The sequence below is a fragment of the Kordia algicida OT-1 genome, from assembly GCF_000154725.1.
In the GTDB taxonomy this organism is placed as follows: domain Bacteria; phylum Bacteroidota; class Bacteroidia; order Flavobacteriales; family Flavobacteriaceae; genus Kordia; species Kordia algicida.
In genome coordinates this window covers 4406785-4464455 of sequence record NZ_DS544873.1, presented here as the reverse complement: position 1 = coordinate 4464455, position 57671 = coordinate 4406785, and the positions used below count along the sequence as shown (strand labels likewise).

General features: G+C 34.7%; 53 protein-coding genes (2 of these 53 only partly in view). 18 read left to right on the top strand and 35 right to left on the bottom strand.

Annotated features, from left to right (window positions below):
* The 14 genes from KAOT1_RS19050 to KAOT1_RS18985 form a co-directional block, all read right to left on the bottom strand.
* Positions 1-956, bottom strand: the 5' portion of a protein-coding gene (locus tag KAOT1_RS19050; protein ID WP_007096533.1) for an NAD(P)/FAD-dependent oxidoreductase. 97 nt of this gene lie to the left of the window's left edge; 956 of the gene's 1053 nt are visible here — the first part of the coding sequence; the start codon lies at positions 954-956; its stop codon lies off the left edge, out of view.
* Between the two features lie 86 nt (positions 957-1042).
* Entirely contained in the window at positions 1043-1942 is a 900-nt protein-coding gene (locus KAOT1_RS19045; protein ID WP_007092993.1) for an IS3 family transposase, read from the bottom strand.
* 5 nt (positions 1943-1947) lie between these two features.
* Positions 1948-2334, bottom strand: a complete 387-nt coding sequence (locus tag KAOT1_RS23460; RefSeq protein ID WP_007092873.1) for a helix-turn-helix domain-containing protein — start codon at positions 2332-2334, stop codon at positions 1948-1950.
* A gap of 109 nt (positions 2335-2443) precedes the next feature.
* The gene (gene porN, locus KAOT1_RS19035; RefSeq protein ID WP_007096532.1) at positions 2444-3337 is read right to left on the bottom strand and encodes a type IX secretion system ring subunit PorN/GldN; all 894 of its coding nucleotides are present in this window, start codon (positions 3335-3337) and stop codon (positions 2444-2446) included.
* A gap of 26 nt (positions 3338-3363) precedes the next feature.
* Entirely contained in the window at positions 3364-4929 is a 1566-nt protein-coding gene (gene porM / locus KAOT1_RS19030; RefSeq protein ID WP_007096531.1) for a type IX secretion system motor protein PorM/GldM, read from the bottom strand.
* A gap of 52 nt (positions 4930-4981) precedes the next feature.
* Positions 4982-5614: a type IX secretion system motor protein PorL/GldL gene (gene porL, locus KAOT1_RS19025; RefSeq protein ID WP_007096530.1), complete on the bottom strand. Its 633-nt coding sequence runs from the start codon at positions 5612-5614 to the stop codon at positions 4982-4984.
* A gap of 83 nt (positions 5615-5697) precedes the next feature.
* A complete protein-coding gene (porK, locus tag KAOT1_RS19020) occupies positions 5698-7062 on the bottom strand; it encodes a T9SS ring complex lipoprotein PorK/GldK (protein ID WP_007096529.1) in 1365 nt (454 codons plus the stop codon).
* A gap of 150 nt (positions 7063-7212) precedes the next feature.
* On the bottom strand, positions 7213-8382 hold the full coding sequence (locus tag KAOT1_RS19015; RefSeq protein ID WP_007096528.1) for a formimidoylglutamase: 1170 nt from the start codon (positions 8380-8382) through the stop codon (positions 7213-7215).
* Positions 8382-10895: a type I DNA topoisomerase gene (gene topA, locus KAOT1_RS19010; protein WP_007096527.1), complete on the bottom strand. Its 2514-nt coding sequence runs from the start codon at positions 10893-10895 to the stop codon at positions 8382-8384. The genes KAOT1_RS19015 and topA overlap by 1 nt, the downstream gene beginning before the upstream one ends.
* 104 nt (positions 10896-10999) lie before the next feature.
* Positions 11000-12163, bottom strand: coding sequence for a hypothetical protein (locus KAOT1_RS19005; RefSeq protein WP_007096526.1), 1164 nt, complete (start codon positions 12161-12163; stop codon positions 11000-11002).
* Positions 12150-12698: an RNA polymerase sigma factor gene (locus tag KAOT1_RS19000; protein ID WP_040560169.1), complete on the bottom strand. Its 549-nt coding sequence runs from the start codon at positions 12696-12698 to the stop codon at positions 12150-12152. The genes KAOT1_RS19005 and KAOT1_RS19000 overlap by 14 nt, the downstream gene beginning before the upstream one ends.
* Before the next feature lie 41 nt (positions 12699-12739).
* Complete coding sequence (locus tag KAOT1_RS18995) at positions 12740-13801, bottom strand: hypothetical protein (RefSeq protein ID WP_007096524.1); 1062 nt, start codon at positions 13799-13801, stop codon at positions 12740-12742.
* An 84-nt stretch (positions 13802-13885) separates the two neighbouring features.
* Positions 13886-15274, bottom strand: a complete 1389-nt coding sequence (locus KAOT1_RS18990; RefSeq protein ID WP_007096523.1) for a Kelch repeat-containing protein — start codon at positions 15272-15274, stop codon at positions 13886-13888.
* Between the two features lie 128 nt (positions 15275-15402).
* Positions 15403-16644, bottom strand: coding sequence for an LVIVD repeat-containing protein (locus KAOT1_RS18985; protein ID WP_007096522.1), 1242 nt, complete (start codon positions 16642-16644; stop codon positions 15403-15405).
* Positions 16645-16808: 164 nt separating this feature from the next.
* Between KAOT1_RS18985 and miaB the strand changes: the two genes are divergently transcribed.
* From miaB to murI, 11 genes are all read left to right on the top strand, one after another.
* Positions 16809-18254, top strand: coding sequence for a tRNA (N6-isopentenyl adenosine(37)-C2)-methylthiotransferase MiaB (miaB, locus tag KAOT1_RS18980; protein ID WP_007096521.1), 1446 nt, complete (start codon positions 16809-16811; stop codon positions 18252-18254).
* A gap of 12 nt (positions 18255-18266) precedes the next feature.
* Positions 18267-19244, top strand: a complete 978-nt coding sequence (locus KAOT1_RS23380; RefSeq protein ID WP_007096520.1) for a hypothetical protein — start codon at positions 18267-18269, stop codon at positions 19242-19244.
* Positions 19245-19285: 41 nt separating this feature from the next.
* Positions 19286-20272, top strand: a complete 987-nt coding sequence (locus KAOT1_RS18970) for a hypothetical protein (protein WP_007096519.1) — start codon at positions 19286-19288, stop codon at positions 20270-20272.
* Positions 20273-20290: 18 nt separating this feature from the next.
* On the top strand, positions 20291-21547 hold the full coding sequence (locus KAOT1_RS18965) for a sigma-54 interaction domain-containing protein (RefSeq protein ID WP_007096518.1): 1257 nt from the start codon (positions 20291-20293) through the stop codon (positions 21545-21547).
* A gap of 16 nt (positions 21548-21563) precedes the next feature.
* Complete coding sequence (gene lptE / locus KAOT1_RS18960; RefSeq protein ID WP_007096517.1) at positions 21564-22067, top strand: LptE family protein; 504 nt, start codon at positions 21564-21566, stop codon at positions 22065-22067.
* A 1-nt stretch (position 22068) separates the two neighbouring features.
* A complete protein-coding gene (locus KAOT1_RS18955) occupies positions 22069-23202 on the top strand; it encodes a tetratricopeptide repeat protein (protein WP_007096516.1) in 1134 nt (377 codons plus the stop codon).
* Between the two features lie 6 nt (positions 23203-23208).
* Positions 23209-23565, top strand: coding sequence for a preprotein translocase subunit SecG (gene secG / locus KAOT1_RS18950; protein WP_007096515.1), 357 nt, complete (start codon positions 23209-23211; stop codon positions 23563-23565).
* Positions 23566-23712: 147 nt separating this feature from the next.
* Complete coding sequence (locus KAOT1_RS18945; RefSeq protein ID WP_007096514.1) at positions 23713-23991, top strand: co-chaperone GroES; 279 nt, start codon at positions 23713-23715, stop codon at positions 23989-23991.
* Between the two features lie 60 nt (positions 23992-24051).
* Complete coding sequence (groL, locus tag KAOT1_RS18940) at positions 24052-25689, top strand: chaperonin GroEL (RefSeq protein WP_007096513.1); 1638 nt, start codon at positions 24052-24054, stop codon at positions 25687-25689.
* 121 nt (positions 25690-25810) lie between these two features.
* Positions 25811-28177: a porin family protein gene (locus KAOT1_RS18935; RefSeq protein ID WP_007096512.1), complete on the top strand. Its 2367-nt coding sequence runs from the start codon at positions 25811-25813 to the stop codon at positions 28175-28177.
* 156 nt (positions 28178-28333) lie between these two features.
* Entirely contained in the window at positions 28334-29113 is a 780-nt protein-coding gene (murI, locus tag KAOT1_RS18930) for a glutamate racemase (RefSeq protein WP_007096511.1), read from the top strand.
* Between the two features lie 837 nt (positions 29114-29950).
* Here murI and KAOT1_RS18925 read toward each other — a convergent pair.
* From KAOT1_RS18925 to KAOT1_RS18915, 3 genes are all read right to left on the bottom strand, one after another.
* Positions 29951-30463 carry a gamma carbonic anhydrase family protein gene (locus tag KAOT1_RS18925; protein ID WP_007096510.1) on the bottom strand — a complete coding sequence of 171 codons (513 nt, stop codon included), beginning with the start codon at positions 30461-30463 and terminating at the stop codon, positions 29951-29953.
* 174 nt (positions 30464-30637) lie between these two features.
* Positions 30638-31369, bottom strand: a complete 732-nt coding sequence (locus KAOT1_RS18920; protein WP_007096509.1) for a LytR/AlgR family response regulator transcription factor — start codon at positions 31367-31369, stop codon at positions 30638-30640.
* Positions 31370-33598 (bottom strand): tetratricopeptide repeat protein, encoded by a 2229-nt coding sequence (locus KAOT1_RS18915; protein WP_007096508.1) that lies wholly within the window; start codon positions 33596-33598, stop codon positions 31370-31372.
* Positions 33599-33811: 213 nt separating this feature from the next.
* Here KAOT1_RS18915 and KAOT1_RS18910 point away from each other — a divergent pair, with 213 nt between their 5' ends.
* Both KAOT1_RS18910 and KAOT1_RS18905 read left to right on the top strand, forming a co-directional pair.
* A complete protein-coding gene (locus KAOT1_RS18910) occupies positions 33812-34837 on the top strand; it encodes an SIMPL domain-containing protein (RefSeq protein WP_007096507.1) in 1026 nt (341 codons plus the stop codon).
* Between the two features lie 52 nt (positions 34838-34889).
* Positions 34890-36068 carry a vWA domain-containing protein gene (locus KAOT1_RS18905; protein ID WP_007096506.1) on the top strand — a complete coding sequence of 393 codons (1179 nt, stop codon included), beginning with the start codon at positions 34890-34892 and terminating at the stop codon, positions 36066-36068.
* Between the two features lie 366 nt (positions 36069-36434).
* Here KAOT1_RS18905 and KAOT1_RS18900 read toward each other — a convergent pair whose 3' ends face one another.
* On the bottom strand, positions 36435-37439 hold the full coding sequence (locus KAOT1_RS18900) for a PorP/SprF family type IX secretion system membrane protein (protein ID WP_007096504.1): 1005 nt from the start codon (positions 37437-37439) through the stop codon (positions 36435-36437).
* A 435-nt stretch (positions 37440-37874) separates the two neighbouring features.
* Between KAOT1_RS18900 and KAOT1_RS18895 the strand changes: the two genes are divergently transcribed.
* The 4 genes from KAOT1_RS18895 to KAOT1_RS18880 all read left to right on the top strand — a co-directional run bounded on the left by KAOT1_RS18895 (position 37875) and on the right by KAOT1_RS18880 (position 40491).
* Positions 37875-38780 (top strand): NifU family protein, encoded by a 906-nt coding sequence (locus KAOT1_RS18895; RefSeq protein WP_007096503.1) that lies wholly within the window; start codon positions 37875-37877, stop codon positions 38778-38780.
* Positions 38781-38857: 77 nt separating this feature from the next.
* Entirely contained in the window at positions 38858-39058 is a 201-nt protein-coding gene (locus tag KAOT1_RS18890; RefSeq protein ID WP_007096502.1) for a dodecin family protein, read from the top strand.
* Positions 39059-39180: 122 nt separating this feature from the next.
* Positions 39181-39549, top strand: a complete 369-nt coding sequence (locus KAOT1_RS18885) for a DUF1304 domain-containing protein (protein ID WP_007096501.1) — start codon at positions 39181-39183, stop codon at positions 39547-39549.
* A 90-nt stretch (positions 39550-39639) separates the two neighbouring features.
* The gene (locus KAOT1_RS18880; protein ID WP_007096500.1) at positions 39640-40491 is read left to right on the top strand and encodes a mechanosensitive ion channel family protein; all 852 of its coding nucleotides are present in this window, start codon (positions 39640-39642) and stop codon (positions 40489-40491) included.
* Between the two features lie 49 nt (positions 40492-40540).
* Here the strand turns inward: KAOT1_RS18880 and tsaB are convergent, their stop codons facing one another.
* The 14 genes from tsaB to cyoE form a co-directional block, all read right to left on the bottom strand.
* Positions 40541-41233, bottom strand: a complete 693-nt coding sequence (gene tsaB / locus KAOT1_RS18875; protein WP_007096499.1) for a tRNA (adenosine(37)-N6)-threonylcarbamoyltransferase complex dimerization subunit type 1 TsaB — start codon at positions 41231-41233, stop codon at positions 40541-40543.
* Positions 41234-41317: 84 nt separating this feature from the next.
* Positions 41318-42751 (bottom strand): TolC family protein, encoded by a 1434-nt coding sequence (locus KAOT1_RS18870; protein ID WP_007096498.1) that lies wholly within the window; start codon positions 42749-42751, stop codon positions 41318-41320.
* Between the two features lie 21 nt (positions 42752-42772).
* Positions 42773-43942 (bottom strand): efflux RND transporter periplasmic adaptor subunit, encoded by a 1170-nt coding sequence (locus KAOT1_RS18865; RefSeq protein ID WP_007096497.1) that lies wholly within the window; start codon positions 43940-43942, stop codon positions 42773-42775.
* Positions 43943-43983: 41 nt separating this feature from the next.
* Entirely contained in the window at positions 43984-45246 is a 1263-nt protein-coding gene (locus tag KAOT1_RS18860; RefSeq protein WP_007096496.1) for an ABC transporter permease, read from the bottom strand.
* A gap of 16 nt (positions 45247-45262) precedes the next feature.
* Entirely contained in the window at positions 45263-46495 is a 1233-nt protein-coding gene (locus KAOT1_RS18855; RefSeq protein WP_007096495.1) for an ABC transporter permease, read from the bottom strand.
* Positions 46488-47189: an ABC transporter ATP-binding protein gene (locus KAOT1_RS18850; RefSeq protein ID WP_040559708.1), complete on the bottom strand. Its 702-nt coding sequence runs from the start codon at positions 47187-47189 to the stop codon at positions 46488-46490. The genes KAOT1_RS18855 and KAOT1_RS18850 overlap by 8 nt, the downstream gene beginning before the upstream one ends.
* A gap of 119 nt (positions 47190-47308) precedes the next feature.
* On the bottom strand, positions 47309-47542 hold the full coding sequence (locus KAOT1_RS18845; protein WP_007096493.1) for a hypothetical protein: 234 nt from the start codon (positions 47540-47542) through the stop codon (positions 47309-47311).
* A complete protein-coding gene (locus KAOT1_RS18840; RefSeq protein ID WP_007096492.1) occupies positions 47542-48102 on the bottom strand; it encodes a DUF420 domain-containing protein in 561 nt (186 codons plus the stop codon). The genes KAOT1_RS18845 and KAOT1_RS18840 overlap by 1 nt, the downstream gene beginning before the upstream one ends.
* A gap of 4 nt (positions 48103-48106) precedes the next feature.
* Positions 48107-48808: an SCO family protein gene (locus tag KAOT1_RS18835; protein ID WP_007096491.1), complete on the bottom strand. Its 702-nt coding sequence runs from the start codon at positions 48806-48808 to the stop codon at positions 48107-48109.
* Position 48809: 1 nt separating this feature from the next.
* Positions 48810-49517, bottom strand: a complete 708-nt coding sequence (locus KAOT1_RS18830) for a hypothetical protein (protein WP_007096490.1) — start codon at positions 49515-49517, stop codon at positions 48810-48812.
* Positions 49518-49725: 208 nt separating this feature from the next.
* Positions 49726-50124 (bottom strand): cytochrome C oxidase subunit IV family protein, encoded by a 399-nt coding sequence (locus KAOT1_RS18825; RefSeq protein ID WP_007096489.1) that lies wholly within the window; start codon positions 50122-50124, stop codon positions 49726-49728.
* A 30-nt stretch (positions 50125-50154) separates the two neighbouring features.
* Positions 50155-51240, bottom strand: a complete 1086-nt coding sequence (locus KAOT1_RS18820) for a cytochrome c oxidase subunit 3 (RefSeq protein WP_007096488.1) — start codon at positions 51238-51240, stop codon at positions 50155-50157.
* 46 nt (positions 51241-51286) lie between these two features.
* The gene (locus tag KAOT1_RS18815) at positions 51287-51868 is read right to left on the bottom strand and encodes a cytochrome c oxidase subunit 3 (RefSeq protein ID WP_007096487.1); all 582 of its coding nucleotides are present in this window, start codon (positions 51866-51868) and stop codon (positions 51287-51289) included.
* A 3-nt stretch (positions 51869-51871) separates the two neighbouring features.
* Positions 51872-52783 (bottom strand): heme o synthase, encoded by a 912-nt coding sequence (gene cyoE / locus KAOT1_RS18810; protein WP_040559707.1) that lies wholly within the window; start codon positions 52781-52783, stop codon positions 51872-51874.
* Positions 52784-52941: 158 nt separating this feature from the next.
* Between cyoE and KAOT1_RS18805 the strand changes: the two genes are divergently transcribed.
* Positions 52942-53844, top strand: a complete 903-nt coding sequence (locus tag KAOT1_RS18805) for an MBL fold metallo-hydrolase (protein ID WP_007096485.1) — start codon at positions 52942-52944, stop codon at positions 53842-53844.
* A gap of 294 nt (positions 53845-54138) precedes the next feature.
* Here the strand turns inward: KAOT1_RS18805 and KAOT1_RS18800 are convergent, their stop codons facing one another.
* The 3 genes from KAOT1_RS18800 to KAOT1_RS18790 form a co-directional block, all read right to left on the bottom strand.
* Complete coding sequence (locus tag KAOT1_RS18800; protein ID WP_007096484.1) at positions 54139-56250, bottom strand: hypothetical protein; 2112 nt, start codon at positions 56248-56250, stop codon at positions 54139-54141.
* Between the two features lie 443 nt (positions 56251-56693).
* Positions 56694-57497 carry an energy transducer TonB gene (locus KAOT1_RS18795; protein ID WP_007096482.1) on the bottom strand — a complete coding sequence of 268 codons (804 nt, stop codon included), beginning with the start codon at positions 57495-57497 and terminating at the stop codon, positions 56694-56696.
* 116 nt (positions 57498-57613) lie between these two features.
* Positions 57614-57671, bottom strand: partial view of an energy transducer TonB gene (locus tag KAOT1_RS18790; RefSeq protein WP_007096481.1) — the 3' portion only. The gene runs 659 nt beyond the window's last position; only the last 58 of its 717 coding nucleotides appear in the window; its start codon lies beyond the right edge, outside the window; the stop codon is at positions 57614-57616.

The following is a 57671-nucleotide window of genomic DNA, read 5'->3' as shown; positions in this document are numbered from 1 at the left end:
GGTCCAATCATAACTCCGCGCGTCCCTAAACCGTTTAAAACTGCCATACACGTGTTTATAGGGTGTGTTCCAACTAATGGCCTTCGATCTTTTACGGTTGGTCGTATTCCTGCAACTTGATCTATGATTTCGTATTCACAATTGATTAGTTTGGAAAGTTTTTCTACAAGTTCTGCTTTGGCTTCTTCAGTAACGTTATGCGTTTTGTCCTTCCAATTATAGGTTGCGCCAACGGTGTAGATATCATTTCCTTGCGGAATGAGGAATACTGAAGATTTTAGTACGTAGTTGATTTTTAAGTTAGGCGCTTTTATGAATAGCAATTCGCCTTTTGTTCCGTTGAGTGGCAAGTATGAAAAGTACGGATTTTGTTTGATACCGAAACCTTCGCAGAAAACGATTTTTTTTGCTTGAATGTTTTGATATTGAACCGAATCATTTTCAATTAGTAAGTCTTGGTATTGGAAACGTTCTTTCCGTAATTGATTGTTTTTTTCTAAATAGTTTCTATAACTCTCAAGCAGTGTTGCTGTAAGTATTCGTCCAGTTTTGTTTACTTTTCCTAAGGCAAAAGGTGCAATTATAGCTTCGTTCGTATTTTCGATTAGGTTTGCATCTAGGTATTTTGTGAGTTTGGGTTTGTCAGATGCTTCAAACCACATGTTTTGTTCTTCTATAGCAGCAAATCTTCGTGCAACAGGCAGTTTTTCGTCAATTTTTTTACCAAGCTTTTTTTCTAATGCTTTATAAAAAGGCAATGCCACAGCGAGTTGTTCATCTGCATTCCAAACTGCTGTAAAACGTTTTAGAATAACAGGATTATACAATCCGCCAGCGACCGTTGAGGAATGTTGAGAATTGTCTTCAAAAACTACAAATTCTTTTCCAGCAGCTTCGAGTTCTTCACAAAAGGCAATTCCGGCTAAGCCTAATCCTACAACTATATAATCTATCATACATGCAAAAGTAACGGTAATTTTTCCGAAGACCAATCTATGACCCGTCCTAAAAAACCGTTACAGTTATTTAGGATTAAAAATAGTTAAAACACAGATAAGACAGCTGTCTTATCTGTGTTTTTTCTTTTATAGGTTTTTATGTTGACTTTATTTTGTTTGTGCATCTGTTCTGGAGTTAGCATTTGACATGATAAATGCGGTCTTTTGGTATTATAAACTTTAATACTCTGTTGTACTATTTTCTTCATTAGTTTGATGTCTATTTTAGAGGTGCCCATCAAAAACTCTTGTTTCAAGATTCCGTTGATTCGCTCTGCTACTGCATTTTGATATGGATCATAGGATTCTGTCATACTACATTTAATATGACTCTTAGTTAATATTCTTTGATATTGATTACTACAATATTGTAAACCTCTATCAGAATGATGTATTAGCCTTTCCTTGGGATATTTTCTGTTTTTAACAGCTTGCTTTAATGCTTTTATAGAACTATCTACTGCTAAGGTATTGGATAGATAATACCCAACGATCATCTTAGAATATGCATCTGTAATAAGCGATAAATACATGGGATTAGCTCGATTACCTACATAGGTAATATCTGCTACCCAAACTTGTTCTGGTCTGTTTACATCTAAATTCTCTATTACATTGTTATGTTTTCTAAACCGATGATGAGAGTTAGTAGTGATATGATAGCTCCGCTTGGGTTTAATCAACATATGATTTGCCTTTAAAATAGCAAATAAACGATCTCTGCCGACACCTAAACTACGTAAAGACTCTTGTAGAATATGATATAACTTCCTTGTGCCAATACGTGGTTGCTCTATTCTAACAGATTGAACCAGCTCTATCACATCACTAGCAATACACTGTCGTTTCTCTTTTGAACGTATCGCTCGGTAATATACTTGCCTGCTTACCCCAAGTAACTCACAAGTAGATGAGATACTTTCTCTGTAATGTATTCTAAACATATCGATTACTTGGGTTTGGAGTTTTTTCTGATAGGAATATTAAACTCTTTTTCTGCTAAATCAATCATCATATCAAACAAAATAGCTTTCTTGTCAGCACGCTCCGCCAGATGTTCTGCACGAGCCTTCTGCTTTTCTAACAGTTTGATTTTTTCTTCTAATTCTAAAATCTTTTGTTCTGGAGTCTTTGTCATAGAAAGTGGAGTTTGATTATGCCAATCAAAGTTACCATATTTTTTTAACCAAGTTCTGATGGTAGATCCAGATTGTATACCATACTTTGATAAGACTTGTGAGCGTGTCAGTTTACCCTGTTCAATCTCTTGAACTACTTGGAGTTTAAAAGATAATGAATAATCTTTTTGAGTACGTTTTACATAATTTGTTTTCATTACGCTTAAAATTTAGTGTAACGCTATTTCAGGACGAGACACTAAATACAAAAAAGCCGTTTCAAATGTTGTTGAAACGGCTTTTAAATATTGTTATGTTATGAATGTGTTAGTAATTCCACATGTCTTGTTCTCGTCCTCTGATCTTTTCTTTGATTCGTTCAGATTCTAATAACTGCATAAGTGAATTTTCTTTGACATATTCTTTGACACGTCGATCACCTTGCACATTTTCTTCTTTGTAAATTAATCCATTAAAGCGTCGTGCGTTTAATAAATGGTCAAACGACAGTGGTACAGCGGCATTTCGATCGTTAAAGGCTTTTGATTCGTGCAAAATTTCTCTAACATCTGGATAGAATACCCAAAATAACTCGATTAAGTCTTGCTGACCATCTTGATCTATAAATTGTACGTCTGGCGCTACTGGAGCAATTGCTAACAATCTATATTTGAGTTCTCCTTGACGCTTGTCAAAGTACCAAACACCTTTTACGTGATATTCTTCAATATCAGCAGATGTTAAATCTCTAACCTCAATGTATTCATCAGAAAGCTTTTCACCTCTGTTTAATTGATCGAAACCAGCATCTAAGGTATCTACTTTACGCAAACTTGTTTTAATATCTTCATACGTACGAACTTCTGTAAAGTTTCCGTCTGCATATACTTTTGCAATGTTTTTGTTTTTTACATTTTTCAAAAGCACATCATACAAAGAACGTCTGTCTGCACGCATTCCGATAGTATCTATTGGATAATACAGTGGAAAGTTCACTCTTTCATCAAGATCAATGATTTCCCATGTGGTAGCTGACCAAAGAATGTCTCTGTCATCTACATATCCATAAGGTAATGGACCATCGTTATCAGCATCTTTTTGCGCTTGCGTTTTTACACCTATTTCACCAGGATCTTTAGCATTCAATAAATTTGCTTGCCCAAATACTGTTCCTGAAATCAGGAGTGCAAATGCTGCTGTAAATAAACCTTTCCAATTCATAACAAATGTTTGTTTTTAATATTTTTTTAGTTTGTAATTTCAATAATTACAGGTGATACTTTTTTGATACGTGGTCCTGAGCTTTTCGCTTTCACGTTTAAAATTTGTACCGTTTGTCCTCTCCTAGCTCTGTTTAAAGCTCCTTTAGCTCTAGAGTCTAACTTATTTCCTCTTACCGTAATTGTTGGTTGTCCAGGAACTTTAAAGTCAAACTGAGTCACTGTTAATGGTAAATCAAAGTCAAAGTCATCTAGTTTAGCTTCAACAGTTCCTTTTCCTACACCAGATTTACTCATTTTTGTTGCTCCTGCAACACCTCTAAAGTAACCTGTTGGCGCAGGAATTTCTTTAATTCTAAATGTTTTCTTATCTCCTGCAGTTGAACCATCGTCAAGTTTAGCGGTTACGTTAATTGTTACGTTGGCTCCAGTAGTAGGACGCATTACGTATTTCCCATTTCCAACTTTCTTTAAGCCACTTGCACTTGCATTTACTTTATTGTCTGGCACACCTGCAAAAGAAATAGTCATTGGGTTGTCAACTCCACGGTATACAACGTTCATTTTATCAGCAGAAATTGTTGCTGAGTTTGGACGTGGTACTACTACATAGTTAGCTGAAAAAGGAATTGGTAATTCTTCTCCTTTTTCTACAAAAGTAAACACACCAGTTACTTCGTGCTCACCTACATTACCCGTTTTGAATCTAATTCGAGCATTTCCTACAGAATCTTTATTCTTTTCATCATCTAGAGACACCTCATTTCCGTTAACGTTTAATTTTATAGGAGGTACATTAGCATATTTTCCAAGCACCACTGTACCTTGATATTCTTCTCCTGCGAAGTATGCATTCTTGGTAGGAAGTACAATTGCCTCATAATTTTTAAGTGTAACTGCTTCATCCAAAGAGTTTCCTAGGAATAAATTATAAATATTAGCCTCAGTAGTTTTCACATCACTCTGCATAGCTGTTAACTTTGCATATGATGCGATTGCTGGAAAGCCTTTGTAGTTATAGTCTAAGTATCCTAACTCATCACCTTCATCATTAGTTACGTTAGATAAATCAAAACGCTTATCGAAATTTGCTACAGCTTTGGCATACGTTTGATCTTCACCTAAAATAGATTTTATATCTTTTTTATAGTCACGAATCTTTGCCATTACTTCTTCACCTTCTTTTGTTAAACGATCTCCAGTAAACCACTTTTCATCTAAGTAGTCACCTTTGTCCATTTTTTCAGAAGGTAAGCTTCCATCTTCTTCTCTTTCATATCCTCCACCTTTAAGAATGTCTTGCTTTAAAGTTTCTAAATATGCATCAAAGTTATCTGAAATAGCTTGTACTCGTTGTGCTTTTTGTGCTGGAACACTAAATTTAGCTGGTTGATCTTTTGCTTTTTGATTTAATCCTTTGATAAGAGTTTTATTGGACTCACTTGTCAATTCATTTGTGCTCACAAATTTAGCATTCATTGAGCCAAATGCTGAGAGTACTTCTTTGGTCATCGTCATCGCGATCATTGCGATGAATACCAAGTACATCAGGTTAATCATTTTCTGCCTTGCAGATTGTTTTCCTCCTGCCATTTCTAATTAGTTTTTTTGGTTAATTTTTTGTTGAATTAAATTATACTACTAATTAGTTTTTGTTCATTGCAGATAACATTCCTCCATATACACCATTTAATGATGAAAGGTTTGAAGCTAATGATTGCATTTGCTCTTTTAGTTTCGCTGCGTTTTCAACAGCTTCTTCATTGATTGCTGCCTGACGATTAGCGCTTTCCATTTGTACTTTGTAAAGACTATTTAAAGATTCCATTTGCGCTGCCGCTAATGACATTTCTTCACTGTATTTCTTTGTTGAAGCTATTGCATCAACTGTTGGTGAGATACTTTTTGCTGCTCCTTCAAAGTTACGGATGCTTGTTCCTAAGCTTGACATTAATTCGCTATCAATTTTAGCGTCTTTTAATAAGTTATCTAATTTTTTAGATAATAATCCTTCTGCATCAGTTGCTTCTTGTTTTTTAGCTTTAGCTTTAGCTGATCCTCCAGCTAATTCAGGGTATACTAATGACCAATCTAGATCGTCGCTTTGTCTTTCAAAAGCTGAGTATGTAAATACAAGTGCTTCAACAATCATTCCTACTGTTAAGATGAAACTTCCATAAGGCCAGTGCTGAATTTTAAATAATGCTCCTACAATTACAATTGCCGCTCCAAGTCCATATACCATGTTCGTTAGCGTAATCTTGCCATTCTTTGCCATAATAATCTAATTTTTAGTTTAGTGTTTAGTTAATAAAATTTAAGTGTTGGGTTAACCGTGGTTTATTTTTAGTATTTTGATAATTATCTTGGTCCTTTTCCTACTACATCTGTTCCCATGTAGCTTTGTACCGTTCTGAATCCGATATAACTTCTTGCAGAGTCTCTGTATTCAAAATCTCTTGTACTTACTTGTAAGAAGTATTCAACATCTTTCCATGATCCTCCACGAATTACTTTACGTTTGTTTAAGGTATCATTTACGTTTGGACTCATCGTTGACATGTATTCGTATGAGCTTGGATCATAAGATGATGCTGTCCATTCTGCTACGTTACCAGCCATATTGTATAAGTTAAAGTCATTTGGCTCGTATGATTCAGCTTCTACTGTGTATAGTGCTTGATCTGCTGCGTAGTTTCCTCTTAGTGGTTTAAAGTTAGCTAAGAAACAACCTCTATCATTCATAGTGTAAGGTCCTCCCCAAGGATATGTTGCTCCTTCGAGTCCGCCTCTTGCCGCATATTCCCATTCTGCTTCAGACGGTAATCTGAACTTGTTAATCATGTGACGTTTTCTTTCTTTTCTGTAGATATTCTTTTTAAGTGTTCTCCACTCACAGAATGCTTTTGCTTGTTTCCAAGTGACACCAACAACTGGGTAATCATTATAAGCATCATGCCAGAAATAATCGTTGTGCATTGGCTCATTGTATGAGTATTCGAAGTCACGAATCCAAACCGTTGTATCTGGATAGATTTCTAAGTTTTCTCTTTTGATGAATTCCGTACGCTTCATGCCTTTGTTTTTGGCAGCAGCTTGAATATCCATCCAAGTGTATTGAAATCTTACTTTAGTCCAATCAATTGTACGTTGTCCGTTGTATGATTCTGCTTCTGGTATTAACATTGAATCCATAACCTCAGCGTAGAATTCGTCTGGAATTTCAGAGTAATCCCAAATTAATTCCTCGTCTCGATTCAATCTTCTTCCTTCGTATCCTGTATCACCAAGACCGACATAGTTTTCTAGATTGTATTTTTCCCAAGCGGTAAGATCTGCAGTATCTGCATCTTTAAATGCATATTTTGCTATTCCATCTTCAGCAGGATCTGTTTTTCCTTCCTCATCAGCTAAGATTGCCAATTTAGTTCTGATTATAGAATCTCTTACCCAATACACGAATTCTCTGTATTCACTGTTCGTGATTTCAGTTTCGTCCATGTAAAACGAAGGAACTGTAACTGTTTTAGTAGGTGCATTTTTGGTTTGAGCAATATCGTCATCAGATTTACCCATAATAAAGGAACCACCTGGAACTAGCGTCATACCATAAGGCTTTTCAGGATGCCATTTTTTTCCTTTGACACCGACTAGCTCACCTCGATCTTTAGAACCACAGCTATAAAGAAATGCTAAAACGGCTGTTAATACAACAATCTTTTTCATACGGAATTATTGAGGTTAATACGTTTTTTATAGATTTTAAGGGCGTAAACCTATCTATTTATTTTTAAAAAAACAATTTTTTATTCTAAAAACTAATGGTTTTGAATTGCTTTTTCTAAATATATTTTAAGGTTTTCTTAACACGCTTATTTAATTTATACTTTTTTTATACGCCATCCACCATCTTTCAGGGACAATTTGATTGCAAGCATTCAAATAATCTTGGTGTGTGCAAGGTAATAACGTATGTCTTTTTAATTTATTATTCAAACTTGAAATAAATGGTATTTCTATCCACCATCTTTCTGTTTTGTTGCTCTTGTAAAAAATCATTTCTTCTACATCGTTTGGCACAATATACTTTAAGTAATCGTCTTTTGAAGTAAATGGATAATCATTTACACGATAATTGACACCTTCCACAAAATACCAAATCATTTGTGCCACCAACATTGCCGTGATTTCTTCATCTTTAGAGTTACGATATTCAAAAATACCAAATGATGATACTTTGTCACTGATTCCAGCATATCGACTTATGGCACAGATTTCTTTTCCGTCTAAACCATTGGGCGATGTGTTTTGATTTCCGCTTACTTCTGATGCTTTTACAGCAGATAAGTCAATTCCAACAATATCTGCATCACGCGTAATTGGTTCTACAATACTAATATCATTTGAGACTTGCCCTAAACGATAGGCATCAAAGAATAGTTTTTGCATTAAATCTATTTCTTCTTGCGCATTGAAATAGGTTTGATAGCCAATATTACTATAATTAAATAGATTGTGCGGTGCTTCTACAATAATTTTTCCCATGTAGGATGTATTGCTGAGCGTCTGACTTACGGCTCCAAAGTCAAATTTACTATCTACATTGACTATATTAACGGTTTGTTCAAGATTATCGTATGCGCGATACATAGCATACATTAAATCCTGACTTCCTCCTAGTATGATGGGAATGATGTTTTTTTTAAGCAACGGCTCCATGATGGTTTTTAAAGCCGCATAAGTGTCATTGACTGTTTCTCCTTTTTGCAAATTTCCTAAATCTACAATTTTATGACTCCAGTTTCCTGGAAAGAGACTGTACAATGCTTTTCGAATTTCTAAGAGATCAAGGTTTTCACCCAAGTAGTTAATGTCACTACGATTTTCTAATACAGCAATGATGGCAAATTTTGCGTCTGCAACCGTTTGAGGAATTCCATTTTTGGACGTATGAATGTCCATTTTATTCCCTAATGCCTGACTGGATAGCAGTTCATTATGAGCCATCAATAGGTCATTGACAGGCGATAAAAATTCAAATTCCATTATTTTTTAGCTTTTGCTTTGGGTTTCGCTTTTGCCTTTGTTTTTGTTTTAGCTTTTGTTTTTTTCTTCGGAGCTTTGTCCTCAATCATTTTTTGAACTTCTTCCAAGGTAAGTTTTGTAGCATCAACAGTTTTTGGAAGTTCTATTTTTGTTTTTCCTTTGATAATATTACTTCGTCCCCAACGTGCTTTTTCTACTCGAATTCCTTCTTCTTCCCAGTTGTGAATTACTTTTTCGCGCTCTTTTCTCTTTTTGTCTTCTATGAGTTCTTCAATGTCTGCTTTTGAAAGATTGTCAAAATCATATTTTTTATTCACGTTGATAAAGATGCCGTTCCACTTTAAGAAAGGTCCAAAACGACCAACACCTTTGGTAACATCGTGTCCTTCGTATTGTGCAATTGGCGTATCTGCTTTTTCACGTGCGTCAATTAATTCTTTGGCTCTATCCATTTCCACACTTAGCGGATCTTCTCCTTTATCAAGCGAAATGAATTTTTTTCCAAATTTTACATACGGACCGTAACGACCATTGTTTACCTCAACCGTTTCGCCTTTGTATTCTCCAAGCGTTTTTGGCAATTGAAATAAATCCATGGCTTCTTCATACGTAATGGTATTTAGTTGCTGATCTGGACTTAGGCTGGCAAATTTTGGTTTTTCTTCATCGTCAACCGTTCCTATTTGTACCATTGGTCCAAATTTTCCTAAACGCACACTTACTTGTTTTCCTGTTTCTGGATCAGTTCCTAAGATACGTTCACCAGATTCACGTTCGGCATTTTCTTTGACGTCTTCTACTTTTGGATGGAAATCTTTGTAGAAATCCTTCATCATGTCTTTCCATTCTTCGTTTCCAGAAGCAATGTCGTCAAAGTCTTGCTCTACTTTTGCTGTGAAATTATAATCTAATATGGATGAGAAATTTTTCACCAAGAAATCATTTACAATCATTCCAATATCAGTTGGTACTAATTTCCCTTTGTCTGAACCTACTTTTTCTGTGAGTTCTTTTTCTATGATTTTATCTCCTTTGAGCGTAAGTTGTTCGTATTTTCTTTCGACACCTTCTACCGTTCCTTTTTCGATATAACCTCTGTTTTGAATGGTAGAAATGGTTGGCGCATATGTAGATGGTCGTCCAATTCCTAGTTCTTCTAGTTGTTTTACCAAAGAAGCTTCCGTAAAACGATATGGTGCTTTTGTATAGCGTTGTGTTGCTGAAATGAATTCGTTGGCAAGTTGCTCACCTTCTTTTAACGCTGGCAACATGCCGTCTTGTTCTTCGTCTTCATCATCTTTTCCTTCAAGATATACTTTTAAGAATCCTTCAAATTTTAATACTTCTCCATTTGCGGTAAAAAGTTCGTTATGCGTATTGGCTTCTATTTTGGCGTTGGTACGTTCTAGTTTAGCATCGCTCATTTGTGAAGCTAACGTACGTTTCCAGATTAATTCGTATAAACGCACTTGATCGTATTCTGCATCTACCGAATGGTTTTCCATGTTGGTAGGACGAATTGCCTCGTGTGCTTCTTGTGCACCTTTTGCTTTGCTTTTGTAGTTTCTTGGGTGACTGTATTCTTCTCCGTAAGAACGAATTATTTCCGCCTGAGCGGCATTTTTTGCATCGTTAGAAAGGTTTACACTATCCGTTCTCATATACGTTATGTACCCTGCTTCGTATAAACGCTGTGCTAAGGTCATAGTTTTGCTTACGGAAAAATAGAGCTTTCGCGATGCTTCTTGTTGTAGTGTTGATGTGGTAAATGGTGCCGCTGGTGATTTTTTTGCTGGCTTCGTTTCTAAGCTGGCAATTTTAAAATTGGCTCCAACATTTTTTGCTAAGAATTTTTTTGCAGCATCATGTGTTGGAAATGTTTTATTGAGTTTTGCTTTGAATTTTTTTCCTTGCGAGTTTAAAAATTCTGCGGCAATTTTAAACGATGCTTTTGGTTTGAAATCTTGAATGCTTCGTTCTCTTTCTACAATTAAACGTACAGAAACTGACTGCACACGTCCGGCAGATAATCCGCCTTTTACTTTTCTCCAAAGTACTGGTGATAGTTCGTAACCCACCAATCTGTCTAAAATTCTTCGTGCTTGTTGCGCATTGACCAAATTGTAATCAATATCTCTTGGATTATCGATTGCCTTTAGGATTGCTGTTTTGGTGATTTCGTGAAAAACAATTCGTTTTGTACGCTCCGGATCTAGTTTTAATGTTTCTGCCAAATGCCACGCAATCGCTTCTCCTTCACGATCTTCATCACTTGCGAGCCAAACAGTTTCTGCTTTCTTCGCTAAGTCTTTTAGCTTTTTTACTACTGATTTCTTGTCGTCAGAGACAATATATTCAGGTTCAAAATCGCCATCAACATTTACACCTAATTCTTTGGATGGTAAGTCCGCAATGTGACCAAAACTTGATTCCACTTTGTAATCTTTTCCAAGAAATTTTTCAATCGTTTTTGCCTTTGCAGGTGACTCAACAATTACCAGATTCTTTGCCATATATCGTTTTTTCAGAGTACAAAAGTATGTAGATTTTTAAAAATGGGCACATTTTTTTCTGTTTATACTTTTTTTACACCAATAATGTTTTACTTTTTTTAGGCTTAAAAATCATACTTTACACCAATGGTGAATGCTCCAAATTTCTTATCTCCAAGGTAATTTATGTAGGGTGAAAATTCGTATTTAAAGACCAATCCAATTTTTTGATAGTTGAGTGCCGTAAACAATCCGTAGTTAATTTTTCGCTCTAAGAAATTGGCTTTAATGTTGTTGAAAAGCTCGTTGTTGGGCGAATAGAATTCATAACCAAGATACGTTCCTGCTTCTACTCCGTAGTTTCCAAAGCGTTTTTCTACACTCGAAAGTATGTTAAAACTCAGTTCGCCTCTGTTGAAACTTAAGGAATCATTTTTGAAGCGTAAGTTTCTGAATTGCAATGAAGCGCCATAGTTAAGATAAAAATCATTTTTTAACTTTTTTTCTTCGGTGTAAGATACTTCAAAAACGTACGATCCTGAGAATTTGTAATCGTTTGGCGATGTAAAACCATTGAAACCAACCATTAAATCTAGGTTTTCATATACTTTTTCTGCTTTGGATGCTTTTTTACGTTTTTGACGTTTCTTTTTTAGTTTGTCTGGCGCAATTAGTTGCCAATCGTATAGTTTGAGTCCTGCGCCGTTGAAGTTTACGTCTTCTTCATCTGCGGAAGCGATATTTTCTAAAGTATCAAATTGAGTTCCGTTACCTGTTTTTATTTTTGAAGCGACACGATTATGATTGTTGTTTTTGTTTTCGTTGTTCAATCGCGAATTGATTCTAGTCTGTGAATTAGCAATACCATTTTTCTCTCCATGCAAGTTGTTAGCAGTTTGCTGTTGATTTGTATTTGTTTTTTCAGTTTGCGTTACTATAGTGTTTGATTCAGCTTGACTGGAATCAGTTGCGATTGTGTCTGAGTTTGAAATTGAATCTGAAATTGAGTTTGAATCTGAAGTTGAAGTTGAATCTGAATTCGTGTTCAAGTTCGTATTCGATTTTGTATTTACTACAGAAGTATTTTCGCTAGTTGTGTTTGAGTGTACTCCAATATAAATTCCGAGTGAACCTATCAATGTCAAGAGAAAAAGATAGATAAAGAGTCGTTTGCGTTTTTGACGCTTCATTTTTTGCTGCACCATATTCCAACCATCAGTAGATGGATTCAGTGTACGATCTGAAAGTTCGCTTTTGGCAAGCGAATCTATGTAATCAAAGTCTTCCATTAGCTTTTTTATGGTTTTGCAATTGTTCTTTTAATAGTTTTCGCGCTCTGAATAAGCGTGTTTTTGAAGTTGCTTCTGGTATTTTAAGCAATTCCGCAATTTCTTTGTGTGCATATCCTTCTACAGCATAGAGATTGAATACTAATTTAAATTCTATTGGAAGTTGCTCTACGAGTCGCTGAATTTCTGAAACTTCTGCTACTGGTTTTTGAAAGGTTTTTTGTTTCTCCAGAATGATTTCACTTTGAGAAGCAATGACAAATTTCTTTTTTCGTAGAAACGACAAACTTTCCCGAATCATTATTTTTCGAATCCAACCTTCAAAACTTCCTTCGTTTTTATATTTTTTTATATTGAAAAATACTTTTACAAAACCATTATTCATGGCTTCTTCTGCAAGCGTTCTGTCGGAAATAAAGTTGTTACAAGCTGCTAACATTTTGGGTGCAAAGGTGTCATAAACCGCTTTTTGAGCAAGTTCATCACCTTTGATTAACCCTTGTATGTTATGCGCTTCTGCGTTTGTTTTTTCCAAAAACGTTTCCCCTATTTGGTTGTTTTGTATTTGAATTGTTCTTAGCAAGTTGTGGATCTGATTGTTATCGGAATGATAAAAAATTCATCACTTGAAGCATAATACACTCGCACATAAATAGTTTGTTCTTGTGTAATGTTTTGATATGATTCTTGCGATAATGGATTGACTTCTAAGTCTGCATCCATTTGTGTTTCATAGAATGCAATGCTATCGTTTTCCGTTAATACTTCTAAATCTTCAATTTGCAGAATGCAAGGTATGTAATCTTGGAATATAAATTCTGAAATTTCTGAACCATCAATGTCTTCACATTCTGAAAAGATGAGTTGCGTACAGTAATTTTCTTCTTCACATTCTTTAGTTAAGGTAAAACTTGTGTCATCTTTTGTAAACGTCATAGTTTCCTCAGAGAGTATTTGCGTTTTCCAGTCAAAATTCCAGTCATCACCTGTCATTCCTTCGTCGTTAAAGTTGACATTCGTGTGCAATTCGTCTTCAATAAAATATACGATCCACGTTCCTTCGTGCAATTCGCCGTTGTTGTAAAATTTGAAAGTTCCGTCATCAGCTACATCAAAAACAGCATGTTCGTAAGTATCTTCGTTTTCATCGTTATGGCTTACTACCCAAACACATTCTTGCAATAATAAACGACATTGTCCTGCAAGTTCTTCTTGTTGTGCTTCAATACAATCGTCAATAGACTGCTTGAGTTCTTCTTTGTTTTGAATTAAGAATTCTTCACCACTTTCTAAAATACTTTGTATTGGAAAATTGATTCCAATGCTGTTTCCATCAGATATATTATCTAAAATAAAACTAAAGTTTTCATCGCTTGAAACTACATATTCATTTACAGGTAATAAATCAGTACCAAATTCTACCAAAGTAAATGAATAGAGAAATTTGATACAGGTAATTTCATCTTCATCATCTGTTTCTGCTACACGTTCAATCAGATTAAAAAGTTCAGATTCTTTTTGGATTAAGTTTTCAATGTCAACCGTTCCTACTTCTTCATTATCATCTAAATCGGAACATGAAAATATAAGTGTTCCTATAATACATAGAGATATTATTTTTAAAAGTTGCTTTTTCATATGTGGTTTTGTTAATGTTTTTTGTTTCTATTTATATAGACGTCTCTTTTTTTGAGAAAGTTCCCGAGTTCTAAAAAATTTATTTTAATCTAGTGTTGCTGAATAGATAGACCAATCTAGCAAGCCTCCAACATTTTCACCATATATTACATACATTTTATTGCCGATTAGGCACATTCCTTGAATGGTATCATTTGGATTTGAACTATCTAAATTGTGTGATAAGTCTTGATAGGTATTGTCAAACGTATTGAATACACTGATAGTATTGCGTACACCTTCTCCAACTTCTGCAACAGAAGCTATGTAAATTAAATTTTGACGTGCTTGCACAAAGGTAATTGCTGCCGTTTGTGTCATTTGTAATGTTTGTACGGCACTTGGATTGTCTAAAGGAACAATATATATTGTACTTTCTTCTGGTTCTGCAAAAAATGGCACTACTGTTTTTCCTCCAAAAACAAACAAACTATTTCCAACAATTGTTGCTTCAGCACCATATCGAGCTTCTGGAAGATTTGCGAACTCTGTGTATGCTTGTGTTTGCATATTATATTTATAGATGCGAGAAGGATCTGCATTTGGACGTCCGCCTACAATGTAAATATCATCACTTAGAATTGCTGATCCAAAATATATAGCTCCATCGAGAAGTCCATTTTGAGTACCATGTCCTAAAAATTCAAGTGAATTTAAGTTATAATTATCAACTGTTAGTGTGTTTACTATTGCCAAACGATCACCTGATATGTGAATCCTTTTATCTGAATAATGACTATACTCGTGTATTACTTCTGTTTGCATCTGCGTAGTCATGTCAATTTTTATCAATTTCTGATTATGTATATCATCTTGAGCAGCAATGTAAATACTATTTTGACTATTAGAACCTAGCATTCCTGTAGAGCTGGTATAATTTAGTACTGTTTGAAATGTTAGTTCTTCCGTAAATTGAAGTGACGTATTTTCTACAGAAGCATAATCTTGTGCTGTTTTAGGAACTAACGTAAGCAGTAATTCTGTGGTGTTTCCCATAGAAAAGTTTGCTATAATAGAACCATTTTCCTGTATTTCGTATGTCATATTTGAGTTTGAAGAAAATTGTGTAGCGCTTTCCGATTGAAAATTATACGAGTAATTTTCTGGAGCTACATAATAGTCTTGCTTGGCTTGCTGTGCATTTGTTGCGTTATATTGGATAGCATGACCTTGTCGCCACTGTATAGTAGTATCGGTAAATACAAACTCGTCATCCACAACATTAAAATTTGAAGAAACATCAATGATGTTTTGCCCGTTTTTCAATTCAGCCTGACTTATTCTCCATACTTTTTCATCATTTCCTGATAATAGCTGAATGCTTGCCGCTCGTAATTCGTCAAGAGAAGATGAATTATCAACAGGCGTGTTTCCATCATCGGAAGCACATGATATCATACAAATTGTGATAAGACTTAGCAATATTTTTTTCATTGGTAACTTTTTTTGGTTTCTATTTATATAGACGCGTTACTTTTTGAAAAAGTTCCCGAAAAACTAAAAAAGTCTATTCTTCTCAAAAAAATAGACTTCTCATTTATTGTAAGAATTGTAGTAATTAACTATTGAATAGTAAATTCACTTATGAGTTCAATTCCTGTTTCTGTGTAGTTGTATTGTGTCAATGTATTGTTACCAATCATCAGCAATCTCTCGTCCATTGGAATGACGTCATATGCATTGATATTGGTATAGTTTTGAAGTAATTGTAAGTTTGAAATATCTGACTTATTGTATACTTTTAATCCTGAAGCACCATCACAAATAAAAAGTTGATCGCCTTTAATTCCCAAACCATACGGTTCGTCCATAATATAGGTTTCTTCTAGTTGCGGATTGTAGATGTCTGAAATATTTACAATTTCCAATCGGCTTTCCAGCATTTGCGCATCTCCGTTCATACAACTTGTGCCAGCACGAAGTGTAATGTATGCATAATCGCCATCGACAACGACAGGATCACAAAATCGCATATGATTAAATTCTGATAGATATTGCGGCGAACTTGGTTGCGAAATATCATATATAAACATTCCTGTTCTGCTTCCAATAAATAATTTATCGTCTTCATGGAAAATCGTTTCTGCTTCCCAAGTCACATATTCCTGTCCGACTTTTACAGGAGACGCTAAATTTTGAATATCAAATACATTAATACTGCTATTATCTACCACATATAAATGATCGTTTACAATTTTAAAACGCGCTAAAGATCCGCCAGTACCTGTTCCGCCACCACCAGCAGTTGCGTTGTCTAATGTTTCGTAATAAATATCATCAGCTACTTCTCTACGTTCTACCGTAATATCCCAACCAATAATAATATCATTATAACTATCATAGTCGTCAAAATTATACAAATCTGCATCTTCAGGATAGGCTATTGCTTGATAGTTTTCAATGACATTTTCTACATGTCCAATCATTTGTATGTTGGTAATTTGACTGATATCAAAAACAACCAAATCGCGTCCGCTATCGGCATACAAATAATTCCCTTTGATGGAAACGTCTCGGTTTAACGGAATTTTTAAGAAGTTGATTAATGTTGGTTGTGCAGGATTTCTATTATCAATAATATGAACGCCTTTATCTACATCATTCACAAATATGTATTGTTGATATGCATATATTTTTCCTGATTCCACGATATCTTGCGCTGGCAATACTTCTATGGAAGCACGCAATTCTGCTGTAGTAATTGTAATGGGTGTGGCTACATTAAGGTATTCATATTCTTTATCATTAGAACACGAGATAAAAAAGCAGCCTACAAAAAATAAAAGTAAATAGTTGAATTTCATGGCATGTATATTTTGATTGATCTACAGAGTAGATGCTAATTTACTAAAAAGGTTGCGTCTTTCTTTACGTTATTTATTTAACATGTCATTATGTCATATATTTTGAAATAATTCTATCTTTGCATCTTAATTGAACGTGATTTCAAGGTTTAGAATACATTTACATGGAGAAGATTATTGACGAAAGCAAACAAGGAGAACATATTGTTTTAGCTGAAAATCCTAAAAACACCCGAAAGCTGTACATTGAAAGTTATGGCTGTCAAATGAATTTTGCCGATAGCGAAGTAGTTGCTTCCATTTTAGCAAAAGAAGGATTTAATACCACAAATCGTTTGGAAGAAGCAGATTTGGTATTGGTAAACACATGTTCTATCCGCGACAAAGCGGAACAAACTGTGCGCAAACGTTTGGAAAAATATAATGCAGTAAAACGACACAATCCGAAAATGAAAGTTGGCGTGTTGGGTTGTATGGCAGAACGCCTGAAAAGTAAATTTCTCGAAGAAGAAAAAATTGTAGACATGGTTGTTGGACCTGATGCCTACAAAGATTTACCAAATTTAATTCAGGAAATTGATGACGGACGAAATGCCGTAAACGTCGTACTTTCTAAAGAAGAAACCTATGGAGATATTTCGCCTGTGCGTTTAAACACTAATGGAATCAACGCATTGGTTTCCATTACTAGAGGTTGTGACAACATGTGTACTTTCTGCGTAGTTCCTTTTACACGTGGACGTGAACGTAGTCGTGATCCGCAATCTATTTTAGAGGAAATTCAAGAACTTTCAGATAAAAATTTTAAAGAAATCACACTACTCGGTCAAAACGTAGATAGTTATTTATGGTATGGCGGCGGATTGAAAAAAGATTTTGATAAAGCTTCTGAAATGCAAAAAGCCACTGCGGTCGATTTTGCAAAACTACTTGATATGGTGGCGACGAAGTTTCCAAAATTAAGACTTCGCTTTTCTACCTCAAATCCGCAAGACATGCACGAAAGTGTATTTCACGTCATGGCAAAACACAGAAACATCTGTAAGCACATTCACTTGCCAGTACAAAGCGGAAGCAATCGAATTTTAAAAGAAATGAATCGTTTGCACACACGCGAAGAATATTTTGCACTCATTGATAAAATTCAGGAAATATTACCAGGTTGTGGTGTTTCTCAAGATTTAATTGCTGGTTTTCCAACAGAAACAGAAGAAGATCATCAAGATACACTTTCGTTGATGGAATATGTAAAATATGATTTTGGGTATATGTTTACCTATTCGGAACGCCCAGGAACGATGGCAGGAAGAAAAATGGAAGACGATGTGCCAGAAGCAACCAAAAAACGCAGACTTGCAGAAATCATAGAATTGCAACGCAAACACAGCGCGTTCAGAACCAAATCGCACCTCAACACCGTGCAAGAAGTTTTAATTGAAGGAACTTCCAAAAAGTCAGACGAACATTGGATGGGAAGAACTTCCCGAAATACAGTAACGGTTTTCCCAAAAGAAAACTACAAACCTGGAGATTTTGTAAACGTAAAAATATACGATTGTACTTCGGCAACCTTAATTGGGGAAGCTATTGGACTCTCTGAGAATAATTAAAAAACATAAACCATGAAAAAAACTCTTTTAATCACTTCGGTACTCTTAGCATTTTTCTGCTTTTCTTGTGATGACGAACCTTTAGACAGCAACATCGCTATTGAAAACCCAACAAGTGGTGGTGGAAATAATGGTGGTGGAAACAATGGCGGCGGAAACGGTGGCGGGAACAATGGTGGAGGAAACAACGGCGGTGGAAATAGCGGAACAACACTTTCTACATACACCTATGATGTTTCTACAAACGCACCAATTTTCGGAGAAATTATCACAGATACCGACTTTAATATTCAACAAGGATTGGTTGTAAGTCAAAATATCGATTTGACAATTTTTGGGACAATGACCAGTTCATTAAGCACCTACACTCGTGATGGAAATGGAAGAATCATCTCAATTCAAGACAATGCCAATAACGGTCAAAACACAACGACAATTACGTATACAGGAGACAATATTACGCAAATTGAATATGACTTTTCTGCTGATGATACTGACGATTATGTTTATACATTTACATACTCAGGAAACACAGTAACAAAAACGGTTGAAGGCACTAACTCAACAGCTGTTTTTACGTTTGACAGCAATAGCAGACTCACACGTTTAGAATCTTTTGAAAATGGTACTTCCACACAAGTAGAAACACTTACATACGCAGCAGATGGAAACTGTACCCAAACATCTGTAGAAGCCAACGGAAGCACCACAACAAATACATATACATACGATTCGTTTACAAATCCTTTAAAAGCAGTTTTCGCAGACACGTATCTAATCTCTGTTTTTAATGGCGATCCAGAAGATGAAGTAGGTGCAATCATTGCCAACTTTCACAGTAGTAACAATTGGATTGGCGGAAACACAAGCGAAGGTTCATACAATTTTAACCCAATGTATGATACCAATAATAACATTTTAAGCAAAGGCGGAAACTATGATTTAGGTGATGGCGTAACCGTAACTCAATCTGAGGTATATCAATACTAAAAATTGATGTTGTAAAACGTAAAACATTAAAACCGATACCGATGAAAAAAACCATAATCATAACTACAACAATTCTAGCTTTTTGCCTTTTTTCGTGTGATAATGAACCGTATGAAGGTGAAATTATCATAGAAACATCATCAGGCAATCCGACTGATCCTATTAATCCAAATCCAGATCCTGTTGATCCAAACCCAACAGATCCTACAGGTGGCTCATTGCAACTTTCTGATTATGATTACATGAAAAGTTTTTCGTCAACTACGGGCGATGAAACTTCATTTACGGCAGATTTTGTGATTAATTTAAATAATCAATTCACCGCTCAAAACACAACACTAACTATTTTTGGAATTACTGTCAATGGTGTTGGAAATATTATTAGAGACGAAAACAGTAGAGTAAGAGAAGTAAGAACTACGGTTGATGGCGTTTTGGTGAATAGAACCTCTGTAAGTTACACGCTAGACAAAATATCCACAATCATGTACGAAGATTTAGAAGATGCTTCTGAAAACTTCACATTCTCATACATTCATGCAAATAACGTGGTAACGCGCACGAAAGAAGGAACTAATTTTTCTACCAGATTCACATTTGATCCATCCACAAGCAAACTCATGCTAAGAGAAACTATGGAAAATGGAATGACAATCAAAACAGAAACCATTTCGTATGACAGCAACGGAAATCTTACCTCATCTGTAATTACAGGGCAAGATGCCAACACCTTTACATATACGTATGATAACAACACAAATCCGTTGCGAAACTCGCTAAACGACTTGTACGCATTCTCTATTTTAAATGATGAATACGACGATCAATACGAACATTGGCAAGCAATGATTTACAGCAACAACAACGTTACTAATGTTAGTACAACGCAAGGAAACTCAAACTTAAACGTTGAATATGATGCTGGAAATAGAATCATCAATCGAAACGGAACTATTTTTTCGTCCTTGCCAAATATTGCTGATGATACTACCATTACTATAAACGAAACATTTCAATACATAAATTAAAAAAAGAACAACAAACACATGGAATCCATACAAGCAATCAAACAACGTTTTGGTATTATTGGCAACGATGCTGGGCTCAATCGTGCTATTGAAAAAGCCATGCAAGTAGCGCCAACAGATATTTCTGTGCTAGTAACGGGTGAAAGTGGAGTTGGAAAAGAAAGCATTCCCAAAATAATTCATGCACTATCACACAGAAAGCACGGAAAATATATTGCTGTAAACTGCGGTGCAATTCCTGAAGGAACGATTGACAGTGAATTATTCGGACACGAAAAAGGTGCATTTACAGGCGCAACGCAAACCCGAAGTGGATATTTTGAAGTTGCCGATAACGGAACGATCTTTTTAGATGAAGTGGGAGAATTGCCACTCACAACGCAAGTACGTTTACTCAGAGTCTTGGAAAATGGCGAATTTATCAAAGTAGGTTCATCCAAAGTACAGAAAACCAACGTTCGTATTGTAGCCGCAACCAATGTAAACATGTTTGAAGCCATCAAAAAAGGAAAATTTAGAGAAGATTTATACTATCGTTTAAGTACGGTTGAAATTTTACTTCCGCCATTGCGAGCACGAAAAGGTGACATTCATTTATTATTTCGAAAATTTGCTTCTGACTTTGCCATGAAATATAAAATGCCTTCCATTCGTTTGGATGAAATTGCTACTGAAATGTTGACAAAATACCGTTGGAACGGAAACATTCGTCAACTAAGAAACGTTGCAGAGCAAATTTCCGTTTTGGAAGAAGATAGAACCATTACTGCAGATACACTGCGTCAATATTTACCGAATACGACTGGAAACCTTCCTGCTGTGATTGAAAATTCAAAAAGTGAAAGTGACTTTAGTTCGGAACGTGAAATTTTGTACAAAGTGCTGTTTGACATGAAAAGTGACTTAAACGACTTAAAAAAACTCACCATGGAACTCATGCAAAATGGTGTTTCACAAGAAGTAAAAGACGAAAACGAAAGTCTCATTCAAAAAATATATGGTGATGATGAAAGTGAAGAAATTTTCCACGAAGACGAAGTTAATGCTCCTGTAAAATTATTACCATTAGCTCCAGAAGTTACCGTAATGCCAGAAGATAAATATCACTTTGCAGAAGATGTGGAAGAAGAAGAAACACTTTCTTTACACGACAAAGAATTAGAACTCATCAAAAAAGCACTAGAACGCAACAAAGGAAAACGAAAAGCCGCCGCAAAAGAATTGGGCATTTCAGAACGTACATTATATAGAAAAATCAAACAATTTGATTTATAAACACACGCATACATCAATGAAAAAGATAAAAATCATCATTGCAACGCTTATCGTAGCAATCACCATAACAAGTTGTGGAGTTTACAACTTTACAGGAACAGGAGATTTGAATGCCAAAACATATCAAGTCAACTTTTTCCAAAACAATGCACCAATTATTGAACCTGGATTGGATAGAGATTTTACACTTGCCTTACAAGATTTAATTCTAAACCAAACAAGTCTTGATTTGGTAAGAGCCAATGGCGATTTGGTTTACGAAGGCGAAATTGTAGAATATCGTGTATCACCAATGAGTGCCACAGCAAACAATACGGCAGCGCAAAACCGCTTAACCATTGGTGTGCAAGTTCGTTTTACACACAAAAACAGACCCGAAGACGATTTCGATCAGCGATTCTCTTTCTTCTATGATTATCCTGCAACCACACAATTAATCAACGTACAAGATGCGGCGTATCAAGAAATCTTTGAACGTCTCACACAAGATATTTTTAACGCGAGTTTAGCCAAATGGTAACATGAATATTTCTGATTTTACATACATATTACAAAATCCCGTACACATCAATGCGGCACAAACCAAAGCTATTGAAGCCATCACGAAAGAATTTCCATACTTTCAGGCAGCACGTGTGGTACATTTAAAAGGATTAAAAAATCAGGATAGCTTCAAATACAATCAAAGTTTAAAAACAACAGCTGCTTACACCACCGATCGCAGTATTCTATTTGATTTCATTACCTCAAAAAAGTTTGAGCAACATAAAATTTCGAGTACCATTACAGAATCACAGAACAACACCAAAGAAATTGAAGTTGAGGTAGAAGAAATCAAAATAGATAAAAATCTTCGTATGGAAGATGCGATCAAAACAAAACTTCAAGAAGCAAATGCTATTCTCGATCCAGAGTTATTTCAACCAAAAGCGACGCCAATTACTATTGCGGCTGTTCCTAATGATGACACAGAAGTTGAAGTTGAAAATGAGGTTGAAGCTGAAACTGATGTTAAAATTGAATCCGAAGTAATTTCCGAAGAAATAGCAAGCAACGAAAAAAAGAAAAAGAAAGACAAGAAGAAGAAAAAGAAAAAATCAAAAGACAAAAAAGTTGTCGCTGAAAAAACAGAAGTTGAAACTCTAGAAACAGAAGAAACTCCTGAACAAACTTTGGAACTTGGAAAACCACTTTCTTTTGATAAAAAGGAGAAACATTCTTTTTCAGAATGGTTACAATTAACCAACTTAAAACCCATAGATCGCTCTGATGAGGTAGAAACTAAGGTTAAAACTGAGCCAAAAATCACAATCAAAGCAGAAAAAAAGGAAGAAACTACACCAAAAATTGATGCAACAATTGAAGTTTCAGAAGAAGAAAAACAAAAAAGATTTGAACTGATAGACAAGTTTATAGACACAAATCCGAAGATAAAACCCAAGCCAACACTAGAAAAAACAATCAACTTGGCAAACGACACAAGCGTAGATCAGTCTATGTTAATGACCGAAACTTTGGCTAAAGTATATTTAGAACAAAAAAAATATAGAAAAGCAATTAAAGCTTATGATATTTTAATTTTGAAATATCCAGAAAAAAGTGGTTTCTTTGCAGACCAAATTCGAGCAATAAAAAAATTACAACAAAATAATTAATATAAAATGAGTTCAACGTATTACATTTTTATAATCTTAATCCTTATTGTAGCATTTTTATTAATGTTAGTAATAATGGTACAGAATCCAAAAGGTGGTGGATTATCTTCTTCTTTTGGTGGTGGCGGAAACCAGCAAATTGGTGGTGTACAAAAAACAACGGACTTCTTAGACAAAAGTACGTGGGCTTTAGCAACAATCTTAATTGCTTTAATCTTAGTGACTAACTTTACAAACTTAGGAAGCGCAGAAGAAAGATCGAAAATTTCGGGTGATACTATTCCTCAAACAGATCAACCAACAACGACGCCTCCGGCAGACAATACAAATACAACAGACGGAACAGAAAATGGAGGAAGCTAATTTTCCTTCACATACATACAAAAAAATGTCAGCTTGTCATAAGCTGACATTTTTTTTGCTTCAATTTGTCAGCATTCGCACAATGGCATAATTTCTGACTAATCCTACTCGTAAATAATCAATTCATAAAATTAAATATTCAACAAAATGAGCAAAGTTAATATCAAACCACTAGCAGATAGAGTTTTGATTGCCCCATTACCAGCAGAAACAAAAACTGCATCAGGGCTTTACATTCCAGATTCAGCGCAAGAAAAGCAACAACGAGGAACTGTAGTTGCTGTTGGATCAGGGAAAAAAGACGAACCATTAACGGTAAAAGTTGGTGACACCGTGCTTTACGGAAAATTCTCTGGAACTGAGATCAAGTTTGAAGGAGCTGATTACATCATTATGAGAGAAGATGACATTTTAGCAATCATTTAATTAAAAAACAGAATAACATAACTCCAGCTAAAATCAACTTAGCTGACAATTACAAAAATCATGGCAAAAGATATAAAATTTGATATTGAAGCACGCGACGGACTCAAACGTGGTGTGGACGCTTTAGCAAATGCAGTAAAAGTAACGTTAGGACCAAAAGGAAGAAACGTAATCATTAGCAAATCATTTGGTGCGCCATCTGTCACAAAAGATGGTGTTTCTGTAGCCAAAGAAATTGAGCTCGAAAATCCATTAGAAAACATGGGAGCACAAATGGTAAAAGAAGTGGCTTCTAGAACAAATGATCTTGCAGGAGACGGAACAACAACGGCTACAGTATTAGCACAAGCAATCGTAAAAGAAGGATTGAAAAACGTTGCTGCTGGCGCAAATCCGATGGATTTAAAAAGAGGAATTGACAAGGCGGTAACAGCAATTGTTGATGACTTAAATAAGCAAGCTAAAAAAGTAGGTGATTCTTCTGAAAAAATAAAACAAATTGCTTCTATTTCTGCAAACAACGACGAAGTTGTCGGTGACTTAATCGCGAAAGCTTTTGGAAAAGTTGGAAAAGAAGGTGTGATTACGGTTGAAGAAGCAAAAGGAACTGACACAACCGTAGATGTTGTAGAAGGAATGCAGTTTGATCGTGGATACTTATCTCCATACTTTGTAACCAACTCTGAAAAAATGGAAGCAGAATTGGAAAGTCCCTATATCTTACTATTCGACAAGAAAATATCTTCTATGAAAGATTTAATGCCAGTATTGGAGCCTGTAGCACAAACTGGAAAGCCATTATTAATCATTGCAGAAGATGTTGACGGAGAAGCATTAGCTACGTTGGTAGTAAACAAACTTCGTGGTGCATTAAAAATTGCAGCGGTAAAAGCTCCAGGATTTGGTGATCGTAGAAAAGCAATGTTAGAAGACATCGCTATCTTAACTGGCGGAACGGTAATCTCAGAAGAAAGAGGTTTCACGCTAGAAAATGCTACGATTGACATGTTGGGAACAGCAGAAAAAATCACGATTGACAAAGACAATACAACCATTGTAAATGGCGCTGGTGACGCTGAAATGATTCAAACACGCGTGGGACAAATCAAAGCACAAATTGAATCTACAACTTCAGATTACGACAAAGAAAAATTACAAGAACGTCTAGCAAAATTAGCTGGTGGAGTAGCTGTATTATATGTTGGAGCTGCTTCTGAAGTAGAAATGAAAGAGAAAAAAGACCGAGTTGACGATGCTTTACACGCCACAAGAGCTGCTGTAGAAGAAGGAATCGTTGCTGGTGGTGGTGTTGCGCTAGTTCGTGCTAAAGGTGTTTTAGAAAGTATTACAACTGATAATCTTGATGAAGTAACAGGAATCAAAATTATTGCGCGTGCTATTGAAGAACCATTGCGTACCATTGTTTCAAACGCAGGTGGCGAAGGAAGCGTTGTCGTTTCAAAAGTAATGGAAGGCGAAAAAGACTTCGGATACAATGCAAAAACAGACGAATACGTTGATATGTTAAAAGCAGGAATCATCGATCCTAAAAAAGTAACACGTATTGCACTAGAAAATGCTGCTTCTGTATCTGGAATGATCTTAACTACAGAATGTGCGTTGATCGACATCAAAGAGGAAGCTCCTGCTGGAGGCGGTATGCCACCAATGGGCGGAGGAATGCCTGGAATGATGTAAGCATAAGAAATATTTATGAGTATTATAAAAACTTCGAAAGTATGAACTTTCGAAGTTTTTTCGTTTTAGCACAGTTTTTGTGACACTTTTCATAAAGAATATTAACAAAAACCGAAACACTATGAAAAAAAAACATCTGTTTTTACTACTCATTACGTTCTCTATTGTATTCAGCGTCAACGCGCAACAGCCACAAACTGTTGAAGACGAATACGCAGCATACTTTAAGTTACCAAGAGAATCCGTGTATTTACATTTAAACAAAACGAGCTATCTAGCTGGTGAAGAAATTTGGTTCAAAGGGTATACCTACGATCAAAAAAATCAGCTGACTTCAAAAGCAACTACAAATATCAATGTTGGTATTTATGATGCAGAAGGAAATCAAATTAAAAAAGCATTATTTAAAGCCAACAACGGAATTACGAAAGGAAATTTTGCCGTTGATTCTACTTTTACGGCTGGAACGTATTTCATCAAAGCAGAGACCAACTGGATGAAAAACTTTAAAGAAAGTGATGCGTATGTCCAAAAAATTGAAATTATTACCGATAAAAAAACGCCTGACTCTTTTGTAGAAACTACAGAATCATTCGATTTTCAGTTTTTACCAGAAGGTGGACATATTGTTGCCAACACCTTGAGCAATGTTGGTTTTAAAGTAATTGATATGAACGGAAAAGGTGTTGCCGTTTCTGGAATTGTGTATGATGAATATCAAAATCAAGTCGCTTCTTTTGAAAGCAACACGCTTGGAATGGGGAAATTTTTATTTCAACCAAAACAGAATATTCAATATACTGCTGAAATTAAGCTAGAAAACGGGACGACAATCACAGAAACGTTGCCAAAAGCAGACCAAAAAGGTGTTTCCATGATTTTAAACAATCCGTTTGAAGATAAAATTATCATCAATTTTAGCACAAATGAAGAAACACTTGCATACAATCCAACGAAACAATACAAAGTTTTGGTGCATCAAAGTGGAAACCTAAAAACAATCAATCTTACGTTTGACGGAACTGAAAAAACCATTAGCGTTCCTAAGAAAGATTTATTTAAAGGTGTCAATACCGTAACTGTTTTCGATCATAACGACAATCCTATTTTAGAGCGTTTATTCTTCAATGATTATTTTGTAAAAAAATCAGACATCAAAGTGTCACATCTCACGAAAGTGAAAGATTCCTTAGTACTTTCTATTGACGAATTAGCGTTGCAAAAAGATGCCAACGTAAGTATTTCGATATTGCCAGAAACGACCAAAAGTTACAATCCTGAACACAACATTCTTTCTAACTTTTACCTAAAGCCTCATGTGCGTGGTTATGTGGAAAATCCGCAATATTACTTCCGAAACATGGACAGAAAGAAAAAATACGAATTGGATATTTTATTATTAACACAAGGTTGGAGTCGTTACGATTGGAATGATATTTTTGAAGAAAAACCAAATGCTTTAAATCGTTTTGAAAACGGAATTTCGATCACAGGACGTGTCAACAAACCAAACGAAGGCATTAAAAGTATCTTTTTGTACGGAACAAAAAATCACAAACCTAGATTTATTGAATTAGACGAAAATCAAGAATTTAGATTGGATAATTTCTTCTTGGAAGAAGGTGAAGAAATTCGTTTCTCGTATGCCGATAAAAAAGGAAACTTCAAAAAACCAAGCATGTATTTGCGCTTTAACGTAAACGACAAAGCAGATCAAATTTCTGAAATGATTTTAGAAAACTCTACGTTGACAGATACTGAAAAAGTAAGTTTTTCATTGCCAGCAGATTTCTATTATAACAAAACAGAGCAATTAGATCCTGTAGCGTTAAAAATGAAGAAGAAAAGAGAATATAGAGATGAAATTTCGGTAAATGGACGCGTTAAGGAAATCTCCGTGGAAGATTATCACCGCTTTTATGACATTCCGCAGTTTTTACGCTTCAACGGTTTCTACGTTACAGAACGACTAGGAGAAGTACTTATCACAACGCCAGGACGTAGTAATGGTAGAGACAGAACCGTTTTTGCAAGACCGTTGGTATATTTGGATGGCGTGCGATTGTCTACTTTCGATATTTTAAGCAGTTTTTCGTTAGCGAATGTTGAAAAAATCATCATTGACAAATCGGTAGCAGGTGAAGTTGTAAACGCAACACGATTTGGTGGTGGCGTAATTAAAATCATCACACGCAGATCGCCATTATTCAAAAACAATCCTTCGGAGAAAATGTACATTGCTTCTACTGCGCCGTATGCATTTAAAGCTCCAAAAGAATATTATTCGCCAAATTACAGTTCTTTTAACAATCAAGGCTACAAAGAATATGGTGTAATTTCTTGGATTCCAGAATTGAAATTGGAAACTGCACAAGCGACAGATTTCAAAATTTACGATACCAACGCTGAAAACATTACCTTATTTATTGAGGGAATTTCAGAAGATGGTGATTTGATTTCTGAGCAAAGAACACTTCAAGTTCGTTAATACATAAACACACTATTGATTGATCCGTTTTTAAAAGCTTTTACAGTTTTTGAAAACGGATTATTTTTTTGAGAGAAACACTGTCTTTTTATAAAAAATTCCGCTCTGAGATCAAATCATTTAGAAGACGCTATTTTTTTACTTATTTTTACCATTATGAGCAATTCCCCGATTGGTATTTTCGATTCTGGTGTTGGCGGCACTTCTATTTGGCGAGAAATTCACAAACGCTTGCCTAGCGAACACACCATTTATTTAGCGGATAGCAAAAATGCACCGTACGGACCAAAAGGAAAAGAAAAAATTATTGACCTCAGCGTAAAAAATACCGAATTATTACTGAAAAAGGGTTGCAAAATGATCGTAGTGGCTTGCAATACTGCTACTACAAATGCCATTCGTCATCTGCGAAAAAATTATGATGTTCCGTTTATCGGAATTGAACCTGCGATTAAACCTGCGGCTTTGCAGACGAAATCTGGAACGATTGGCATTTTGGCGACAAAAGGTACATTGTCAAGCGAATTGTTTCACAAAACCTCTGATTTGTATGCAAACGGCGTACAAATCATTGAACAAGTTGGCGAAGGTTTGGTGCCGTTGATTGAAAATGGAAAGATTGAAAGTCCAGAAATGGAAAAACTTTTAAAATTATATTTGACACCAATGTTGCATGCAAATATTGATTATTTGGTATTGGGTTGCAGTCATTATCCGTATTTAATTCCGAAGTTGCAAAGCTTCTTACCGAAACATGTAAAGATTATTGATTCTGGAATTGCAGTTGCAAGACAAACAGAAGCTATTTTGGCAAAACATGACTTGTCTACGCAAGAAGAAACTCGCGGCAATTGTATTTTTTATAGTAACGGAAATCCTGAAATTTTACAGCATATTTTGAAGCATGATTTTTCTGTGGAAGCTTTGGACTTTTGATACTAGACCGCTTTGCTGTTAGATGTTAGATCGCTTCGCTTTTAGATGCTTACTCGAATGTTTTTTTGATATTAAAATTGCCGCTACTCTTGTGAGCAACATCCTGATTCCTGATTCTTGATTCTAAAAGTCTTAATTCTTTTTTGAGATCGCTTTGATGTTAGATCGCTTTGCTTATAGACCGCTGGCGCTGTTAGATGTTAGATCGCTGCGCTTTTAGATGCTTACTCGAATGTTTTTTTGATGTTAAAATTGCCGCTAATCTTGTGAGCAACATCCTGATTCCTGATTCCTGATTCTTGATTCTTGATTCTAAAAGTCTTAATTCTTTTTTGAGATCGCTTTGCTGTTAGATCGCTTCGCTTTTAGATGCTTACTCGGATGTTTTTTTGACGTAAAAATTGATGCTACTCTTTTGAGAAACTGAATCAAGTTCAGTTTGACGCAGCTCCTATTTATTACACTTTGTCATTAAGAACGAACCTTGAAATACTTTAAGTTTCTATTTATGCAGAAATTATCTTGGAAACATCCTGATTCCTGATTCTTGGCTCTAAAAGTCTTGATTCTTTTTTGAGATCGCTTTGATGTTAGATCGCTTTGCTTATAGACCGCTGGCGCTGTTAGATGTTAGATCGCTTCGCTTTTAGATGCTTACTCGGATGTTTTTTTGACGTAAAATCTTATAAGAAACATCCTGATTCTCTTTGTATTCAAAACCGTCTGATTGAGTGATTTTCGAAATAAAATGAAGAAAATTGTATCGAAATCTACTACAGAAGTAATGAGTTTCCTTTGAAAATACTAATACCTAATTCCAAATCCCCAACACCTAATTCATTCCTTCTTAAACCAACTCGAATATTCCACATAATTATCTGCAATACGATTGATTTCTCCTGAGATGAGTTCGTCACTAATATCTTTTACCTTTTTCGCAGGAACGCCTGCATAAATACTTCCTGATTTGATATGCGTATTTTTAGTTACAACTGCGCCCGCCGCAATAATACTATTACTTTCTACAACACAATCGTCCATCACAATACTTCCCATTCCGATTAATACATTATCGTGAATCGTGCAACCGTGTACAATTGCGTTATGTCCGATAGAAACATTGTTTCCAATGGTTGTTGGTGATTTTTGATAGGTTGCGTGAATGACAGCGCCATCTTGCACGTTTACTTTATCGCCCATTTTGATAAAATGTACATCGCCACGCAATACGGCATTGAACCAAATACTACATTGATTTCCCATGGTAACTTCGCCAACTATCGTAGCATTTTCGGCAATAAAACAATCATTTCCTATTTGTGGATGTTTTCCGTTTACGGGTTTTATCATGGGTTTTGGGTTTTGGGTTTTGGGTTTTGGGTTTTGGGTTTTGGGTTTTGGGTTTTAAGGTATCAAATATTTTCAAGTTCAGTTTTATTAGAAACAGATTGCTTCGTCATGCTTCCTCGCAAGGACGTTTCAAACGTTTTCAACTTCAAATTCAAATTCAAGTTCAATTTCCATCTATTTAAAATACGACAACAAGTTTGCTTTTTTCGTAGCCGAAACCATCACTTCTTTACCGTTGCTTAAAACAACACTTCCGCCTTTCCCTTTTCTGTATTTTACCACAGCATTGACATTGACTAAATATGATTTATGAACGCGTGCAAAAGGATATTGACTCAGTGCTTCTTCAAAGTACTTTAAGGTTTTACTGACCACAATTCTGGAATCGTTTACATAGATTTCCGTATAATTATCATCAGCTTTGCAATACACGATTTCGGAAACATTTAACACTTGAAAACCATCTTGTTGCGGAATGGTTATTTTTCCGTTAATTGTATCAATATTGGTAGAAATGACATCATCTGCTAAACGTTCTTCTTTACTTTTGATGGAAATTACATGATCGACTGCCTTTATCAATTCATCAATAGAAATCGGTTTTAGCAAATAGTATGACGCATGACTGTTTAAGGCTTCAATCGCATAATGATCGTATGCCGTTACAAAAATAGTTTCAAACGAACGATCGCCCACTTTTTCGAGCAAATCAAAAGCATTTCCAAAAGGCATTTCTACATCTAAAAACACCAAATCCAATTCATTGTTTCTAATTAAAATTAAAGCATCATCAATATTTGCCGCTTCGCCAACAATGTTGATATTCGGACAGTATTTTGCGATGTATTTTTTTAGAATTTCTCTGCTGATTTCTTCGTCTTCAACAATAATGGTTTGTAATTGCATTTAGTCTTTTTTAAGCGTTAATATAACTTTGGTTCCTTGTCCATCTTTCGAAACATCTGCGATGGTAACATCTACTTTGTCTTTGTACATATCGTTCAAAATAGCAATACGTTTTTTGATATTTCCCATTCCTTTTGACTTTTGACGCAACTGATTTTTGGTCTTTAATTCCATAGAACGTTTTCTGCCAATTCCGTCATCTTCAATACAAATTTCGAGCGTTTCATCGTTTTTTGCTGAAATGGAAATACGGAGTTTCCCTTTTTCTTCCTTGTAACGCAATCCGTGCCAAATTGCATTTTCAATATAAGGTTGTAGTAACATTGGCGGAATTTGAAATTCAGAAACTTTCAATTGTTCGTCAACATTAATTTCATAGTCAAATTTATCCTGAAAGCGCATGTGTTCTAATCGCACATACAATTCAAGCAGTTCTAATTCTTTTGATAATGGAATAAAATCTTCATCCGAATTTTCCAAAACCGAACGCATTAAGGTTGAAAATTCAGATAAATAACGATTCGCATTTCGTTCATCATTGAGCGCAATGTAATTGTTTACAGAATTTAAAGCATTGAAGATAAAGTGCGGATTCATCTGCGTACGCAATGATTTTAACGCCAATAGATTGTTTGCCAATTTCTGTTGTTTGCTGTTTCGATATAATAGATAGATCGTGATGACGAGCAAAGTCATTCCAAAAATCAGCGAATAAATCGTGTATTGTTGGCGTTTGTTGCTTTCTTCAATTAGAAGTTGCTCACGCATATAAATTCTTTTTCGATCATTTTCTAGGGTACGATCGGCTTCCAAACTCATAATCCGAATTTGGTTGTCTTGGATGTTTTTTCGGAAGCGATTTGCTTGTGAAATTTCTTGTTCTTTTCGCAATACCAATTCATTGACCAACTCTACATATTCTTCAAAAGTTTTTCGTGCGGCGTCAAAATCTCCAAGTGACTCCAGTGTTTCCGATAGTTTTCGAGTGGCATCTTTTTGAACAATTAAATCTTCTTTCTTGTTAGCTTCTGAAGCACTTTTTTCAAAATACGGAAGTGCTTCATCATATTTTTGTTGTTGCAAGAATGCATTTCCAATTTTATAATTAATTCGCTGAGAGCTAATGACTACAGAATCTTTTAAAAACCCTTTTGACGTTTGAGTTTGTACGCCCGATTTTTCTAAATCTTCTAAATTCTTCTTTCGTAATTCAATTTCTTTGTCATACAAATTTGTAGAATTATAGAAATCTGCCACACGATCTTGTTCTACAATGGCACGATTTAGGTTTTGCTCAGAAGCAAGATTTAAAGAGTTGTTGTAGTAATTGTTGGCAATTTGAATCTTCCCGCTTTCCGCATAATTTTCAGCAATTTTAGAGTTTAAATCTGTAATTTTTGGCGTAATTAAGTCTTCTTTGGCAATTTCCAAGCCTTTGTTATAATTCTCTAGCGCTTTTTCGTATTTCTTTAACGCATTATATGCATCACCCAAACCTTCATATACGGTAGCTTGCTGATATCTTGATAAGTTATTTCGTAGAATTCTATTGAAAGAAGTTATCGCTTCTTGATATTGTTCGTTTAACAATTGTGTCAATCCAAGAGAAATCCACAAACGACTCGTACTGTACATTTTTAGTGCGATTTCGTAATTACTAATTGCCAAATCGTATTGTTTCCAATACACATAAATATCACCTAAAACGCTATACGAGTCCGACAGTTGTTTTTCGTCTCTATTATCGTATAAATTTTCAAGCGCTTTTTCAATGTATTGAATACTTTTATCGATGTCTTTTTTCTTAAACATTACCGCAGAATCCAATAATATTTTGTGTTGTTTTAAGTCAGATTCTCGTTTGTTTTCACTTTTTTTACGGTCTTGATTGTCGGTTTCTTCATCATAACCTTTGACCAATACTTCTATAGATTCGCCACTTGTTACCGTGTGAAATTCTTTCCCAAAACTCGGATGTTCTATTACCAATTGATCGCCAATACGCGTACGAATGGTAAAACGACCAAAGGCATTTGTTTTGACCACTTCTCCTCCAACAACACGAACCGTTGCATCTTCGACAGGTGTTCTGTTTATTTCTCCTCTAATTTCTCCGCGTACTGTAAAATAGGCAGCCGCTTTTTCTTCTACTTCTTTAGAGTTTTGCGCAGTACTTTCCTGAAAAGAAAATAAGCTTATGAATAAAAATATAGCGAATAGCTTTTTCATTATCTTTTTCATTATGAATGATAAACATACGTACTTTCGCCGATATACTAAAATGTGCATTGACTTAAAACCTTGTTTTTAGGAAGTTTTTGACTGATTTTTTATTGCTTCTCTCATTTAAGATTGCCGTTTACTCATTCAAAATAGTCATTAACTCATTGCTCGTTTTTTACGGATTTCTTTGCAGGTACTTTTAAACAAAATTAAAATCCGATGAAAAAAATAACTTTATTATTGTGCCTACTGATTTCCCAGATCATATTTGCGCAACACAAAGGGAATTATGACCAAAATGTTCAAATTTCGCGTCAAAATGTGGCAACAACTGCGTATGGAAATGCACAACGTTATGGTCCGCAAACGTCCAATCCGAGGCGAAATGTAAACCCGAATGCTAATATTACGCTAGACGTTCACGCGTTGTACAATGCCAAAGCAAGTTCGTATACTGCCGTTTTTAATATTTCTCAAATTGGTCCAACAGCCGACGAAACACATAAATTGGTAAATGAGCGAATTGATAATGTTCGTAACGAATTGCTTACGGCTGGAATTAAGGAAGAAGATATTGCCATTGATGTCATTTCGTTTGTTCCAGTATATGAAATTGAAGTAGAGAAAAAGCTGTTTAGCACTAAGTATAATGAAGTTCCTAAAGGTTTTGAATTGCAACAAAACATTCATATTCAATTTAAAAAAACACAACAGTTTGAGAAAATTTTAGCGGCTTGCGCAACGAATGAAATTTACAACTTGGTAAAGGTGGATTATTTTGTGGAGAATATTCGCGAAGTGTATAAAAAGCTTCAAAAATCCTTATTAGAACTCATTAAGGAGCAGAAAGAATATTATGACGTGTTAGGTTTTGATTTGGCAAATTATAATGTAGTGATGGCAGATGATAAGTATTGCTATTTCCCAAAAGATTTTTACAAAAATTATCAAGCGTTTAATAGCGTTTCTTTTGAAGCGTTAAAGAAGAATAAAGGTGTGACCAAAGCCAAGAAACAGACTTCGTATTACTATCAGCCAATTTCTACTGAAAATTATGACATTGTGATAAATCCTGCCATTTTAGAACCTGTTGTACAAGTTGGAATGCAGATTAAATTGATCTATTCGCCAAAACCAAAAGAACAAGTAAAACCTCCAAAAACAGAAGTAAAAACAGAACATAAATATTATGTGATTTCTCCTGACGGAAAGATTGACGTAAAACAACTGAATACAAGTAACTAGCTACACCAAAAGTTTATACCAGACTTGATTTAAAAACTTAAAAAAGAAACACATGAAAACATTAAATGTACTTTTTGCAGGAGCATTGCTATTTACGATGTCATGCAAAGGAAATTCAAAAAACGACACCGCTTTACTGAACGAAGCAAAAACTACGACAGCAGTTATTGAAAGCAAAGATTTGTTGCAAACTAAGAAACAAAACACAATTAAAGTAGCGTTATTGTTAGATACGAGTAATAGTATGGATGGATTAATTCATCAAGCAAAAGCACAATTGTGGGAGATTATTAATGAATTGTCATACGCGAAATGTGATGACGAAAAACCAAAATTAGAAATTGCCTTGTATGAATATGGAAACTCTACTTTGTCTGCGGAAGAAGGTTATATCAGACAAGTACTAGGGTTTAGCAATGATTTGGATGAAATTTCTGAGAAATTATTTTCATTGACCACAAGTGGCGGAAGTGAGTTTTGCGGACATGTGATTCAAACATCCATGGACGAATTGAATTGGGGAAATAATCCGAAAGATTTAAAACTGCTTTTTATTGCTGGAAATGAGCCATTTACACAAGGAAAAGTAAATTATAGAGATGCCATTACGAATGCTTGTGAAAAAGATGTGGTAATTAACACGATTTTTTGCGGAAACTATCAACAAGGAATTTCTGGAATGTGGAAAGATGGTGCTGTACAAGGAAAAGGTGATTATATGACTATTGCGCACAATAGAAATATCGTGTATGTAAAAACGCCATACGATCAGAAGATTATGGAATATAATACACAATTAAACAAAACGTATATTGCCTATGGTTCACGTGGAAGTTATAAAGTAACACAGCAAGCAACACAGGATTTTAATGCAAATTCTATTAACGAAGAAATTGCTGTAGATCGTGCTGTTTCTAAAAGTTCTAGCTTTTACACTAATTCTTCTTGGGATTTGGTTGACGGAATTGCCAACGATTCAGTAAAACTTGAAGAATTAACAGAAGCTGAATTGCCAAAAGAACTAAAAGGAAAGTCGAAAGAACAGATTGCAGCATATGTTGCTAAAAAACAAAAGGAACGTAAAGAGATTCAGCGTAATATTCGTGAATTAGATGCCAAACGTAAAGCGTATATTTCTGAAAAAAGTAAAAAAGATGGTAAAGACGATTTGGAAAGCGCCATGATTAAAGCAATTAAGACACAGGCGGCGCGTAAAAACTATACATGGTAGTATTAGATCGCTTCGCTGTTAGACTTGAGACCGCTTTGCTGTTAGAACGCTTCTTGCGAAGCTTTTAGAATCGCTTCGCTCGATTTAAAGATTGAATGATCTAAGGTTTTTTCTGATATCATTAATTGATTTTTGAAATTCTAATCGTTCATTGCGAGTGTTTTTTTGGAAGGAAACGGAGAAAAAATGTATCGAGAAGTACTTTGGAGTTAGATCGCTTTGCTGTTAGACTTTAGACCACTTTGCTGTTAGAACGCTTCTTGCGAAGCTTTCAGAATCGCTTCGCTCGATTTAGACTAATGTATAAAAATAAAAAGGCTTGCAATGATGTTGCAAGCCTTTTTTATGTTGTAATGTTATGTTGTCTTAATTAATTGCAGGACAGTTACAATCGTAAGGATCACGTCTGCTTCCAAAGTCATATCCTAACGTAACTTGGTGATATCCTCCATTTGAAAGTACAAGAGAGTTTGCTTGGTATGAATATGTATATGCAAACATAAACTTGTTATAGTTAATACCTACAAACGGTGTGATATACTGTAGTTTTTGGTTGTCAACTTGTGTTCCGTTTACAAATTCTGCTCCATCTAAACTTCTTCTGTATGACAATCCTCCCCAAATTGTTCCGAATTCCATACTTCTGTACACTTTAATGTTTGCATCAATAGAAGATTCTTGTGTTTCGTCTGTATATTGAAACATAAAAGAAGGTTCGTATTGCCAATCGCTGTCGTATGCTCCAAAAACATATCCAGCAGAAGCCAAATAGCGACGTTGATTTTTTGATTCAAATTCTTGAGAAAACAAATCTCTTTTTGTTGGCAAAGCATTTTTAATAGTTAAATGCGCATAAAAGTCCAAGAAATAGTAAGAAGCTCCGAAATCAACATTAAAATACGTTGCATTTTGTTGTGTTCCAGAAATAATTGGATCAGGATTGTTGATGATATCAAAACCTGTTTCGTCTAACGTACCTTGTGTAAATCCTGTACTAATACCAAATGATAATTGATTTAAATCTACTCTATTTCTTGAAAGTAATAAGTGATAGGCAAAAGTAAGATAGGCACCTTGTTGAGAAAAGTTACCATTTTCATCGTTATACACAATTGCTCCGAAACCTACTTTATCACCAACACGTGTATTAAAACTCAAGGTTTGTAATGATGGTGCATTATCTACATCAAACCATTGTTGTCTTGCTGTCAATCTAATTTTTGACGAAGAAGACGCTCCTGCCATTGATGGATGTATGAGGTATAAATTATCTGAAAGATAGTCTACATAAACAGGAAGTCCATCTTGCGAAAAAGAACATTGCACTCCAAATGCGATGGCAACAATAGCTAAGTATTTTTTAAAATTCATTAGTGTTTATCTTTTTGTGTAAAAAATGAACAATACATACGTCATGTTGTACCGAACATTCAATGCAACTTATTATTTGATAACGAGGCCTTTAATTATTGTGTTTCAATTAGTTATATGCAATACTCCTTAAAAATAGGTGTTTTCGCATTGAAAAATGCCACACATTTGGTCAAATATATAAATTATTTGATAAGAATGTAATTCTTAACTGAATTTATTATCAATGTTGACCAGTTAGAATCTCATTTTAACAAAACAAGTTTCTGGCATCCTTAATTTTGGGCGTCAATTTATTAAAAACGTAATTATTTATTAATTATTTTAACATAAAATATAATTTTACTTGAAACTTGCTGTTACCATAGCATAATTTACTGCTGTCCATTTACAAAATACAACGATAATGGTTACTTTTGTAAAAAATTTGAAACCATGAGTGGTATTACGATAAGTATCGAAAAAACAAGCAATCCCGCAATTATAAAATTTGAAGCAAGCACGTTTCTTTCCCGACATAATAGTTACGAATTTAAAAACATTGACGAGGCTAAAGATTCTCCGTTAGCACAGCAATTATTTTATCTTCCATTTGTAAAAACCATTTTTATTTCTGGAAACTTTATTGCTATTGAGCGTTATAATATTGTGACTTGGGAAGACGTACAAGATGAAGTTGCTGAGCAAATTCAAAATTACATTAATGAAGGAAAGGAAGTCATTAGCGAATCGGCCTCACCAAAAAAGGTAGTTCCTGTAACGATTTATGCCGAAAGTACACCAAACCCAACGGTAATGAAGTTTGTTGCCAATAAAAAGATAGTTGATCGTATTTTTGAATTTAAGAATATCGACGAAACAAAATACGCGCCACTTGCACAATCATTGTTTCACTTTCCGTTTGTGAAAGAAATCTTTTTAGATAAAAATTACATTTCAATTACCAAATACGATATGGTAGAATGGAATGATATTACAATGGAAATTCGCGAATTTATCCGTAATTACATTCAAGAAGGAAGAGAAGTCATTTCAAAAGATATTCCTGTTGAACAAAAAGAGAAGATTCAAATTTCTGATGAAAGTTTTGAAGAATTGGACGACATCTCAAAAGAAATTGTCAATATTTTAGAAGAATACATCAAACCAGCGGTTGCTAGTGATGGTGGAAATATTATGTTTGATTCATACGATCCAAATTCTAAAATTGTCAAAGTAGTATTGCAAGGTGCATGTAGCGGTTGTCCATCTTCAACAATGACGTTAAAAAGTGGTATTGAAAATACGTTGAAGAATTTATTAAAAGGGCAAGTGAGCGAAGTTGTTGCCATAAATGGATAAATCCTATTTTTTTAATTGAAAGAATTGCCGTAATTTAATGGTTTCATAAATTATTTAACCTTTAAACACCTAATATTATGGCAGTATTAAAAGTAATTGAAGTACTTTCTAATTCTAAGAAAAGTTGGGAAGATGCTACGGCAAAAGCTGTAAAACAGGCTTCTAAGTCTGTAAAAAACATCAGATCTGTATACGTACAAGAGCAAAGTGCTATTGTAAACGGAGATGCAGTAACGGAATACCGCGTAAACTTAAAACTTACGTTTGAAGTAAAATAAAAATATACCTATCATATATACAAAAGCGTTATCAGGTTTGGTAACGCTTTTTTATCTTCATAGATTTTCCATACCTTTTCAAAAGGAAATTTTTTTTCAACCAACCATCAAAATCGAAACTTGTGAAAATTCTACAAACCATTCTTATTGCACTTGTCGCAATAGAACACGTATACATTTTATATCTAGAAATGTTTTTATGGACAAAACCCAAAGGCATGAAAACCTTCGGATTGAAATCGAAAGAATTTGCAGAAGAAACTAAAACTCTCGCCGCAAACCAAGGATTGTACAACGGTTTTTTAGCCGCAGGATTATTTTGGTCTTTGTACACCGAAGACACAGATGTAAGTTTATTTTTTATTATTTGTGTTTGTGTCGCTGCGTTGTACGGCGCTTACTCTACTAAAAGCAAACGTATTTTAATTGTACAAGGAATACCTGCTTTTTTGGCTTTAGCAGTGATGTTGTTTAACAGATTTTTAATGTAGTTTGTAGAAACCTTATCGTTTCATTTTATAATTTTACCTAAAAATTACCCAAATTTTTAATTTTGTTTCATCAAAAAAACTAAAAATATTATGCAAGACGGAAACACAAATACTCCTGAAGTAGAAACAGAAACTGCCACAGATTGGCTCACACAATTGAAAAATGTAATTATTGAATATGCACCTGCAGTAATTGCTGCATTGGTAATACTGATTGTAGGTTTGTTTGTTATCAATATGGTGGTAAAATTGGCTAAGCGCGTTATGGAAAAACGTGGACTTGATGCTACTTTACAGAAGTTTTTAGGGAATTTACTCAGCTGGACACTGAAAATTTTATTATTTGTCATAGTTGCTTCAAAATTAGGTGTAGAAACAACTTCGTTTGCCGCTGTTATTGGTGCTGCTGGTTTGGCAATAGGTTTAGCTTTACAAGGTTCGTTATCAAATTTTGCAGGTGGTGTGTTAATTATGATTTTCAAGCCATTTAAAATTGGCGATTTGATTGAAGCACAAGGTGTCACTGGTGTTGTGAAGGAAATTCAAATTTTTACTACTCAATTAAACACTCCAGGAAATAAGTTAGCAATTATACCAAATGGTTCTTTATCGAATGGAAATATTATCAATTATTCGGCAGAAGGTATTTTAAGAGTCGATCACGTAATTGGTGTTTCGTATGATGCGGACATTAAACAAACGAAAGAAGTATTGATGCAAGTAATGCAAGCAAATGATAAAGTATTAAAAGATCCTGCACCAACGGTAAATGTTTCTGAATTGGCAGATAGTTCTGTGAATTTTGCTGTACGACCATGGTCTACTACTGCAAATTATTGGGATGTGTATTTTAAGGTTTTAGAAGATGCTAAGATTGCACTTGATGCAGCTGGAATTGAAATTCCTTATCCACATAGTGTTGAAATTCATAAAGGAGAATAGACTTGTTAGACTGTTAGACTGTTAGACTAAAATAAAATATCCTGTTTCATTATGTTGAAGCAGGATTTTTCTTTTTAGGTTTAGTAACTACAAAATCTTTTAGGTAATACGGTTCAAAATAAGCGACATCTTCGATGTCGTTTTTTTTGTGCTTTTCTATCGCTATTGGAATCATTTGTTCTGTAGATGGAAAGTATACCTCATCATAAAAAACAGCATTTTCATGCGTGATGATTTCTTTGCATTTTTCTGCACCATTCCCGATAAAATGAACCTTTCCTTTGGCTAGATATTCGGCAAATGAAGTTTCTGCAACTACTTCTGCACGCGTTTCTCTGATTTGTGTATAATTTTTATCAAATACTGCCGAATATACTTCCATACGACGCGCATCTAATAATGGTAAAATTACGCCTTCTTCAATTTTTAGTGAACGCGCAAGAATTTCTAGACTTTCGATTGCCATTAAATTTACATCAGAAGCAAAACACAATCCTTTTGCCGTAGAAACTCCAATACGTAATCCTGTGTATGATCCTGGACCTTTTCCCACGACAATAGCATCAACAGCTTCTGGAGTTATTTTTGCTGTTTCATAAGCTTCTTTGATAAATACATGCAACTTTTCTGAATGTGAATAGTTTTTGTTGTTTTCTTCCTTAAAATAGAGCACTTTTTCATCATCTGCCAAACACACCGAACAATTGGTTGTAGAAGTTTCTATGTATAATCGTATTGCCATGAACTGCGTAATTTTTGACAAAAGTAAAAAAGCACCAACCTTTTTGAAAGTATTGATGCTTTTTTATGTGTTTTATGATGATTTTTATTGCAAATCTGTGAGCGGAAGTCCGAAATAGAATTCTAGTATTTTTAATCGGAAGATGTAATCGTATTTTGTTCGTACGACATCGGATTCTGCTGATTCTAAACGTTGTTTTGACTGACTGAAATCGAAAGAGTTCATCATTCCTTCACTAAATCTGTCAGTTGAATTTCTATGTGCTTCACGTCGTGCTAATAATGTTTTTTCGGCAGCTTCGTAGGCTTTTAGTGCGCCTTTGGCATCATTGTATGCTTGATTTACAGTTGCTTCTAAATCGATTTTTGACTGCTCTAAATTATATTTTGCTCTTTCTATGGCAATTTCACTTCGTTTTACATTGTTACTTGTTCTAAAACCATTAAATATAGGAATGCTTAATTGCAAGCCGAATGAGTGACCTTTATTGTCGCTGAATTGATCGAATAGTGGATCAGATTTTTCCGTAACTCTTAAAAAATTTGGGGTTAATACGTTTTCTCCTGTTCCTTCTACAAAACCAATAGTATTGAATGGATCTTCTGTATCTGGAATAAAGCCAGCGAAAATATCTGAGTTGGTTGCTCTGGTATTGAAACTGTAAAATCCTGAAAGAGTTGGATAACGTTGCCCTTTAGCTATTTTTAAGTCGTATTCTGCCAATTGAATGTTTGCTTCAGATATTTTTATGTTGTTACGAACTTCCATAGACTTTTCAAAGATTTGTCGTGGTGTGTTGTTCATGATTGTTGTTGATGGAATCATGTAATTACCTTCAGCGATATCAAAGTTTTCGTAGTCGGTAATTAGTAGCAATTGTGCCAAGGATATTTTAGAGAAACGTAACGCATTTTCTGCATTCACTATTTGTTGCTCTTGTGTAGCCAGGTTGGCTTCGATTTCGAATTTATCGCCACGTGGCAATACACCTTCTTTTACAAGTTCATTTGTACGTTCTAATTCTGCTTTAGTTACTGCATATTGCGCTTCAAGCACTTTTAGTGATTCTTTGTTGAATAGAATCTGCAAGAATGCTTGTACCACTTGTAAAGAGGTATTGTCTTTAATGTCATCTAACTGATATTGATTTGCCAAAATTGCTAAATTAGCTCTGTGCAATCTGTTTACATTTTGCAAACCATCAAATAGCGTTACATTCATATTAAGACCTACAGACGTATTTTGAGTGGTCTGATTTTCTAAAATACCTGTAGTAATATTCTGGTTTAAACCAATATTCCATGAATGGGAAGATGATGCATTTATGGAAGGTAAAAAGTTACCTACGGCATCACTTTTATCTATTTCGGTAGATTCGCGGTTGAGTTGTGCTTGTTTGATTGAAATACTGTTATCGAGCGCATAATCAACACATTCTTTTAATGTCCATTTTTTCTGTGCATGCATTGTTGCTGTTGTGGCAGCAATGAGCAATATAAATGTTAAAACTTTTTTCATGTGGTATGTAATGTTTCGGTGTTAATCGTTTATTTCGTCTTCGTCAGTATTATCCTCATCGCCATTTTCCTTGTCATTATTGTCTTCGTCGTCTATTTTTTTAGCTTTTTTGTTCCAGACTTTTATTTCGTCTTTTTCTTCTAAACCAGAAAGGATTTCAATGTTTTTACCATCAGAGATACCGACTTCTATGAATTGTTTTTTGAATTTTTGTTCTCCGGTTTTTACTTCAACATAAGGCTTGTCTTCATTTCTAGAATCGAAACGCAACAAACCTTCGTCAATAACTAAAACATCTTCCTTTTTTTCAAGTTCAATAGAAGCATTTGCACTGTATCCTGCTCTGATAAAGTAATCATCATCAAGTGCAACATCTGCTCTAATTTTGAATTGAACAGCTCCACTTTCTTCTACTCCTTTTGGCGCAACAAATGTAAGTTGTGCATCAAATTCTTTGTCTTCAATTGCTCCAAGACTTACTTTTAGTTCTGAGTCTGGCTTTAGTTTTCCAACTTCTGCTTCATCTACTTTTCCTTCAAAGATCATTTTGCTAAGATCAGCAATAGTTGCAATACTTGTTCCTGCATTGAAGTTGTTACTTTCAATTACTTGATCTCCTTCTTTTACAGGAATGACTAAGATCGTTCCTGAAACAGTTGCTCTTACGTTTGTGTTTGCCGAAGAACCTCCTACAGAACCTTTTTTGATGATTTGCAAATCGCTTTGTGCATTGCGAACTTCCTGTTTTGCTTGATCGTATGACAATTCTGCTCGTTCAAATTCCTGACTTGAAATGATTCCTTTGTCAAAAAGTGATTTGTTTCTATCGTACGCAATTTTTGCGTTGTTTAATACTATTTGTGAGTTTTTAATTCTATTTCTAGCACTGTTTAATGATTGCTCATTAGGAACAACTTTGATGCTTGCAATTAAATCTCCTGTTTTGATTTTTTCACCTTCTTCAACGTGTATTTTTTCAATAATTCCAGAGATTTGAGGTTTGATTTCTACTTCATCTTCAGGAATTACTGTTCCTGCGGCTACTGTTTTTCTAACGATTGAAGTCCTAAAAGGCGTTTCCGTTTCAAAAGTTTCAGTACTTTTTTTATTTGAACTGATAAAGTATGATGCTGCTCCAAATGCTCCTAAGATAAATACTATTAATAATAGGATTAATAAAATTTTCTTCATTTTTCTTAGTTCTTAAATTATAATATTGATTGATGTTATAGTTATTCTTCTCTTAATGCTTCAATAGGTCGGACATTTACGGCACGTTGCGCTGGTATGAGCCCTATGAGTGTTCCAAGTACTACCATGAGTCCAAGTGCCATTCCTATGTATTCTAAACTTACCGTTGGATTGACAAATGGGAAATCTTCTAGGCTTTGCGTCCAACCATTTAAAGTTGACAGCAATAAGCCGCCAATGGTGATTCCAAATATTCCAGCTACTAATGTTAGGAAAACGGATTCGAGTATAATTTGTCCTCTGATTTCTCCTGGCTTTGCTCCTAGCGCACGTCTAATTCCTATTTCTTTGGTACGTTCTTTTACGGTTATCAGTAGAATGTTTCCAATGGCAATGACTCCTGCGAGTATCGTGGCAATTCCAACAATTAATGCTGTAAATTTTAGTCCTTTTACGAATCCTGTAATTTTCCCAAACATTTCTCCTAAGTTTGCGGCTCCAAAGGCTCTTTCGTCATCTGGATGTACGTCGTACCTTCTTTTGAGCAATGTTTTTGTTTTTTCTTCAATCGCTACAATATCTTCATCTGGATATCCTGCAATAACCATCCAACCAATTCTATTTCCTGTATTGAAAACTCTTTTGAAGGTTGTAAATGGAATGAATACTGAGTTGTCACCTTCAAAAAAATCTGTATTATTTTTTTTGTACACGCCAACTACCTGAAAGTAAATGTTGCTTATTTTGATATATTGTCCTATTGGATCTTCATCTTTTTCAAAGAGTTCTTTTTGAATACGTTCTCCTATGACACATATTTTTCGTTTTTCGTCAATATCTTTTTGGTTAAGGAAGCGTCCTTTTCGTATTTTTTTCTTTGATACTTTGTCAATTACAGGATAGTCTCCAAAAACTTTGTAGTTTCCTGATTTTAGTTTGTTTACTACTAATGGTGGCGCTCCATCAAAGATTCCTTTTGCGTTTCTTGGTGCTACAAATTGCACACCTTCTACTTGATTGGCAATTCTATAAGTATCACTTAATTCAATACGAACACTGCGATTTCGGTTGTAACCTGCATACGGAATTCCTGTTTGTTGTCCCCAAAGAAAGATACTATTTGTTGCCATATCTTTGAAAGCCATATCAAATCCGTTTTCGACACCTTTTGCTGCGCCTTGTAAGCCTATAAAGAGTAAAATTCCCCAAAATACACCAATGACCGTGATCGCCGTTCGTAATTTATTTTTACGAATGGTTCCGAAAATTTCTTGCCAAGTATCTCTTGTAAATATAAATTTCATGTTCGTTCTTGGTTTTTTATTCGTCTCTTAGCGCTACAATTGGTTTTACTTTTGCAGCTCTACGCGCAGGTATGTATCCTGCAATTAAACCTGCCAATACTAGAGTTACTGTAGCAAAGATGATAATTCCTTGACTTACATTTGGATTGGTAATGAACCAATCTTCTAGTTTTCTTCCCATAGATTTGAGTATAAAGTTTCCTATGAGTAATCCTATATATCCAAATATCATGGTAATGACCACTGTTTCTTGTAAAATCATTCCGATTACAGCACTTGGTTTTGCGCCTAATGCTTTTCGAATTCCGAGTTCTTTGGTACGTTCTTTTACGATATACACCATGATATTACTAATTCCGATCACACCTGCTAATAAGGTTCCGAAACCGATAAAAAATACAATGATTTGTAATACATTGGCGAACTGTAAGGTTTGTTCTAAATCTTCAATAACACTTTCTATATAGATTCCGTTTTGATCGCTCGGCGCAATATTATGCTTGTTTTTAAGTAGTTTTTCGATGTCTTTAGAAAGTCTACGCGCGCCACTTGCACCAATAGACATGTTATAGGACAAGTTGATCTGATCTATTTTGTCGGTGTTTTTGTAAATGAGTTGTTGTGTAGTTACAGGTGTATAAATGTTCCGTTCTTCCCTATCGCCACTTCCAATATCACTAAATACACCAATGACTCTGTAAACAATTTTGTTGAGCGTAAAGTATTTTCCAACGGCGTTGTCTCGTCCAAATAAATCTTCTTCAACCAAACGTCCAATTACAGCTACACGTGCGTCGTTTTTAATATCGTTTTCGTTGATGTAGCGTCCTTTTTCAATGTCTGTTTGCTCTAAGTATTGATGCGAAGGATGTACCGCTCTTACCGTGTAGTTTCCGTATTCACTTTTATATTTTACCGTAACTCCGTCTGAGATTCTTGCGGTAATGTATTCGATACGATCTCCAAATTTCTCTTTGAGAAGTTCTAAGTCTTCATTTTTAAATTCGATACGTCTGTTTTCTTTAAATCCTTTGAATGGTTTTTTTGCAAAACCAGGATAGATAAAAATGGTATTTTGTGCATCGTCTTGAAAAGACTCATAGAATGTATTTTTGAGACCATTTCCCATTCCAAAAAGTATGGTAAAGATCAAAATACCGAGCGTTACCGTAAAACCAGCTAATAATGTTCTTAGCTTGTTTTTATTGATGGTTTGGAATATTTCTCGCCAACGATCTAAATCAAACATATTGTGAAGCTCTTACTTGTTCTACAACTTTATCTTCTTCAATGACACCATCTTTTAGCATGACAATACGTTTGGTCATATCGGCAATGTCTGGTTCGTGCGTTACGACTAATATGGTTTTTCCTTCATCATTAATTCCTTGAAGAAAATCCATTACTTCATACGAGGTTTTGGTGTCTAACGCTCCTGTTGGCTCATCGGCAAGCAATACTTTTGGCTCTGAAGCCAGTGCACGCGCAATGGCAACACGCTGTTTTTGTCCTCCAGAAAGTTCACTTGGTAAGTGATGCGCCCAATCAGCCAAACCTACTTTTTCTAAGTAGTATAATGATTTTTCTTTTCTGATTTTTCTTGGAACTCCTTGATAGTATAATGGCAACGCTACATTTTCTGCGGCATTTTTATAGTTAATCAAGTTGAATGATTGAAAGATGAATCCTAAGAATTTGTTACGATAGATCGCTGCTTTCTTTTCACTTAGGTTTTTGATTGGAACATCGTCTAATATGTACGAACCTTTTTCGGCTTCGTCCAACATTCCAATGATATTTAATAAGGTAGATTTTCCTGAACCTGAAGAACCCATTATGGAAACAAATTCTCCTTCTTTTATGTCGAGATTGATTCCTTTGAGTACGTGAAGATGGTTACTTCCCATACGATAGGACTTGTGCAATTCCTTTATCTGAATCATAATTGGTTAGGTTATGTTAGTTTAACAATATTACTTATTTGCGATTACAAGTTTTATAATATTGTGTTAATCTTATTTTGTTATAAGACTAATCAACTATGAATTCGTTACAAAAAAAGTTAGATTTTTTTCGTTTTTGTTTTTTTATTAAATGTTTTGTAGATGAAAAATACTGTGATTGCTACTAATACATACGGAATTGCCATGAGATATACTATGCCATTGTTGACACCTTTGGCTTGCGATAAATCTGCTTCGGACTCCAATACAGCTCTACACATAGCGCATTGAGCATCTGCAGAAACGATACTGAGCATTAGAATGACGAATAGTATTGTATATTTTTTTTTCATTATTGAATTGCGTTTACAACTTCTTCCGCAGTTTTGTAATACGGAGAAATCATTAGATACACAATAACTCCTGTTACCGCAACATATAACCAAATTGGAAACGTGATTTTTGCTATTTTTCTGTGCTTGTCGAAACGTTTTGCCAACGCTTTTACGTACGTTATTAATACCAAAGGAATAATTGCAATACTTAATACTATGTGCGTGATTAGGATGAAGAAATAAATTCCTTTTATCAATCCTTCGCCTCCAAATTTTGTAGATTCAGAAGTCATGTGATACGCAACATACATTCCTAAGAAAAGTACGGAAAGTCCAATACAGATTTTCATCAGCGTTTCATGCAATTTTACTTTTTTGTTTTTGATTGCCATTACCGCAGCAACTAATAAAACTGCCGTAAGTCCGTTAATGGTAGCATAAATTGGTGGTAAAAACATTAGTGGCTTTGCGTTTGGTATTTTTACACCAAATAATACGGCTACTACTAATGGTATGGCGATGGATAAAATGATAATCCACACTTTGTATTTTTTCTCAATGTCATTGGTCGCTTCCATAATTCTATTCTTCTTCTAATAAGTTTTTGATGTCTTCTTTTAGCATTGCTACTTCTTTAACGTCTGTTCCTTGGTAGTAAATTTTAGGATTTCCATGATTGTCTCTACGCGAACGTATGAATCCATTTTTATCTACGAGTGCAAAATATCCTTGATGCTCAAATCCGCCTGCAACTTCTGGGTTGATTCCCGCAAAAATATTGAATCCAGTATTGGAGAGTTCGTGTATTTTTTCTAAATCGCCTGTTAAAAAATGCCAGTTTAGCGATTTGACACCATAACGTTCTGCATATTCTTTTAGTTTTTTTGGCGTATCCGTTTCTGGATCTATCGTAAAAGAAGCAATAGCAAAATCGTCTCTTTCGTGAAATTCTTCATCTAGCGTTCGCATGTTGCTATTCATTACGGGACAAATTGTTGGACACGTTGTGAAGAAAAATTCCATTACGGTTACTTTCCCTTTAAAGTCATCATTTGAAATTTGTAAACCATCTTGATTTGTAAATAAAAAATCGGGCACACTTCGCGCTTTTCCGTTTATTTTAAGATAGAGTAACTTTTTGTTTCGCTCTTTCCCTTCAATGTTCATACGGTCTTTTTCTACAATCGATTCTTCTTTGACAGTATTTACGATTCTAGGAATAAAAATAATTCCAAAGACTAAGATGATAAAAGCAATTCCTATGTATGAATAATTTTTGTTCATATTATTTTTCGTTTTTGTCAACTTCGATGATTTCTTTTCTACGGTCTTGCGATTGTTCTTTTTTTGATTTTCCTCGATATTCTTCAAATAGAATTCGGATATCGTCTGTCATTTTCCCTGAGAGTTCCGAGATTAATGTTGTATTATATCCGTACAACATGTATGGCGTTGCTTCTTCTTGTATTTCTGTTTTAGAACGATCGTCAAAACGTCCGCGCAAGTTTTTGTCTTTGTCAATAATGTATACAAAGTCAGAACTATTGTATTGATCTAACGTAAGTGGAGAATCGAGTCCTTCAAAAATTCGGGTTAATTCACGATCATCAACTTCAACGAAATTCCATGATTTCAATTCATCAGCAAAACGACTGATTTGAAATTTTAATTCTTCGATTTCTTCGCGTTGTCCTGGCGTGACCAACATGACTAATTGAAAATGTTTGAAGCCACTAAAACGCTTGTATATCTTTTGATTCAGATTTAATACGTTGATCTTTCTGTCTTTTACATTGTTTCCTAAAAATCCAAGTATGGTAATTTTCCCTTCAAATTGAATGTCTCGTTCCTCTATGGAGTCATAGTTTACTAGCTCGGAAACGTTCATTTTGATTACGGGAAGTGGTGTATAATTGTGTGTGGTAAAAAGAAGAATTAATACAATAGATACTGGCAATAAGAATAAAACTCCTAAGATAATCTTCTTTTTCATTTGTACGTTTTAACGTTCGTAATCAGTTATATAAGCATCATAACTTTAGCGAATACAAAAATAAAAATCGATTCGCTATTTAACGCTATAATCTTTCGTTTTTTTTACTTTTTAAGATGATTTTTATGCTGTAATTTTCCTGTGATTAGTATTCATAAAAAAAGCGACACATATTGTATCGCTTTTCTTTATATTTTGTAGTGAATTTTTAGAAATCCCACTTAATGAATCCGTTTGCTTTTACACCTTCAATATAAGTTCCTTCTTGTAATAAGATGAACAATAAGTATGCAATTAAAAATACTGCGGTCCAAACAACAGCTCTACGCAATGAACTTTTTTCGTCACGTAAGTGCATAAAGTCCCAAGCAATATAATATGCTTTTACTAAGGTTAAAATGATAAATACCCAGTTTAATAATTTCATTCCGAGGAAATAGTTATCAACTAAAAAAGCGGGTTTAAAGATACCAAATGCTACTTCTATAATTGTTATGATTGATAAGAAGATCAATACGCCCCAAATTTTTTGAACGTTTGATTTAAATTTTAGTCTCCCTCTGAATATGGCTAATTTATGTTCAGTATGTCCGTGATCGTGTGCCATGATATATTATAATTTCTTTGATATATTTTATTAAACTAAGTAGAAGAATGTAAATACGAATACCCAAACTAAATCGACAAAGTGCCAATACAGTCCAACTTTCTCTACCATTTCATAGTTATTTTTTCTTCTTTCATATGTTCCTAAGATGACATTAAAGAAGATAATTATGTTGATAACAACTCCTGAGAATACGTGAAATCCATGAAATCCAGTAATGAAGAAGAAAAAGTCTCCAAAGAGTCTGTTTCCGTATTCGTTGTGTATAAGGTTTGCGCCTTTAACGTACACAACGGCATCTTTCAATGCTTTTTCAGAGGCTGCTCTGTTTAATACTCCTTTTTGCCCAGTTTGATCTGTATTTACATACATTGATTTCATACGTTCAGCTTTGGCAACATCCGCTGGATTTGTTGAAGCTTCAAGTTCAGCAATATTTGGCATTAATTCTTGTGTACGAACAGCCAAATTTGGATGTGCGTTGAAACCTGTAATAACATCTTGAACAGAATATTCTGGTAATGCAGGTTCTGATACGAACCAAAGTCCTTTTTTACTTTCGTGCTGTACTCTTTCTTTGTGAGAAGCTGTTACGAAGTCATCCACATACACACGAAGCATTTTATCGTGACTATCTTTTTTATCTGCATCAACAAACTGAAGAATTTGTCCTCCTTTTGTTTCTACAGCTCCGTAATATCCTTGAATGAAGTTTGTCCACTCCCACGCTTGTGAACCTAAGAAGATTGCTCCACCAATAATGGTAAGGAACATGTAAAAGGTTACTTTCTTCTTGTCCATATGGTGTCCAGCATCAACAGCCAATACCATTGTTACTGAAGAAGCAATTAATATAAATGTCATTAAGGCAACGAAATACATCGGATGATCTCCGTGTAAGCCTGGAAAGTGATTGTACACTTCATCCGCAATTGGCCATGAGTCAATGAATTTAAATCTTGAAAATCCGTATGCCGCTAAAAATCCTGAGAATGTTAGTGCATCAGATAAGATGAAGAACCACATCATCATTTTTCCGTAGCTGGCGTTAAGCGGCTTGTTTCCGCCTCCCCAAACTTTACCTTCTGTACCTGTATTTGAAACAGTAGCTTCCATAAAAAGTATGCATTTTTAAAAAATTGTTCAAATTTACGTTTTTTTCTTATCTTAAGAAATATAAAAATAAAAACAAGAAGACCCACAGAAAATCTAGGAAATGCCAAAACATTGCACCTAGTTCTAAACCAAGTGTTTGCCCTTGTTTATACTTTTGTTTAAAATGATTATAAATTACAACCAATAATACCAAAATACCAGCAGCGACGTGCATTAAGTGCGTTACTGTGATAATATAGATAAAAGAGGTTGTGACTGTACTTTGCTCGCCTGTAAAATAAAATTGATTTGCGATGATTTCATTGAATCCTGCAAATTGTAATATTACAAATGAAATTCCCAATGCCAAAGTTACTAACAAATATAATCCTGTTGCACCTTGCAGTCCTTTTTGGATGGCGCTTTTTGCCAAGTGAAAGGTAACGCTACTCGCCAAAATTACAATAGTACTGTAATAAAAAGCAGTTGGTATTTGAAATCCTTTTAACCAATCAGGACGTTCTTGACTCACAATGTATGCACTTGTTAATCCCGCAAACATCATAAACATACTAATCATTGCAAACCACAACATCATCTTTTTTGATCTTGTGCGCTTCTCTTGAATTGTTCCTTGCGTTAAATCCATATTTTATTGTAAAAATTTATCTACTACATATATGATCTGCATCAACGTAATGTAACCAACACTTGCCAACATCAGCGCTTTTGCAGATTTATTATCCATATTTCTATACAAACGGATTCCATAATACAACAATCCGATTCCTGACAAGAATACTAAAATTGCTGCTACGATGGATAATTTTAATTCTCCCGTAAGTCCTGAAACTGGAAATATAGAGATTAAAATTAGCCAAACGGTATACATTATGATTTGTAAAGCAGTTGCTTTGTTCTTTTTTCCTGTAGGCAACATAAAGAAACCTCCTTTTTTGTAATCGTCAAATAAAAACCAACCAATTGCCCAAAAGTGTGGAAATTGCCAGAAGAATTGTATCATAAATAGAATTCCTGGTTCAATTCCAAAGCTACCTGTTGCCGCAACCCAACCTAACATAAACGGAATGGCTCCTGGCAAAGCTCCAACAAATACAGCCAATGGCGTGATTGTTTTTAATGGTGTATATACACAGGTATATAAGAAGATTGAAATTGCTCCAAACATTGCTGTTTTTGGATTGATTGTATACAAAATTGCAATTCCAGCTACGGTAAATACGGAAGCAATGATGAAAGCTGTTGTTACTGACATACGACCCGAAGCAACAGGTCTGTCTTTGGTACGATCCATTTTTGCATCCAAATCTTTTTCAATGATTTGATTGAATGCATTGGAAGCTCCAACCATAAAATAACCGCCCAAAGCGAGCAATGCTAGTACATTGAAACTAAAACCATCTGCTCCGACAGCTAATAAATATCCTGCTAAAGAAGAAAATACTACACTTAGTGCCAAACCTACTTTGGTAAGCTGTTTAAAATCTTCAATTATTGAAGCAAATGTGTATGTTTTTTTGAGTGTGTTCAATGCCGTTTTCATCAACCTTGCTAAATTCCTGCAAAGATAGCCTACAAATACATTGTACGCAATGATTTTCAAATAGTTTTACAGCTTTTCTGAATACTTATTGCTTTTCTATTTTTATCTTTGGAAAGGAAGTTCATTTCTAAACGACTACTGTTTCAAATTAAAATCTTATGAAATTTCTAAAAATCACCCTGTTTCTTACCTTCTTTTTGATAACTTTTGCTGGATTTGCTCAGAAGAAAGAGATTCAAATTAAAGTACATAAGGTGACCGATCATGTATATATGCTTATCGGACAAGGTGGAAATATTGCGATTTCCGTTGGAGAAGATGGTGTTTTTATGATTGATGACCAATTTGCGCATCTAACTCCAAAAATTTTAGAAGCTATTGCTACTGTTACTGACAAACCTGTAAAATTTTTAATTAATACGCATTGGCATGGCGATCATACTGGCGGAAATGAAAATATGAATAAGGAAGGTGCCGTAATTGTTGCACATGAAAATGTACGAAAACGTATGAGTGTAGCGCAATTTAATAAAGATCGTAATCGTACTACGCCAGCTTCTCCAAAAGGTGCTTTGCCTGTGGTAACATTTTCAAAAGATGTTTCTTTTCATTTTAATGATGAAGATATTTTTATTTTCCATGTGCATGAAGCGCATACAGATGGTGATGCTATGGTATATTTTACAAAAAGTAATGTGTTGCATATGGGAGATACTTATTTTCAAGGAAAATATCCGTATATCGATTTGAATTCTGGCGGAAGCACTCAAGGATATATTGCCGCTATAAAAAAAGCATTGTTGTTAATTAACGATGATACAAAAGTGATTCCTGGTCATAGAAGTCTTTCAACGAAAGCAGAATTACAAGCGTATTTGGAAATGCTAGAACGTATTGAAAAAAAGATCATTACAGAGATAAACGCTGGAAAAACCGAAGAAGAAGTCACTAAGAATACTGCACTCACAAAGAAGTATGACGACTTAAAATATGGTGATTGGTTTATTTCTGGAGAAGTTTTACGAAAAACGTTTTATAGAAGCCTACAAAAAGTTCAATAAATATTTGAAGTTAACAACAATTACTCCTGCTATTCCAAAAAATATACAGCCCAGTAGAAACACTGGGTATTCTTTTATCATATAATTGGAACCTCTGGTTCTTTTATAAACAGATAAATCGAGAGATTTGTATCCTAAATAAATGAAGGGAATAATCAATAAAAAAACGAAAAACGGCTTAATCATTTTTACTAATAGGTTTGGGCAAACAAGATAGTAAGATATCTTGTGGGTTTGGGTTATAATTATCGAGGCTATCTAACAAATCTATTAAAAAAAATTTAAATATGACTGTTAAAAATCAAAATACCAGTTAAAAATATCTGTTCTGATTCCAAAATTAAACCAAGTTGTATTTTCTTTAAAGTCTATTAAGGTATCTGCTTCAGGATTAAAGCTCCTATAAGTAACATTTGCAAAGATTTTTAGGTTGGTTTTTGGATTGATAAGGTATCCTACGTTTACATCACCAATAAGTACATTTGTTTTGTTTCCTTGCAATAATTCAACGCCAGTATCGCCACTTCGGTTGTCATTATCAAGATAAATATTGCTTCCGTAGCTAGTATTGTCGATAGTTGGATCAAAATCCAAACCTCTTTGTCCGTAAATGAGTTTTGCGCTTCCGTACCAACGATTGTAGTTATAACGCGCTATTCCGATCACTTCACGAAAGTTTGCACCCCATAAATGTGCTAATGACTGATTATTATGTCCGTAATTTGTAGCTACGATGTTGTGCGAATATGTGTATGGACGCACTTGATTGTATTCAAATTGCAAGAATAAATTTTTCACTTTGAATGCGTTGTAATATTTTGCGCCCAACTGAAAACCAAATTTATTTTTCCAACTTTGATTGCCTGCTTTGATATCATTTAACGAAAATTCATCCAAAATAAACTGTCCGTAGAAATTTACATTGTCATTCCATTTGTATTTTGAACTCAGTCCAACAATGGCATTTCCCGATCGTGAACCCGTAGAAAACTCGATAGCTCTGTAAAAAATCACTGGATTGATATAGTTGAAATCAAATCCGCGATTGTTGTCATTTTTCCAAATAACCGATTCAAAAAGTCCAATATTTAGTTTTTTGGAGACATTCCAACTTAAATAATGATTCGCAATGTATTTTGTTAAGAATGCGCCATCTTCCGTGACTTCAGGGCGTACATCACGCAACCACATCCACGTGTTGGTATATTTTATTTTCCAGAAAGATGTGTTTAGTTTGAAGAAAGGATACGGACTGGTTGCATCACTAACAAACAAGGAACGATAACCATCTCCAATAAAATTCTTTCCGTGTCCTAATTGCATGTTGAAGGTTTCGTTTGGCGCATACGAAATATAACCTTCTGCCACTGGATAATCGTACGCATCTTCTTTAAATTCTTTGGCAATTCCACGTCCAGGAATGATCGCTGGATTTCCACCAGCAGGTCTAATACTTTCTGCATATCTGTTAAAGTAATCTGCAAATCGTCCTTGACTTTCAAATACTGTTGCCGAAAAATTTAATCCTTTGCCCAATCCTCCTTGTACTTGAACTCCTCTAGTATTATTGTATGTATAATCGACTTCGCCACCTGTGTTTTTTCCAAGTTGCAAATCGACAATCGGATCTAACACAAACCAATAGTTTTTTCCTTTTACCGTTACCATGTGTTCGTTCCAGAGTTTGCGACCAAGCCAAGTAGCAGCGTCTTTTTTGAGTTTTGACTGTTGCGCATTGAAATCGTAATATTTAGAAACAGTGTTGTATAAAAAAGGTTTTGACGCTGTATGACTGTTGGTTCCTACCAAATTTACTTGTCGATCGAAATACGAATACATATCGTGCGAAAACGGAATGTTCAAGTTACTTTTGTACAAATCGTCTTCATACGGTTCAAGCTCTTTATTTACCGCTTCAAATTCCTTTTTTGCAGCAACTTCAAGTTCATTTTCTTTTTCTTCAAGCGTTTTTGGGTTTTCTATTGTTTCCAAACTTCCCAAAGGAATTCCCAGTTTTAAAGTAAACTGCATGTAAGCTGGTTTGCTACTATATGTTGGTGGCGTAATGGTTGGTAATAACCCAAAAACACGTTTGATTTCTGTTTTTATTTCTTCGTAAACTGCATCTACATACAAAACTTTAAATTTCCCTTCTTTAGTTACTTCAAACAAGACTACAAAATCACCTTTGTAATTTTCTTTACTGATAATTTCAGGTTGTTTAAAATTATTACTGACGAATGTTCTCAGTGTAGTATTGAAACAATTTTCTAAATCATCTATGGCAACATTTTCGCATTCAGGAAATACAGGATATTTTTCATAATCGCTACTCAACGTTTGAGCAATCGTTATTTGAAACGTAAAAAATAAAAGTAGGAAAGTAGACGTTTTGAGTCGTTGCATATTTGAGGATTTATGAATGCGAAAGATACTATATTTTCATAAAAACTGATTCATTCCGCTACTTATGATGACTGTTTTTTAAAAATGAAACTCATTTTTAACATTTTTAAGCAAATTTTAAAGTGCTTTTTTCGTTATATTAAGATAGTATGTATGTAAAATGATTGTTTTTTACCTTAAAAAAGTAAATATATAACGATAAAACGTATTAATTCAACTTAATGAAAGCGGAGTACGTTTGTTTTTCGTACTTTTGTAGCATACTTTCTGATTAAATGACCTTTGTAAGTCTTGGTAACATTTACAAAAGGCTTTAAGTTGACATTTTTCATAATAATCGGTTTTAATGTTAATGTAATGATATGTCACAGAAAGTATACCTAAAAAACCGAGTGAATAACTCGGTTTTCCTTTTTTTATATCTTATGTTCCCTGTTTAGAAATTAATCTACTCTAAAGATAATCGGCAACGTATATTTTACCTTTACATTTTGATTTCTTTGCTTTCCTGGTGTCATTTTTGGCAATAAACGTACGACACGTTCTGCTTCTTTTTGTAGTTTTGGATGTGGCGCTCTTGATTGGATTCCGATTACGTTTCCGTTTTCATCAATGGTAAATAATACATTGATTCGCTTTACACCTTCTTCTAACCCAACATCTTCTGCAATTCTAGTATTGAATTTTTTGTTTACGTGTTTTTGAATTTTTTCAGACATACATTTTTTCTGTTCTTTTTTACTTTTATATTTTTCACAACCAGGAAAAATTGGTGCGTCTTCAACAAAAGCGAAAGGAACTTCTAAATCTACGGGATCGTCAGTAGGCTCATCAATTACATTTACTGAGTTTGGATCAAACTTATCTGAAACTTCTACAGGATCTTCTGATGTTTTTAACACCTGATCTTTGATTTTAGTTTCGTCGTCAACAGGTTTTATCTTATCGATAATTAATGTTGGCTTTACAATTGGCTCAGGTTTTGGTTCTTTAACCTTAATTACCTCTGCTGTAAAAGCTGGCATATAGTACGCATCATCTTGAATGACCGTTACATCGTTTGCTAGCTCAGCTTCTTTTGGTGTTTGAATCTGAAAGATTGTGTAGACAATAAATAAACTCAGTGCGAGACTCACTGAGAATCGTAGTAATGGATTTTTTTGAACTTTTAAATCGTTCTTTCTTGCTAGGTGACTTTCTTGTACACCATTTGCGTTCACATTTTCTGTGTGATTGACATTTTTCATATTAATCGGTTTTAATAATGTTAATGTTCTGTTAAGTCACAAGAAACGTACCAAAAAAGAAAGCCTGAGTAAATTACTCAGGCTTTTCCTTATATTTTGTATATTTTTTAGCTTTCTTACTGTACTTTGAAGACAATTGGTAACGTGTAGTTTACACCTACTGGCTTTCCTCTT

Coding starts and splice junctions, on each gene's coding strand:
- topA (WP_007096527.1), bottom strand. CDS start 10,895: ATGGCAAAGAATCTGGTAATTGTTGAGTCACCTGCAAAGGCAAAAACG.
- cyoE (WP_040559707.1), bottom strand. CDS start 52,783: ATGAAAACGGCATTGAACACACTCAAAAAAACATACACATTTGCTTCA.
- KAOT1_RS18825 (WP_007096489.1), bottom strand. CDS start 50,124: ATGGCACACGATCACGGACATACTGAACATAAATTAGCCATATTCAGA.
- secG (WP_007096515.1), top strand. CDS start 23,209: ATGAGTTCAACGTATTACATTTTTATAATCTTAATCCTTATTGTAGCA.
- porM (WP_007096531.1), bottom strand. CDS start 4,929: ATGGCAGGAGGAAAACAATCTGCAAGGCAGAAAATGATTAACCTGATG.
- KAOT1_RS19005 (WP_007096526.1), bottom strand. CDS start 12,163: ATGGAAGACTTTGATTACATAGATTCGCTTGCCAAAAGCGAACTTTCA.
- porK (WP_007096529.1), bottom strand. CDS start 7,062: ATGAAAAAGATTGTTGTATTAACAGCCGTTTTAGCATTTCTTTATAGC.
- KAOT1_RS18870 (WP_007096498.1), bottom strand. CDS start 42,751: ATGAAAAAAGTTTTAACATTTATATTGCTCATTGCTGCCACAACAGCA.
- KAOT1_RS18895 (WP_007096503.1), top strand. CDS start 37,875: ATGAGTGGTATTACGATAAGTATCGAAAAAACAAGCAATCCCGCAATT.
- KAOT1_RS18800 (WP_007096484.1), bottom strand. CDS start 56,250: ATGCAACGACTCAAAACGTCTACTTTCCTACTTTTATTTTTTACGTTT.
- KAOT1_RS18970 (WP_007096519.1), top strand. CDS start 19,286: ATGAAAAAAACCATAATCATAACTACAACAATTCTAGCTTTTTGCCTT.
- KAOT1_RS18830 (WP_007096490.1), bottom strand. CDS start 49,517: ATGAAAAAGAAGATTATCTTAGGAGTTTTATTCTTATTGCCAGTATCT.
- KAOT1_RS23460 (WP_007092873.1), bottom strand. CDS start 2,334: ATGAAAACAAATTATGTAAAACGTACTCAAAAAGATTATTCATTATCT.
- KAOT1_RS18995 (WP_007096524.1), bottom strand. CDS start 13,801: ATGAAAAAGCAACTTTTAAAAATAATATCTCTATGTATTATAGGAACA.
- KAOT1_RS18835 (WP_007096491.1), bottom strand. CDS start 48,808: ATGAACAAAAATTATTCATACATAGGAATTGCTTTTATCATCTTAGTC.
- KAOT1_RS18935 (WP_007096512.1), top strand. CDS start 25,811: ATGAAAAAAAAACATCTGTTTTTACTACTCATTACGTTCTCTATTGTA.
- KAOT1_RS18905 (WP_007096506.1), top strand. CDS start 34,890: ATGAAAACATTAAATGTACTTTTTGCAGGAGCATTGCTATTTACGATG.
- porN (WP_007096532.1), bottom strand. CDS start 3,337: ATGAATTGGAAAGGTTTATTTACAGCAGCATTTGCACTCCTGATTTCA.
- KAOT1_RS18955 (WP_007096516.1), top strand. CDS start 22,069: ATGAATATTTCTGATTTTACATACATATTACAAAATCCCGTACACATC.
- groL (WP_007096513.1), top strand. CDS start 24,052: ATGGCAAAAGATATAAAATTTGATATTGAAGCACGCGACGGACTCAAA.
- KAOT1_RS18890 (WP_007096502.1), top strand. CDS start 38,858: ATGGCAGTATTAAAAGTAATTGAAGTACTTTCTAATTCTAAGAAAAGT.
- KAOT1_RS18965 (WP_007096518.1), top strand. CDS start 20,291: ATGGAATCCATACAAGCAATCAAACAACGTTTTGGTATTATTGGCAAC.
- murI (WP_007096511.1), top strand. CDS start 28,334: ATGAGCAATTCCCCGATTGGTATTTTCGATTCTGGTGTTGGCGGCACT.
- KAOT1_RS18865 (WP_007096497.1), bottom strand. CDS start 43,942: ATGAAGAAAATTTTATTAATCCTATTATTAATAGTATTTATCTTAGGA.
- KAOT1_RS18915 (WP_007096508.1), bottom strand. CDS start 33,598: ATGAAAAAGCTATTCGCTATATTTTTATTCATAAGCTTATTTTCTTTT.
- KAOT1_RS18985 (WP_007096522.1), bottom strand. CDS start 16,644: ATGAAATTCAACTATTTACTTTTATTTTTTGTAGGCTGCTTTTTTATC.
- KAOT1_RS18855 (WP_007096495.1), bottom strand. CDS start 46,495: ATGTTTGATTTAGATCGTTGGCGAGAAATATTCCAAACCATCAATAAA.
- KAOT1_RS18845 (WP_007096493.1), bottom strand. CDS start 47,542: ATGAAAAAAAAATATACAATACTATTCGTCATTCTAATGCTCAGTATC.
- KAOT1_RS18925 (WP_007096510.1), bottom strand. CDS start 30,463: ATGATAAAACCCGTAAACGGAAAACATCCACAAATAGGAAATGATTGT.
- KAOT1_RS18880 (WP_007096500.1), top strand. CDS start 39,640: ATGCAAGACGGAAACACAAATACTCCTGAAGTAGAAACAGAAACTGCC.
- KAOT1_RS18910 (WP_007096507.1), top strand. CDS start 33,812: ATGAAAAAAATAACTTTATTATTGTGCCTACTGATTTCCCAGATCATA.
- lptE (WP_007096517.1), top strand. CDS start 21,564: ATGAAAAAGATAAAAATCATCATTGCAACGCTTATCGTAGCAATCACC.
- KAOT1_RS18805 (WP_007096485.1), top strand. CDS start 52,942: ATGAAATTTCTAAAAATCACCCTGTTTCTTACCTTCTTTTTGATAACT.
- KAOT1_RS18795 (WP_007096482.1), bottom strand. CDS start 57,497: ATGAAAAATGTCAATCACACAGAAAATGTGAACGCAAATGGTGTACAA.
- KAOT1_RS18900 (WP_007096504.1), bottom strand. CDS start 37,439: ATGAATTTTAAAAAATACTTAGCTATTGTTGCCATCGCATTTGGAGTG.
- porL (WP_007096530.1), bottom strand. CDS start 5,614: ATGGCAAAGAATGGCAAGATTACGCTAACGAACATGGTATATGGACTT.
- miaB (WP_007096521.1), top strand. CDS start 16,809: ATGGAGAAGATTATTGACGAAAGCAAACAAGGAGAACATATTGTTTTA.
- KAOT1_RS19045 (WP_007092993.1), bottom strand. CDS start 1,942: ATGTTTAGAATACATTACAGAGAAAGTATCTCATCTACTTGTGAGTTA.
- KAOT1_RS18920 (WP_007096509.1), bottom strand. CDS start 31,369: ATGCAATTACAAACCATTATTGTTGAAGACGAAGAAATCAGCAGAGAA.
- KAOT1_RS18850 (WP_040559708.1), bottom strand. CDS start 47,189: ATGATTCAGATAAAGGAATTGCACAAGTCCTATCGTATGGGAAGTAAC.
- KAOT1_RS19015 (WP_007096528.1), bottom strand. CDS start 8,382: ATGGAATTTGAATTTTTATCGCCTGTCAATGACCTATTGATGGCTCAT.
- KAOT1_RS18990 (WP_007096523.1), bottom strand. CDS start 15,274: ATGAAAAAAATATTGCTAAGTCTTATCACAATTTGTATGATATCATGT.
- tsaB (WP_007096499.1), bottom strand. CDS start 41,233: ATGGCAATACGATTATACATAGAAACTTCTACAACCAATTGTTCGGTG.
- KAOT1_RS18945 (WP_007096514.1), top strand. CDS start 23,713: ATGAGCAAAGTTAATATCAAACCACTAGCAGATAGAGTTTTGATTGCC.
- KAOT1_RS18815 (WP_007096487.1), bottom strand. CDS start 51,868: ATGGATTTAACGCAAGGAACAATTCAAGAGAAGCGCACAAGATCAAAA.
- KAOT1_RS23380 (WP_007096520.1), top strand. CDS start 18,267: ATGAAAAAAACTCTTTTAATCACTTCGGTACTCTTAGCATTTTTCTGC.
- KAOT1_RS18820 (WP_007096488.1), bottom strand. CDS start 51,240: ATGGAAGCTACTGTTTCAAATACAGGTACAGAAGGTAAAGTTTGGGGA.
- KAOT1_RS18840 (WP_007096492.1), bottom strand. CDS start 48,102: ATGGAAGCGACCAATGACATTGAGAAAAAATACAAAGTGTGGATTATC.
- KAOT1_RS18860 (WP_007096496.1), bottom strand. CDS start 45,246: ATGAAATTTATATTTACAAGAGATACTTGGCAAGAAATTTTCGGAACC.